The sequence below is a fragment of the Pseudoalteromonas sp. T1lg10 genome, assembly GCF_002964545.1.
Classification (GTDB): Bacteria; Pseudomonadota; Gammaproteobacteria; order Enterobacterales; family Alteromonadaceae; genus Pseudoalteromonas.
Genome location: NZ_PQBV01000037.1, coordinates 230,340 through 288,010 on the forward strand (window position 1 = coordinate 230,340; position 57,671 = coordinate 288,010).

41 protein-coding genes, 13 tRNA genes and 1 pseudogene (2 of these 55 cut by a window edge) are annotated in these 57,671 nt (G+C 50.0%); 28 read left to right on the forward strand and 27 right to left on the reverse strand.

What is annotated here, in order from left to right; translation table 11 throughout:
• The 3 genes from C2M17_RS09765 to tpx form a co-directional block, all read left to right on the forward strand.
• Positions 1 to 1,171: the 3' portion of a YeaH/YhbH family protein gene (locus C2M17_RS09765; protein ID WP_105200605.1), read on the forward strand. 116 nt of this gene lie to the left of the window's left edge; the window shows 1,171 of its 1,287 coding nt (coding positions 117-1,287); its start codon lies off the left edge, out of view; it ends in the stop codon at positions 1,169 to 1,171.
• Positions 1,172 to 1,185: 14 nt separating this feature from the next.
• Complete coding sequence (locus C2M17_RS09770) at positions 1,186 to 2,694, forward strand: SpoVR family protein (protein WP_105200606.1); 1,509 nt, start codon at positions 1,186 to 1,188, stop codon at positions 2,692 to 2,694.
• 316 nt (positions 2,695 to 3,010) lie between these two features.
• A complete protein-coding gene (tpx, locus tag C2M17_RS09775) occupies positions 3,011 to 3,607 on the forward strand; it encodes a thiol peroxidase (RefSeq protein ID WP_105200607.1) in 597 nt (198 codons plus the stop codon).
• Positions 3,608 to 3,659: 52 nt separating this feature from the next.
• Here tpx and hemH read toward each other — a convergent pair whose 3' ends face one another.
• The 7 genes from hemH to pgi form a co-directional block, all read right to left on the reverse strand.
• A complete protein-coding gene (gene hemH / locus C2M17_RS09780; RefSeq protein ID WP_105200608.1) occupies positions 3,660 to 4,664 on the reverse strand; it encodes a ferrochelatase in 1,005 nt (334 codons plus the stop codon).
• Positions 4,665 to 5,028: 364 nt separating this feature from the next.
• Entirely contained in the window at positions 5,029 to 5,673 is a 645-nt protein-coding gene (adk, locus tag C2M17_RS09785) for an adenylate kinase (RefSeq protein ID WP_105200609.1), read from the reverse strand.
• A gap of 190 nt (positions 5,674 to 5,863) precedes the next feature.
• Positions 5,864 to 6,571, reverse strand: coding sequence for a SapC family protein (locus C2M17_RS09790; protein ID WP_105200610.1), 708 nt, complete (start codon positions 6,569 to 6,571; stop codon positions 5,864 to 5,866).
• Between the two features lie 397 nt (positions 6,572 to 6,968).
• Positions 6,969 to 9,569: a TonB-dependent receptor gene (locus tag C2M17_RS09795; protein WP_105200611.1), complete on the reverse strand. Its 2,601-nt coding sequence runs from the start codon at positions 9,567 to 9,569 to the stop codon at positions 6,969 to 6,971.
• A gap of 405 nt (positions 9,570 to 9,974) precedes the next feature.
• On the reverse strand, positions 9,975 to 10,685 hold the full coding sequence (pgl, locus tag C2M17_RS09800) for a 6-phosphogluconolactonase (RefSeq protein WP_105200612.1): 711 nt from the start codon (positions 10,683 to 10,685) through the stop codon (positions 9,975 to 9,977).
• Positions 10,685 to 12,157, reverse strand: coding sequence for a glucose-6-phosphate dehydrogenase (gene zwf / locus C2M17_RS09805; RefSeq protein WP_105200613.1), 1,473 nt, complete (start codon positions 12,155 to 12,157; stop codon positions 10,685 to 10,687). The genes pgl and zwf overlap by 1 nt, the downstream gene beginning before the upstream one ends.
• Positions 12,158 to 12,527: 370 nt before the next feature.
• Complete coding sequence (gene pgi, locus C2M17_RS09810) at positions 12,528 to 14,171, reverse strand: glucose-6-phosphate isomerase (protein WP_105200614.1); 1,644 nt, start codon at positions 14,169 to 14,171, stop codon at positions 12,528 to 12,530.
• Positions 14,172 to 14,657: 486 nt separating this feature from the next.
• Here pgi and C2M17_RS09815 point away from each other — a divergent pair, with 486 nt between their 5' ends.
• The 8 genes from C2M17_RS09815 to nth all read left to right on the forward strand — a co-directional run bounded on the left by C2M17_RS09815 (position 14,658) and on the right by nth (position 22,571).
• Positions 14,658 to 15,689: a LacI family DNA-binding transcriptional regulator gene (locus C2M17_RS09815; protein WP_105200615.1), complete on the forward strand. Its 1,032-nt coding sequence runs from the start codon at positions 14,658 to 14,660 to the stop codon at positions 15,687 to 15,689.
• Between the two features lie 131 nt (positions 15,690 to 15,820).
• Positions 15,821 to 16,402 carry an electron transport complex subunit RsxA gene (gene rsxA, locus C2M17_RS09820; protein WP_105190380.1) on the forward strand — a complete coding sequence of 194 codons (582 nt, stop codon included), beginning with the start codon at positions 15,821 to 15,823 and terminating at the stop codon, positions 16,400 to 16,402.
• A gap of 2 nt (positions 16,403 to 16,404) precedes the next feature.
• On the forward strand, positions 16,405 to 16,959 hold the full coding sequence (rsxB, locus tag C2M17_RS09825) for an electron transport complex subunit RsxB (RefSeq protein ID WP_105200851.1): 555 nt from the start codon (positions 16,405 to 16,407) through the stop codon (positions 16,957 to 16,959).
• A gap of 11 nt (positions 16,960 to 16,970) precedes the next feature.
• Positions 16,971 to 19,508 carry an electron transport complex subunit RsxC gene (rsxC, locus tag C2M17_RS09830; protein ID WP_105200852.1) on the forward strand — a complete coding sequence of 846 codons (2,538 nt, stop codon included), beginning with the start codon at positions 16,971 to 16,973 and terminating at the stop codon, positions 19,506 to 19,508.
• Positions 19,505 to 20,563: an electron transport complex subunit RsxD gene (rsxD, locus tag C2M17_RS09835; protein ID WP_105200616.1), complete on the forward strand. Its 1,059-nt coding sequence runs from the start codon at positions 19,505 to 19,507 to the stop codon at positions 20,561 to 20,563. Before rsxC ends, rsxD begins: the two co-directional genes overlap by 4 nt.
• On the forward strand, positions 20,560 to 21,198 hold the full coding sequence (gene rsxG, locus C2M17_RS09840; RefSeq protein ID WP_105200617.1) for an electron transport complex subunit RsxG: 639 nt from the start codon (positions 20,560 to 20,562) through the stop codon (positions 21,196 to 21,198). Before rsxD ends, rsxG begins: the two co-directional genes overlap by 4 nt.
• Positions 21,198 to 21,899, forward strand: coding sequence for an electron transport complex subunit E (locus tag C2M17_RS09845; RefSeq protein ID WP_105200618.1), 702 nt, complete (start codon positions 21,198 to 21,200; stop codon positions 21,897 to 21,899). The genes rsxG and C2M17_RS09845 overlap by 1 nt, the downstream gene beginning before the upstream one ends.
• A 39-nt stretch (positions 21,900 to 21,938) precedes the next feature.
• The gene (nth, locus tag C2M17_RS09850) at positions 21,939 to 22,571 is read left to right on the forward strand and encodes an endonuclease III (protein WP_105200619.1); all 633 of its coding nucleotides are present in this window, start codon (positions 21,939 to 21,941) and stop codon (positions 22,569 to 22,571) included.
• Positions 22,572 to 22,612: 41 nt separating this feature from the next.
• On the opposite strand, the gene C2M17_RS09855 is transcribed toward nth, so the two are convergent.
• Positions 22,613 to 23,440: a MipA/OmpV family protein gene (locus tag C2M17_RS09855; protein ID WP_105200620.1), complete on the reverse strand. Its 828-nt coding sequence runs from the start codon at positions 23,438 to 23,440 to the stop codon at positions 22,613 to 22,615.
• A gap of 201 nt (positions 23,441 to 23,641) precedes the next feature.
• Here C2M17_RS09855 and C2M17_RS09860 point away from each other — a divergent pair.
• A pseudogene (locus C2M17_RS09860) lies at positions 23,642 to 23,885 on the forward strand (endonuclease III); the annotation flags it as partial.
• Between the two features lie 43 nt (positions 23,886 to 23,928).
• Here the strand turns inward: C2M17_RS09860 and C2M17_RS09865 are convergent.
• Entirely contained in the window at positions 23,929 to 24,576 is a 648-nt protein-coding gene (locus tag C2M17_RS09865) for a response regulator (RefSeq protein WP_105200622.1), read from the reverse strand.
• Positions 24,573 to 27,650, reverse strand: coding sequence for a ligand-binding sensor domain-containing protein (locus tag C2M17_RS09870; RefSeq protein ID WP_158684006.1), 3,078 nt, complete (start codon positions 27,648 to 27,650; stop codon positions 24,573 to 24,575). The genes C2M17_RS09865 and C2M17_RS09870 overlap by 4 nt, the downstream gene beginning before the upstream one ends.
• 193 nt (positions 27,651 to 27,843) lie before the next feature.
• Between C2M17_RS09870 and C2M17_RS16125 the strand changes: the two genes are divergently transcribed.
• From C2M17_RS16125 to gloA, 3 genes are all read left to right on the forward strand, one after another.
• Positions 27,844 to 31,770: a S8 family serine peptidase gene (locus C2M17_RS16125; RefSeq protein WP_158684007.1), complete on the forward strand. Its 3,927-nt coding sequence runs from the start codon at positions 27,844 to 27,846 to the stop codon at positions 31,768 to 31,770.
• Positions 31,767 to 33,449: an Ig-like domain-containing protein gene (locus tag C2M17_RS09880; protein ID WP_105200625.1), complete on the forward strand. Its 1,683-nt coding sequence runs from the start codon at positions 31,767 to 31,769 to the stop codon at positions 33,447 to 33,449. Before C2M17_RS16125 ends, C2M17_RS09880 begins: the two co-directional genes overlap by 4 nt.
• A gap of 213 nt (positions 33,450 to 33,662) precedes the next feature.
• The gene (gloA, locus tag C2M17_RS09885) at positions 33,663 to 34,061 is read left to right on the forward strand and encodes a lactoylglutathione lyase (RefSeq protein WP_105190388.1); all 399 of its coding nucleotides are present in this window, start codon (positions 33,663 to 33,665) and stop codon (positions 34,059 to 34,061) included.
• Positions 34,062 to 34,506: 445 nt separating this feature from the next.
• Here gloA and C2M17_RS09890 read toward each other — a convergent pair.
• The 8 genes from C2M17_RS09890 to C2M17_RS09925 form a co-directional block, all read right to left on the reverse strand.
• A tRNA-Glu gene (locus C2M17_RS09890) sits at positions 34,507 to 34,582 on the reverse strand.
• A 115-nt stretch (positions 34,583 to 34,697) separates the two neighbouring features.
• Positions 34,698 to 34,773, reverse strand: a tRNA-Ala gene (locus tag C2M17_RS09895).
• 28 nt (positions 34,774 to 34,801) lie between these two features.
• Positions 34,802 to 34,877, reverse strand: a tRNA-Glu gene (locus C2M17_RS09900).
• Positions 34,878 to 34,929: 52 nt separating this feature from the next.
• A tRNA-Glu gene (locus tag C2M17_RS09905) sits at positions 34,930 to 35,005 on the reverse strand.
• A gap of 52 nt (positions 35,006 to 35,057) precedes the next feature.
• Positions 35,058 to 35,133 (reverse strand) — tRNA-Glu (locus tag C2M17_RS09910).
• Positions 35,134 to 35,185: 52 nt separating this feature from the next.
• A tRNA-Glu gene (locus C2M17_RS09915) sits at positions 35,186 to 35,261 on the reverse strand.
• A gap of 199 nt (positions 35,262 to 35,460) precedes the next feature.
• Positions 35,461 to 35,536: transfer RNA gene (locus C2M17_RS09920), tRNA-Ala, on the reverse strand.
• Positions 35,537 to 35,728: 192 nt separating this feature from the next.
• Positions 35,729 to 36,529, reverse strand: coding sequence for a DODA-type extradiol aromatic ring-opening family dioxygenase (locus C2M17_RS09925; RefSeq protein WP_105200626.1), 801 nt, complete (start codon positions 36,527 to 36,529; stop codon positions 35,729 to 35,731).
• 275 nt (positions 36,530 to 36,804) lie between these two features.
• On the opposite strand from C2M17_RS09925, the gene C2M17_RS09930 reads away from it, so the two are divergent.
• From C2M17_RS09930 to C2M17_RS09960, 7 genes are all read left to right on the forward strand, one after another.
• Positions 36,805 to 36,880 (forward strand) — tRNA-Val (locus tag C2M17_RS09930).
• A gap of 31 nt (positions 36,881 to 36,911) precedes the next feature.
• A tRNA-Val gene (locus tag C2M17_RS09935) sits at positions 36,912 to 36,987 on the forward strand.
• A 114-nt stretch (positions 36,988 to 37,101) separates the two neighbouring features.
• Positions 37,102 to 37,177: transfer RNA gene (locus C2M17_RS09940), tRNA-Val, on the forward strand.
• A 130-nt stretch (positions 37,178 to 37,307) separates the two neighbouring features.
• A tRNA-Val gene (locus tag C2M17_RS09945) sits at positions 37,308 to 37,383 on the forward strand.
• Positions 37,384 to 37,505: 122 nt separating this feature from the next.
• Positions 37,506 to 37,581: transfer RNA gene (locus C2M17_RS09950), tRNA-Val, on the forward strand.
• Positions 37,582 to 37,698: 117 nt separating this feature from the next.
• Positions 37,699 to 37,774 (forward strand) — tRNA-Val (locus C2M17_RS09955).
• 457 nt (positions 37,775 to 38,231) lie between these two features.
• Positions 38,232 to 40,094: a DUF885 domain-containing protein gene (locus C2M17_RS09960; RefSeq protein ID WP_105200627.1), complete on the forward strand. Its 1,863-nt coding sequence runs from the start codon at positions 38,232 to 38,234 to the stop codon at positions 40,092 to 40,094.
• A 31-nt stretch (positions 40,095 to 40,125) separates the two neighbouring features.
• On the opposite strand, the gene msrB is transcribed toward C2M17_RS09960, so the two are convergent.
• Complete coding sequence (gene msrB, locus C2M17_RS09965) at positions 40,126 to 40,572, reverse strand: peptide-methionine (R)-S-oxide reductase MsrB (RefSeq protein ID WP_105200628.1); 447 nt, start codon at positions 40,570 to 40,572, stop codon at positions 40,126 to 40,128.
• A 120-nt stretch (positions 40,573 to 40,692) separates the two neighbouring features.
• On the reverse strand, positions 40,693 to 41,565 hold the full coding sequence (locus C2M17_RS09970; RefSeq protein ID WP_105200629.1) for a LysR family transcriptional regulator: 873 nt from the start codon (positions 41,563 to 41,565) through the stop codon (positions 40,693 to 40,695).
• 187 nt (positions 41,566 to 41,752) lie between these two features.
• On the opposite strand from C2M17_RS09970, the gene C2M17_RS09975 reads away from it, so the two are divergent.
• From C2M17_RS09975 to C2M17_RS09985, 3 genes are read left to right on the forward strand one after another with little or no spacing between them, the layout of a single operon-like run.
• The gene (locus tag C2M17_RS09975; RefSeq protein WP_105200630.1) at positions 41,753 to 42,841 is read left to right on the forward strand and encodes an FAD-dependent oxidoreductase; all 1,089 of its coding nucleotides are present in this window, start codon (positions 41,753 to 41,755) and stop codon (positions 42,839 to 42,841) included.
• 15 nt (positions 42,842 to 42,856) lie between these two features.
• A complete protein-coding gene (locus tag C2M17_RS09980; protein ID WP_105200631.1) occupies positions 42,857 to 44,047 on the forward strand; it encodes a pyridoxal phosphate-dependent aminotransferase in 1,191 nt (396 codons plus the stop codon).
• A complete protein-coding gene (locus tag C2M17_RS09985; protein WP_105200632.1) occupies positions 44,047 to 44,925 on the forward strand; it encodes a DsbA family protein in 879 nt (292 codons plus the stop codon). Before C2M17_RS09980 ends, C2M17_RS09985 begins: the two co-directional genes overlap by 1 nt.
• Positions 44,926 to 45,145: 220 nt before the next feature.
• Here the strand turns inward: C2M17_RS09985 and C2M17_RS09990 are convergent, their stop codons facing one another.
• The 7 genes from C2M17_RS09990 to C2M17_RS10020 all read right to left on the reverse strand — a co-directional run bounded on the left by C2M17_RS09990 (position 45,146) and on the right by C2M17_RS10020 (position 53,647).
• Positions 45,146 to 45,616, reverse strand: a complete 471-nt coding sequence (locus tag C2M17_RS09990; protein ID WP_105200633.1) for a hypothetical protein — start codon at positions 45,614 to 45,616, stop codon at positions 45,146 to 45,148.
• A 1-nt stretch (position 45,617) separates the two neighbouring features.
• Positions 45,618 to 46,121, reverse strand: a complete 504-nt coding sequence (locus tag C2M17_RS09995; RefSeq protein WP_105200634.1) for a DUF2919 domain-containing protein — start codon at positions 46,119 to 46,121, stop codon at positions 45,618 to 45,620.
• The gene (locus C2M17_RS10000) at positions 46,118 to 46,462 is read right to left on the reverse strand and encodes a DUF3392 domain-containing protein (RefSeq protein ID WP_105200635.1); all 345 of its coding nucleotides are present in this window, start codon (positions 46,460 to 46,462) and stop codon (positions 46,118 to 46,120) included. Before C2M17_RS10000 ends, C2M17_RS09995 begins: the two co-directional genes overlap by 4 nt.
• 3 nt (positions 46,463 to 46,465) lie before the next feature.
• Positions 46,466 to 48,484, reverse strand: coding sequence for an NAD-dependent DNA ligase LigA (ligA, locus tag C2M17_RS10005; protein ID WP_105200636.1), 2,019 nt, complete (start codon positions 48,482 to 48,484; stop codon positions 46,466 to 46,468).
• A gap of 95 nt (positions 48,485 to 48,579) precedes the next feature.
• Positions 48,580 to 49,410 (reverse strand): cell division protein ZipA, encoded by an 831-nt coding sequence (zipA, locus tag C2M17_RS10010; RefSeq protein WP_105200637.1) that lies wholly within the window; start codon positions 49,408 to 49,410, stop codon positions 48,580 to 48,582.
• A gap of 29 nt (positions 49,411 to 49,439) precedes the next feature.
• Entirely contained in the window at positions 49,440 to 52,835 is a 3,396-nt protein-coding gene (locus C2M17_RS10015) for a chromosome segregation SMC family protein (RefSeq protein WP_105200638.1), read from the reverse strand.
• Positions 52,836 to 52,903: 68 nt separating this feature from the next.
• Entirely contained in the window at positions 52,904 to 53,647 is a 744-nt protein-coding gene (locus C2M17_RS10020) for a TrmH family RNA methyltransferase (protein WP_105200639.1), read from the reverse strand.
• A gap of 164 nt (positions 53,648 to 53,811) precedes the next feature.
• Here C2M17_RS10020 and C2M17_RS10025 point away from each other — a divergent pair, with 164 nt between their 5' ends.
• The 3 genes in view from C2M17_RS10025 to C2M17_RS10035 are tightly spaced (at most 28 nt apart) and all read left to right on the forward strand, a layout consistent with a single transcriptional unit that may run on beyond the window.
• Positions 53,812 to 54,921 carry a YjgN family protein gene (locus tag C2M17_RS10025; RefSeq protein WP_105200853.1) on the forward strand — a complete coding sequence of 370 codons (1,110 nt, stop codon included), beginning with the start codon at positions 53,812 to 53,814 and terminating at the stop codon, positions 54,919 to 54,921.
• A 3-nt stretch (positions 54,922 to 54,924) separates the two neighbouring features.
• Positions 54,925 to 55,950, forward strand: a complete 1,026-nt coding sequence (locus C2M17_RS10030) for a M48 family metallopeptidase (RefSeq protein WP_105200640.1) — start codon at positions 54,925 to 54,927, stop codon at positions 55,948 to 55,950.
• 28 nt (positions 55,951 to 55,978) lie between these two features.
• Positions 55,979 to 57,671, forward strand: the 5' portion of a protein-coding gene (locus tag C2M17_RS10035) for a hypothetical protein (RefSeq protein ID WP_105200641.1). Its footprint extends 227 nt past the window's final position; 1,693 of the gene's 1,920 nt are visible here — the first part of the coding sequence; it begins with the start codon at positions 55,979 to 55,981; its stop codon lies beyond the right edge, outside the window.

Consider the following 57,671-nt stretch of genomic DNA (forward strand, 5'->3'; position numbering starts at 1 on the left):
CAAACGCAGTGTCACCGATGTGTCCAGCGGCGAGAGCATATCCATACCCGCAAAGGACATCAAAGAGCCGGTGTTTCATCAGGGCAAGGGCGGCTTTCGCGAGCAGGTGCACCCGGGCAATGATCAGTTCAATACCGGCGACAGGATCAAGCGCCCTCCCGCAGGGCAAAGCGGTGGCGCCGGTGAAGGCGAAGCCAGCGACCAAGGAGAAGGCACGGATGACTTTGTGTTCTCCATCTCCAAGGACGAATATCTAGACCTCCTTTTTGAAGATCTAGAGCTGCCTAACTTACAGGAAAACAGCCTCGACAAGCTGGTGCAGATGCGCACCCACAGGGCCGGTTTTTGTAGCGATGGGGTGCCAAGCAATATAGATATCATCCGCTCATTGCAAAGCTCCTTAGCGCGCCGAGTGGCCATGACAGCAGGGAAAAAGCGTGAGTTGGCCGAACTCAAACAAGAACTTATGCACCTAGAGCAACAACCTGTGCCGGAGCAAACTCGTATCAATCAATTGCTGGTGCAAATAGAAGAGCTGGAGCGCCAAATTTCGGCCGTGCCCTTTATCGATAATTATGATCTGCGCTTTCGCAACTATGAAAAACGCCCCCACCCCACCTCCAAGGCGGTGATGTTTTGCTTGATGGATGTGTCCGGATCCATGGATCAGGCCACCAAGGATATGGCAAAGCGCTTTTATATTCTGCTCTACTTATTCCTGACCCGCACCTATAAAGACATTGAGGTAGTGTATATACGCCACCATACCCAGGCCAAGGAGGTCGATGAGCAGGAGTTTTTCTATTCTCAAGAAACTGGCGGCACCATAGTTTCCAGCGCCCTAAAGCTGATGCACCAGATCATTGCCGCCCGCTATTCCTCCAGCGAGTGGAATATCTACGCCGCCCAAGCGTCCGATGGCGATAACTGGGCCGATGATTCCCCTCAATGCGCTGAGGTGCTGAGCAACAAGATTTTACCCATGGTGCGCTACTACGCCTATGTGGAGATCACCAATCGCGCCCATCAAAGCCTATGGCGCGAGTATGAACAATTAGCGGCGCACTTCGGGAACTTTGCCATTAAGCACATTACCTCGGTGGAAGACATTTACCCTATCTTCCGCGAACTCTTTAAAAAAAGTGCAAGCACTACGGCGCAACGCGCCTAGCATAAGGGGTGACTATGACCAAGCCTTTAAGTGACGGCCCAGATTGGACTTTTGATTTACTGGAAGAATATCGGCAGGAGATCAAACGGGTCGCCGAGCACTATAAGCTCGACACTTACCCCAATCAGATTGAAGTGATCACCGCCGAGCAGATGATGGACGCCTACTCCAGCGTCGGCATGCCCATAGGCTACAACCACTGGTCGTTCGGTAAGAAATTTATTCAAACAGAGCAAAACTACCGCCGTGGCCAAATGGGCTTGGCCTATGAAATCGTTATTAACTCCAACCCCTGTATTGCCTACCTGATGGAAGAAAACACCATGGCCATGCAGGCCTTAGTGATGGCCCATGCCTGTTATGGCCACAATTCCTTTTTTAAGGGGAATTATCTGTTTAAAACCTGGACCGACGCCGGCTCCATTATCGATTACCTGCTGTTCGCCAAAAACTACATCGCCGAGTGCGAGCAAAAATATGGCATAGATGAGGTAGAAGATATTCTCGACTCCTGCCATGCACTGATGAATTATGGCGTCGACCGCTATAAGCGACCGCAGCAAATATCCCTGTATGAGGAGCAAAAGCGCCAGCAGGAGCGCGCCGATTACTTGCAATCTCAGGTCAATGAGCTGTGGCGTACCATTCCCACCAGTGAGCAACAAAAAAGTAAAAAGCGCCCGCGTTTTCCTTCAGAGCCGCAGGAAAATATTCTCTATTTTGTCGAAAAAAATGCGCCTCTCCTGGAACCCTGGCAGCGTGAGATAGTGCGTATAGTGCGTAAAATATCCCAGTACTTCTACCCGCAAAAGCAAACCCAGGTTATGAATGAAGGCTGGGCCACCTTCTGGCACTACACCCTGCTTAATCACCTCTATGACGAGGGCAAACTCACCGATGGTTTTATGTTCGAGGTGCTGCAAAGCCACACCAATGTAATTTATCAGCCACCCTACAACAGCAATTATTACTCCGGCATCAACCCCTACGCCTTGGGTTTTAATATGATGGTGGATATTCGCCGTATTTGTGAAAATCCGGACGATGAGGACCGTCAGTGGTTCCCCGAGTATGCGGGCAGTAATTGGTTGGAAACCCTGCATTTTGCGATGCAGAATTTTAAAGATGAGAGCTTTATCAGCCAGTTTTTATCACCGCGGCTCATTCGTGAATTCAAACTTTTTTCCATTGTCGATGACAGCCAGCAACCGCATTTAGAAGTCGCAGCGATCCATGATGAAAACGGCTACCAGAAAATTCGCCAGGCTCTGTCAGCACAATACAACCTCAGCAATCATGAGCCCAATATTCAGGTCTATAACATTGATATTCGTGGCGATAGGTCGCTAACCCTGCGCTATATCCCTCATCTTGGTATTCCATTGGCCGAATCCAAGGATGAGGTGCTTAAACACCTGCACAGGTTATGGGGCTTCCCCGTACGCCTTGAGCAGGAAAACGCTGACGGTAGCATAGTCAAGTTAGGCACTTGTCCCAACTCAGAGTTGGAACTCGAGCACTAAGTCGAGAATAAACGAAGAAATAAAACGTCTAGATTGTCGGTCTGTAATAGAGTCAGACATTCTCAGTCATGGGTTGCGAGCATAAGTTGTACTTCTCAGCCTGTGGGCAAAAGCGGGCGAGTTACCGCTGCGCGACACTGATGTTTTCATCACTTAGAATACCTGACACCAGGGCCTGAGAATGGTATGAAATAATAATTACCGCTTATTTTACAAAAGCTAACCACAAATAGTGGTATTAACATTACTCAATTTAAATATAGACTGGCTCTATCAAAACAATTTACAGCATACAGATTAAAATTAAGGCAAGAATATGATAAATAAAGTATTGCTCAGCGCCCTCGTGCTGGCTTCCAGTGTCAGCTACGGCGCCTTCGCAGAACAAAGCACCACCATCAACACCCTGGATGCCAATAAGGTTACAGCCAAAGGCAAGCCCGTGGTACTGCTCGGAAATGGTGTAGCCGTTGGTCAAAAGGCGCCTGATTTTCGTGTTGTCGATAGTGCATTCCAGGCCAAAGGCCTGAGTGATTATCAACAACAGGCAGTGCTGCTAAGCGTAGTGCCGAGCCTGGACACTGGGGTGTGCAGCATTCAAACCAAACATTTTAACGAGCAGGTGGCAGCCAATTACCCGCAGGTAGCCATGCTCACCATCAGCACCGATCTGCCCTTTGCGCAAAAACGCTATTGTGCCGCAGAAGGCATAGACAAGCTGGAAACCTTATCCGATGCTGTGTGGCGCGATTTTGCCGAACATTATGGGCTGCTTATTAAAGACATGGGCATTTTAAGCCGAGCCGTATTTGTCCTCGATAAAGAGCACAGGGTGGTTTACAAGGAATTGGTCAGTGAACTCTCACAAGAGCCGGACTATAAAAAAGCCATCGCCGCTCTAGATTCACTTTAATATCCGCGGTAAAAATCAGACATTAAAAAAGCGCCCGAGGGCGCTTTTTTAATTACCAGTTCTGCAACTGCGAATAGGCAAGCTCGACCAGGAGTTCGATATGCTCGGCATCATCATTCAGTGCTGGGATATAACCCAAATGCTCACCGCCCGCTTCGGTGAAAATCTCGGCATTTTCTACCGATATTTCCTCCAGGGTTTCCAAACAATCGGCGGCAAAGGCCGGGCACACCACCTGCAGCTTTTTCACCCCAGCTTGACCCAGTTCGGTTAAGGTTTTATCCGTATAGGGCTGTAACCACTCCTCTTTGCCAAAGCGCGACTGAAAGGTCATCAGCCATTGCTCATCGCTGAGCCCCAACTTCTGTGCGCAGCGCTCGGCGGTAAACTTGCAGTGCTCGTAATAAGGGTCGCCCTTATTCACGCAGCGCTTAGGGATACCATGAAAGGAGAAAATCAGCTTTTCTGCGTCACCATGAACTTGGCGGTATTTGGCAATAGACCCGGCCAAGGCATGAATATAGCTGTCGCGCTCATAATAATGCTTTAAGAAACGGATCTCGGGGATATTACGCACCTTAGCAAGATGACGATTCAGCTTATCGAATACCGCGGCAGTGGTGGTTGCCGAATACTGAGGATATAAAGGCAAGACAGCTATCTTGTCGATGCCGCGAGCCTGCATATCAGCAATTCTGCGTTGAATGCTGGGCTGACCATAGGTCATGGCATAGTCCACATGAATAGACTGGCCACTTTGGCTTTGAATGGCTTGCTTGAGGGCCTTTGCCTGACGCTCGGTAATGACCCGCAGCGGCGAGCCTTCACTTTGCCAGATAGAGGCATAGGCCTTGGCCACCTTAGCTGAACGTGTGGGCAAAATAATGCCATTGAGGATGATGGACCACAGCAAAGGCGGGATCTCCACCACTCGGGTGTCCGAAAGAAACTCTTTAAGGTAAGCACGCACCGCCGCGGCCGTCGGCGCCTCCGGAGTTCCCAAATTGACCAACAACACACCATAACGACTGGCTGGCTGCGTCAAAGCTAAAGACATAAACTCATTTCCTTTCGTTGCAAGGGTCTGTTGACCTTTGTTGTTTGTTTCTGTAGCTGTTTGTAACGTATTTATACAAGGCGGCACATGTGTGGTGTAGTTATTCTACATAAACATGTGCCAACACGGGAGAAATAGGCTTCAAGCGCTGCCCTAGGGGTTCTTCTAAACGCCCTCTGCTCTTTGTTGCTCGTTACTGACATAGAATAACTATGCTGCATAACGAGCGTCGCGATCAGAATGCGTTTAGATTGAACATAAAGTAAACCGCAAAGATAAACAGACCCTAGGATACTGATTATACCGATAAAAGCAGCGCTAGGATCAAAAAACCGCCTGACGGCGGTTTTTGTTTTTTCGGCGCTTAACCTAGTAATTCAGCTAGTTGCTGACTTACGGTTTCAACCGCCTGAGTACCATTTAGCTTGTGGTACTGAGTGTTGCCCGCTTCGGCTTCACCTTGGTAGTAATCAACCAGAGGCTTGGTTTGATCGTGGTAAATAGCCAGACGCTTACGTACCGTTTCTTCGGTATCGTCATCACGGATGATTAGGTCTTCACCGGTCACGTCGTCTTTACCTTCCACCTTAGGCGGGTTGTAAACTACGTGGTAAACACGGCCAGAGCCGGGGTGTACGCGACGACCGCCCATGCGCTCAACGATCACTTCGTCGGCAACATCAAACTCGATAACATGATCAACGGCAATGCCGTTTTCTTTCATGGCATCGGCTTGTGGAATAGTGCGCGGGAAACCGTCAAGTAGGAAGCCGTTTTCACAGTCGGCTTTAGCTACACGCTCTTTAACCAGACCAATGATAATATCGTCAGACACAAGTTGGCCCGCATCCATCACTTTCTTCGCTTCTAAACCAAGCGGCGTGCCTTCTTTAATAGCAGCACGTAGCATGTCACCGGTAGAAATCTGTGGAATGCCGTACTTGTCCATTAAAAACTGAGCTTGCGTGCCTTTACCAGCACCGGGTGCGCCTAATAAGATAATGCGCATAATCATATCCTCGTGTCTGCGTTATTGGGGTCATAAAATAAACTCAAATTTTTTCACAAGGACGAGTGTTACTCAAGGATAAAAAGGTAAAACTTTCGTCCAACATGGTTAACAGCCGATTTAGTGACCAGCCGGGCATAAAAAAGCCCGGTTATTTCCGGGCTCTTATGTTCGTTGTTAAACGATTTACTTATGCATCGCGCTCAGCTTTCAAGCGAGCTAGGCGACCAACCTGATGAGTCGAGGTTAAGAAAGAGTAGATAGGCGCCAGGTAACCGCGCTTACGTAGCTCAAGGAAGTCCTCATCGCTAAGCTCTTGCAACTTCTTCTCATCGATCAGGTGGATACCCGTGATGTCTTTTTTCTCGCCCTTGATATCAACGGTTAGCGTTTGGGCTACCAGTAGTTCTTTATCGGCAAGGTACTGAGTGAAGGCATCGGTTACACCGCTGAACTCGATAAAAGAAACCAAAGCTTCTTTACGACGCTTAAGGTATTCCGTCTCTTCACCGTTTTCGAATAGGGCATTGCCTTCTTCTTCGCCAACTAGCGGGCTGGCTTCATCGATAACCACACCGTATTGCTCTTGCTCTGGGTGCTTAACCAGACCTAGTGGGTAACGAGTTACCGCTAGCGGGGCAAAAGCTGCCTGCCATTGGTCGTCTTTGATAAACAGGTTTTCGCCCGGCTCAAGACCGAATAAGGCAACCGCCTGGAATTTGCCAGACTCATTGTTTTTTACAAATGCCAGTGGGAATTCATTGGCGATACGACCAAACTCGTGCGCCACTACCGGCACTAAATGCTGAGTTTTTAAAAATTCGATGTTAAGGCCAGGTTTAATTTTTGTGTTGGCATGCTTTTCGTTATGCAAAGGCTGTACTTGTTGTTCCGCCATGATACTGCTCCATACTATTTACGTATTTATTACTTGTTGTGGCCTAAGGCTATCGGTTTTGTTGACAAAAAGAAAGTGAAAATACATTAAAGTTTGATGTACCCTTTTCCCCCTATTTTGGCGGTTCGGTAATGCCCTAGCCCTTGGTTAGACTTGTTTAAAACGCCGCAAATTAAGGGCATAAAAAAAGCCAGTGCGCAAACACTGGCTTTTTGCTGTAGCGCACAGCTTAATTATACCAATTCACTTAAATAGCTAATCATTCTAGCGGGCTAAATATCATGCTCACGGCGTTGGAATTTTTCTATGTAGAATAACTACATAAGAAAAAATTCCGCCTTGTTATCACATCATTTATCCAGCGCTATATCTGCTCATATACTTAACAGAATTGGTATTAGAATCGGAACTGTAAACCAAGCTTATAGCGAGCTTCGCCTTCGAAGAACCACGCCGGGTAGCCGTCTTTCAGCTCAGGTACTACCTGAGCATCGCCTTCGGCTACACCGATTTGTACACTGTCTTCTTCGGTCAGGTTCACGGCTTCAAAGGTCACATCCAGGCTGTCGGTCACCGAGTACTTGGCGCTTAAATCCAAAGTACCATAGTCCTGGTGCTCACGGTTGCCATAGAAACCAGGCAACTCACGGATCATGTACTCAGAGCGCCAGTTATAGGCAAGGCGCACGTTAAAGTCGTCTGTCTCATAGTAACCAACCAAATTAACCGTGTGATCCGATGAATCGGTAAACACGGATACACGATCCGGGAAGTTTTCCGCCGGTGCCGATGAATCTACTAAGGTGTAGTTCACCTGGTAACCGAAGCCATTGTCAAAGCCGTCTTGCAATTGCAGCTCAAGACCTTGAATTTCACCGCCGCTACCTGTGCCCATGGTGGCTATGGTCCAGTTATCTACGCCCGAATCGTTATCAACAATACCTATGCCTTGGTTAAGCACTTGATCGGTTTTAGTAAAGCTAGAGATATCCTTGATAAAGTAAGTGGCGCTGAACATGGCGTCGTTATCGAAATAGTACTCGATACCAAAGTCCGCCTGAGTGGCCTTGAATGGCTCAAGACCGATATTACCTTTTTTCAGCACTTCATTACCCGAGGTACCGTCGTTGTAACCGGCCAAAGTGGAAGCTGAGAACATATCCGCGTAGTTAGCGCGTGACATAACCTGGGCCGCCGACACGCGTAAGATCACGTCATCGCTAAGGTCAAAGGCAATGTTCACACTCGGCAAGACTTCATCATAGTCCGCCTTGTCGGTGCTCAGAGTATCCGCATAATTGCCCATGGCATCGAGATCATAGTAGTCAGACTCGGCATCCGTAGACACATAACGCACACCGATATTACCGCGCATCCCTTCGGCTTCAAAGTCGGCCATCAGGTAAAGTGCCAGGTTTTCTTCCTTTATGGTGCCGTAACCAGAGCGATAAACGTCAGAGGTATTATCAAAGCTGGCAATTGCCGCGTAACCGTCGGTGATCATGGCATCCAGGTTTGGCTCTGGCAGGGTAAAACCTGCGCCCGATGAAACCGTGCCTGAGTAATAGTGATCGGCGCTCTTAGCGGCGATATTATCAATCAGGTTTGCCGAATAGGTCAGCTGCTTAACCTCATGATCAGCCCAGCGCACACCTGTTTTAATAGCGGTAATGGCACCAAAATCTACTGGGAAGGTGAAATCCACCTGGGCATAGGTTTCTTCGTCCGAGTTGGGTTGTTTCTTCAGTGACCAACCTGCCGGCGACAGCTCACCGTTAAAGTCGCTGGCATCAAACTCTTTATTGGCGATATCTATCTTGATCACATCCCCGGTAGCATCATAGGTGCCCGCGAAATCTGCCGGAGTGCCCAACCAGAAACCATAGTTTGAAGTCAGATCGGTACCACCGTCCGACTGGGTATTACCGATACGGCCGGTTACTTCGAAGTTGTCGGCCACATATTTAAAGTCAAAATCAACCGTGTCCGAAGTCATTGAACCTGCACGGGCCCAGGTTTGCGCCCAGCCCGGGTTGGTATCATCGGCACTACGACGATAGAAAGTACAGGTACCCGAAGCATTGGTTTGCTCACAGGCCGCTGCTTTGTCATCCGGGAATACGGCGAACAGCGAAGTGTTGGCGTTGTTTGCTTCAAGTTCCAGGCTCATGACATTTAAGCCTAATTCAAGGGCATCGCTTGGACGATACTGGAAAGCGGCATTGATTGCGGTGCGCTCACGCTCTTGCTGGAAGGTAGTAGGAACTATCTCACCCCAGCCAACTAGAGATTCGATACCGTTACGCTGATAGCTGGTTTCCGAATAGGCTGCGGCTACTAGGAAGCCAAAGTCTTCGTTGTCGTTTTTCCACGAATAAAGACCCGATACATCCGGATCCGTCTCTTCGGAAATAGTGCCATAGTCCGCCTTGATGCCACCGAAAATGGTGTTGGCATCTAAGTCCAGCGGCTTGCGTGTTTTCACGTTCACCGTGCCGCCGATGCCGCCTTCTACTGTATCTGCTTGTGAAGACTTACTTACTTCAATGCCGCCAACTAGCTCAGGTGGTAACAAGGTGTAGTTAAAGCTGCGGTCGATTGACTGCTGATCATACCAACCTGTTGATGCCACCGAGTGACCATTAAGTAAGGTGCGAGTCAGCTGCGCCGACGCACCGCGAATAGACACCTGTTGACCCTGGCCAAACTGGCGGTTTACCGAGATACCGGAAATACGACCCAGGGCTTCACCCACATCGCTATCTGGAAATTTACCAATATCTTCTGCGGATACGGCATCGACAACCGAATTGGCGAAACGCTTGGTGTTCATGGCCGCCGCAAGCGAGCGACGAATACCGCGAACTTCAATTACTTCAACATCTTCTTTTACTTGCGTTTGTGTATCGGCCGCCACGGCCACGCCAGAAAAACCGGCGCCGAGCGCGAGAGTAACGTTCACTGCTAATAAGCTTTTCTTAAAATTTTTAGCTAACACAGGATTCCCCTTTAATTATTCTTGAATCATTTTATTGATTATCAAATCACTTCTGCCCAGTGATGATGACAACGCTGTCATCTAGTAACAAACCTTACACTCAAAATTACAAATTCGCTACATTTTTTGTCTTTTTAGTTTAAAAAAAGCACTAATTAAACTGTAACAAACTGATTTTATTTGATTTAACTATGAGCCATTAGGGGTTTGTTGGATTGAATCGCGGCGAATATAACACAAATACTAGAGCAAGAGTAAAGTACGCGATAAGTGAAAGTTAATACGCGGTTGCAAGAGCTGATCACAAAAGGATATCGAAATGAAATAGGTAAACCTATGGCCATAAAAAACGCAGCCTAAGCTGCGTTTTCTGTATTTTAAAGGCCAAGCCTTATGGGGAATTATTTACGGAGCCCAGTATACTTCCAGTTCGATGTCTGGATGCTGTAACACAGCGCGCAAAGGCATCGCCTGCACATCACCACCTGCTTTGGCTTCTTTGTAGACAGCCAGTTTTTCCTCGCCGCTGATCAACAACTTAACCACTCGCGATTGGGCAATAGCATGAAGGGTAAGAGTCATACGCTCGGTGATAGCACCGGTCACTTCGCTTTCGATGGCATTAATCGCACACACTAATTGCTGTGAAGATAAGCCTGTTTCTAAACCTTCGGCGTGAGGAAATAAAGATGCGGTATGGCCATCCGGACCCATGCCCAAGATGGTGACATCGAACGGACGCTGGATCTGTGCATACATTTGCTCACACTGCTCAACCCCGGCCTCGGCGGTTTCAGCGCTATTTTTCATAGTGATAAAGTTGGCGCTTGCCGCCTTATCCTGCAACAAGGTGCTGATAATAAAGCTTTCGTTGCTCTTATCATGGTCGGTATCAACCCAACGCTCGTCAACCATGGCCACATCAACCTTGTCCCAGGCAATATCCAGGCCCGACAGATATTTATAGGCAGGTGCCGGTGAAGAGCCACCGGATACCATTAAAGAAGCACGTTGACGCTCAGTTAAAGCGCTGGTTAAACGCTCCGCCAGTGAAGCTGCCAGGGCCTGTGTCATTTGCTCTTTTGAATCAAAAAAATGCTCTGTAATGGTCGCCATTATGCACCCTCTCCTGTGTTGAACCAACGGTGATTAGTTTCGGCCAGCAGTTCATCGGCATCGACGGGGCCCCAAGTACCGGCACGGTATAAAGCCGGCGCGCCTTTTTCCTGCCAGCGCTCAATAATAGGGTCGATCCACTGCCAGGCTTGGCGTACTTCGTCACGGTGAATAAACAGAGCCGGATTATTGGCCGCAGCATCGAGCATCAAGCGCTTATAGGCATCGGAGTGGAAACCTGAGCCATAAGACTCGGATAATTCAATGTTCAAGGTCACCGGCTCAAGTTGCATCTCAAGATTGTCCAAACGCTTTGACATCAGGGTTAATTGAATGCTCTCTTCCGGCTGTAAACGGATCACCAAACGGTTAGGCTGAATGGGGCCAACACTCTCATCATAAACATTATGAGAAACTGGCTTATACTCAACCACGATTTCGGCACAACGTTTTTTCATGCGTTTACCGGTGCGCAGATAGAATGGCACACCCGCCCAACGCCAGTTATCAATATGCGCCCTAATGGCGACAAAGGTTTCGGTATTGCTTGGGCCGTCCGCGAGCTCTTCAAGATAGCCCGGGACTATTTTGCCGCCAAGATCGCCGGGCACATACTGGCCACGAACGATATTGTCATCGACCTGCTCGGCCACCAGCGGACGCAGCGCCTCAAGCACTTTTAATTTTTCGGTGCGAATGGAGTTGGCATTGAGCTTATGCGGTGACTCCATGGCCACTAGGCACAGCAACTGCAACAAGTGGTTTTGTATCATATCGCGCAGCGCCCCGGCCTTGTCATAGAAGCCAGCGCGGCTCTCCAGACCTACTGTCTCGGAAATGCTGATTTGAATATTATCTATGGTCTTGGCATCCCACAGGTTCTCAAATACCGAGTTAGAGAAACGCAGCGCCATCAGGTTTTGCACCGTTTCTTTCCCCAGGTAATGGTCGATACGGAAAACTTGCTCTTCGCTAAAGTATTGCGCGATTTTCCCATTGATCTGCTCGGCAGACTCACCACAATAGCCGATTGGTTTTTCCACGACCACACGCGAGGTGTCGGTGATAAGACCCTTGGTGGATAAAATTTCACAGCAGGTACCGTAAACGGCTGGCGGCAGAGAAAGATAGAAAACACGCGATTTATCTTCATCATGCTCATTCAGAATGCTGTTCAACTCATCCCAATGCTCATCGGCCTCGGTTACATTGATCAGCACGGGTACCAGGTAGTTGGCAAAAGCCTGCCAGTCTTTGTTATTGTATTCGCCCTGGCTCAGGTGCTCTTTTAAAGCTGTGTGAGCTGTTTCAATGTATTCGTCACGCTGTTCTACGCTGCGTACGCTAGGTAAGATCCGCGTTCCTTGTGGCAGGTTCCCTTCCTGATAAGCGCGATACATGGCCGGTAGCAGCTTGCGCAAAGCAAGGTCGCCACCACCACCAAAGATTATGATATCAAAAGGATTTAGCATGATTTACTCTCTACCTGTTTACTGTGTGTTCCGACAAGCCAGCAATGCCGAGCCTGTATAGGGCATATTCGTTGTTCTTATTGGGAATTATAACAAGCCCACGGCCTGTGACCCTGATGTTGGTGCGCACCCAAGGGTGCGTCTAGCCATTAACGCCAGACGAATTCTTAGCGGCGAAAAAGGCAAAGCTCCGATCCTAGACAACTAGCGACCGGAGCTTGAGAATAAATGAGCTTTAGGGTCACTGTAATTCCTCTCACAAAAATACAGGCCCCAAAGACTCCAGCGCTACCCGTTCAAAGGTATTCTGTAAGCCGTCCCATCATGGGATAAGCGCTACTCGGCTTTGCTGACGATGCAGCTAAATCTGTTATCGGCGTTTATTCAGATAATACGCCATCAGTCCCTGAGTTGAGCTATCGTGCTCCCCAACACTCTGCGCCCGCAGTTCCGACTCGATATTCTTTGCCAGTCCCTTGCCAAGTTCGACGCCCCATTGATCGAAGGAGCAAATCTGTAAGATGATCCCCTGCACAAAAATCTTATGCTCATACAAGGCGATTAAGCGCCCCAGCGCTCGCGCATCCAACTTATCTAAAATAATAGAGGTTGTTGGCCGATTTCCCGGATGCAGCTTATGAGGGATCAACTCTTCTATTTGTTGCTCACTGACACCCTTTTGCAGCAAATCGGCACGCACCTGCTCGGCGTCAACCCCGTTCATCATGGCCTCGCTTTGAGCGAAGAAGTTCGACATCAAAACATGGTGATGGCCATCAACCTCGGTCTGCGGCTCGACCGACGCAATAAAGTCCGCCGGCACTATAGTCGTGCCTTGGTGTAGATACTGGTAAAAGGCATGCTGACCATTAATGCCCGTCATCCCCCAGATAAGCGGCACCGTGGTATAAGGCACAGGTTCACCGGCAAAATTTACCGCCTTACCATTACTTTCCATTTCCCCTTGCTGCAAGTAGGCAGGCAACATATGCAGGGCTTGATCGTAAGGCAAAATAGCCTGGGCTCTATGATCTAAAAAGCTGGTATTCCAAACGCTCAACAAGCCCATAAGCACCGGGATATTGGCGTTTAACGGGGCCTCGCGGAAATGCTCATCGATTTCAAAGGCGCCGGCCAGCAATTCACTAAAGGCGTTAAAGCCAAGATACAGGGCTATAGGCAAACCTATCGCACTCCACATCGAAAAGCGACCACCAACCCAGTCCCACATAGTGAATACGTTTTCATCGGCAATGCCAAAGGCTGCAGTTTTTTGCAAATTGGTGCTCACGGCAACAAAATGCTTGGCCACAGCGCCATCATTTTTGGCCGCCTCTTTTAACCAGCGTACCGCGGTGGCGGCGTTGGTCATGGTCTCCGAGGTGGTAAAGGTTTTCGACGACACCACAAACAAGGTAGTTTCTGGGTTGAGTTGCTTTAATACCTGAGCTATCTGCACCCCATCAACATTGGAAACATAATGTATGTTGAGGGTATCATCGGCATAGCTTGCCAATGCTTCTGTCGCCATTTGCGGGCCAAGATTAGAACCGCCCACACCAATACTGACTACATCACGAATGGCTTTATCGCTATAACCGCGCCATTGACCACTGCGCACCTTGTCAACAAAAGCGGCTACTTTCGCCAGTTCCTTGTGTACCTGTTCAACAACATTGACGCCATCAAGATTAATAGCCTGAGTGCCTGGGTTACGCAGTGCCGTATGCAAGACCGCGCGTTGCTCGGTAAAATTGATCCTGTAACCGGCAAACATCTTGTCGCGCCACTGAGCCAGGTCGCATTGCTCCGCCAGCTCAACCAGGGTGTCGCGTACCTGTACATCTATCAGTTGTTTGGAATAATCAAACAGCACTCCGGGAATAGCCAATGACAACTTATCGAAGCGGCTTGCGTCCGCGGCAAACAGGTGTTTTAAGTGGGTGTTTTTTAACCCTTGGGCCTGCTTTTGAAGCGTTTGCCAGCTCGTTAATTGTGAACGACTTGCTACCATTGTTAATTCCTTACCTTTCCAACTAGATTAATAGACTCGCGACCGTTGCGCGCGAATTCACTCACTATCACCACATTTTTCTTTATTTTTGTGAAAGTACGAGGACAAACCCACTAATCTTGCGTTTAAAATTGCCATTTTCGGTAAACGTTAAGTTAAAATGACAACGCTGTCAAATTGCTTATTTGAAATTTTATGGGCGGATCATAGCGCATATTTTCGTCCTTGACACCGGTATCATTAGGAAAAATTAAAATTATTCCTGCTAATTATTTATAACTTTAGATACACTCAATGAAAACTTGACCTACAGTCATTTTTCTTTGGAAACAGCGAGTGGGAACTGGCAAAACTAGGAAGCGAATAGACCTAAGCTTTACTCGATTCTCTGCTGTGTACAGTACCATCTAGGTCACTAATTAGAGACGCTAATTAGATAACAAATACGGGCACCGCCAAGCGCTGCCAAAATAATAAGAAACGCTCATGAAAGTAACCATAAATGACGTTGCGAAACTGGCCGGGGTGTCAATGAAAACGGTTTCGCGGGTAATCAATAACGAGCCTTCGGTGCGCAAAAAAACCCATGACCAGGTCATGGCCGCGGTAAAAGAACTCAATTACCAGCCCAACCTGGCCGCCCGCAACCTGGCCGGTACTTCCTCCTACGCCATAGGTTTAGTTTACGATAACCCCAACGCCTACTATGTAATCGACATGCAAAACGGTGTTTTGTCGCGCTGCCGCCAGGAAGGCTATGAGCTGGTGATCCATCCCTGCAGCTACGCCGACAGCGATATGAGAACCGAACTGAAAACCATGATCCGCCGCTCCCGTATTGCCGGACTGGTGCTCACCCCGCCTTTGTCTGAACAACAAGACCTTATCGATGAACTCGATGAAATGAATATGCATTATGTGCGCATTCTCTCAGGTCGTGGTGATAACAAGGACAACAGCGCTTGTATTTATGTTAACGACTATGCGGCGGCCTACGAGATCACCTCTCACCTGTTGCAGCTTGGCCATAAGAACATCGCCTTTATTTGCGGTGATCAGGGACACAAGTCCACCACCGAGCGTTTGGCCGGCTATCAACGAGCTCTGGCAGACCATCAGATTCAGGCCAGCGAAGCCCTGCTCTACCGCGGCGACTATTCTTTTGAATCTGGCGTAAAGGGTGCCAAGGAGCTGCTCAAAAACGACAATGCCCTTGGCATCACAGCCGTGATGGGCGGTAACGATGAAATCGCCGCTGGCGCCTTGTTTGCCGCGCGCCTGATGAATATTGCCATCCCTGACGAACTGGCTATCACCGGCTTTGAGGACTCACCCTTTTCCAAACAAACCTGGCCCAAGTTGACCACGGCTCATCAGAATAATGACGAGATCTCCCAGCATGCGGCACGACTCTTGTTCAGTAAAACCCGAGGCGCACGCAATCAGGATAAAGACATCACTCGTATCTTCACCCCAAGCCTGGTGATCCGCGGCAGCTCCGACGCCAAAACCGCCTAAGCACGAACATGGCGGTCTCGGCCGCCACTCTCTCGCGATTGACCATCCTCGCCTATTGACCATCGCAATGGTTGTGAAATGGCCGAGAAATAAGGATAATAGTTCGGTTCTTTTCAGCTTCTTGGGTGCCTATGACGGAATATCTCTTACTGCTTGTCAGTACCGTGTTGGTCAACAATTTCGTATTAGTACAATTTTTGGGTCTCTGCCCCTTTATGGGCGTGTCCAGCAAACTGGATACCGCCGTCGGCATGTCACTGGCCACCACCTTTGTACTGACCCTGGCGTCCGTCACTAGTTACCTGGTAAATCAATATATTCTGCTGCCTCTTGAGCTGACCTTTTTGCGAACCATGAGCTTTATCTTGGTGATCGCCGTGGTGGTGCAATTTACCGAAATGGTGGTGCAGAAAACCTCACCCACACTATACCGCTTACTGGGTATCTTCTTGCCGCTCATCACCACCAACTGTGCGGTGCTAGGTGTCGCCTTGTTAAATATCAAAGAGCAGCATAGTTTTGTCGAGTCGGCCGTTTACGGCTTCGGTGCCGCGGTGGGCTTCTCCTTGGTCTTGGTGCTGTTTGCGGCAATGCGCGAGCGCTTAGCCGGTGCCGATGTACCTGTGCCCTTTAAAGGCGCGGCCATTGCCATGGTCACCGCCGGGTTAATGTCTATGGCCTTTATGGGCTTTAGCGGATTAGTTAAGTTTTAATGATGATTTTATTTTACGCCCTCTGTGCCCTGGGTATCCTAGCGTTAATCTTCGGCGTCATCCTAGGTTTTGCCGCGGTGCGTTTTCGCGTTGAAAGCGACCCCATAGTCGAGCAAATCGATGCCATTTTGCCACAGACCCAGTGTGGTCAGTGTGGTTATCCAGGCTGTCGTCCCTATGCCGAAGCCATCGCCAATGGCGATGATGTCAACAAGTGCCCGCCCGGTGGTGAAGCCACGGTTAAAAAATTAGCCGACCTTATGGGCGTTGAAGCGACCCCGCTCGCAGGTGGCGAACAGGCCGAGCCGGAGAAGAAAGTGGCCTATATTCGCGAAGACGAATGTATCGGCTGCACCAAATGTATTCAGGCTTGCCCGGTCGACGCCATAGTTGGTGCCACGCGACAAATGCACACGGTACTGATTGATGAATGTACCGGCTGTGACTTATGTGTCGACCCCTGCCCGGTGGATTGCATCGACATGGTGCCGGTAGCGCAAACCAAACAGACGTGGAAATGGCAGTTGCAAGCCATCCCCGTGACACAAATTGATTAAGAGGTGCAGTGTTGGACTCTTTATTAGCTCGTATTAGTCGCGGACAACTTTGGCCAAGCCCAGGTGGCGTTCACCCGGCACTAAACAAAAGCCAGTCAAATTCGTTGCCTATCCATATTCTGCCGCTGCCGCCACGCCTGGTGCTGCCGGTAAAACAGCATATAGGGGCGCAAGGACACCTGCTGGTGAATGTCCATGAGCAGGTGCTTAAAGGCCAGGCTTTAACCAAGCCTCATGCCAACTGGTCGGTGCCCGTGCATGCACCAACCTCTGGGCGAATCGTCGATATTACTCCTATGCCCTCGGCACACCCGTCGGCATTGCCGGAGCTCAGCATTATTATTGAGCCCGATGGCGAAGACCGTTGGTGCGAGCTGGTGCCCCACCCTAATTACCGCGAGCTGACTGCCGAGCGTTTAATCGACATACTGCATTTTGCCGGTATTTCCGGCATGGGTGGCGCAGGCTTCCCAACCTATATTAAGGCTTCGACCAAGCAGCAAATCGAGGTGCTGATCATCAACGGCGCCGAGTGCGAACCCTATATCAGCGCCGATGATGTGCTGATGCAGGCGCACAGCGACGAAATCGTGCGCGGTATTGAAGTACTGCGCCATCTGTTACAGCCCAAGATCACCCTGATCGCCATTGAAGACGATAAGCCCAAGGCAATAGCGGCCATGGAGCAAGCCTGTGCCAGCATTGACGATATGCAGGTGCGCGCCATCCCCACCAAGTACCCATCCGGCGGGGAAAAACAGCTGATCCAGATCCTAACGTCAAAAGAAGTGCCCGCCGGCGGCATTCCCGCCGATATTGGCGTGCTGGTGCAAAACATAGGTACCATGTACGCGGTGCAACAGGCGGTTGAGCTGGGTAAGCCACTGATTGAGCGTGTGGTAACGGTTACCGGTGACACCCTGGCCGAGCAGCGCAATGTTTGGGCCTTGCTGGGAACCGAGGTCAAACACCTATTGGCGCAACAAGACTTTACTCCGGAGCCGATGCAAAGGGTGATTATGGGCGGCCCCATGATGGGCTTTACCCTGCCCACGGTACGTATTCCCGTGGTGAAAACCACAAACTGTATCCTGGCGCCAAGTGAAGCCGAGATGCCATTCCCGGGTGAAGAGCGTGCCTGCATTCGCTGTAGCGCCTGCGCCGATGCCTGCCCGGCTTCCTTGTTGCCGCAACAGTTGCAATGGTTCGCCAAGACCAAGGAATACAAAAAGCTCGAAGAGCACAAGCTATTCGACTGTATCGAATGCGGTGCCTGCGCCTATGTCTGCCCCAGCGAAATCCCACTGGTGCAGTATTATCGCGTGGCCAAAGCGGAAATTCGCGAACAGCAGATTGAACAAATTAAATCGGACCGTGCCAAGGAGCGCTTTGAAGCCCGTAAGGAGCGCTTAGAACGCGAACAAGAAGAACGTCGCAATCGCCATAAGCGTCCTAGTCGCAGCAAAGAGCAAGACACGCAAAGCAAAGAAAAGGTGGCCGAAGCCCTGGCTCGGGTTAAAAGCAAGCAAGCCGATAAAGGCGCTGACAAAGACAAGGTCGCCGCCGCCATTGCCCGTGCTAAAGCGAAAAAGGCAGGCGAACAGCTTGAACCGGACAACAGCGAAGTAGCGCAGGAGCGCGCCGCCCGTAAAGAGCAGGCACGCTTGTATAAAGAGCAAAAGCAACAAGCGGATACTGCCGAGCCGGTCGCAGCAGACGATAAAAAAGCGGCGGTAGCCGCTGCCATAGCTCGTGCCAAAGCGAAAAAAGCAGCCCAGGCTGCAGAAACTGAGGCGCCAGCGCAGGACGATAAAAAAGCCGCGGTAGCCGCTGCCATAGCTCGCGCCAAAGCGAAAAAAGCAGCCCAGGCTGCAGAAACTGAGGCGCCAGCGCAGGACGATAAAAAAGCCGCGGTAGCCGCTGCCATAGCTCGCGCCAAAGCGAAAAAAGCGGCGCAAGCCGAAGATGCTGACGCACCGGCGCAAGACGATAAGAAGGCTGCAGTAGCCGCCGCAATTGCCCGTGCTAAAGCGAAAAAGGCCGCACAGGCAGCCGAAGCCGATGAAGCACAGGTAGAGACAAACGATGACGCAAACTCGGCCGCAGCACCACAGTCCGAGGAAGATAAAAAGAAAGCCGCCGTCGCCGCTGCCATAGCTCGTGCCAAAGCGAAAAAAGCGGCCCAGGCTGCAGACGCCGCTAAAACCGAGACTGCTCATGGCGAAGCTACTCAGGACAAGCCTAACGAAGAAGCGACAGCCTTTGATGCGCAATCTTCGGCGGAAGATAAAAAGAAAGCCGCCGTCGCCGCAGCCATAGCTCGTGCCAAAGCAAAGAAAGCGGCCCAAGCTGCAGACGCCGCTAAAGCCGAGACTGCTCAAGGCGAAGCTACTCAGGACAAGCCTAACGAAGGAGCGAAAGCCCTTGATGCGCAATCTTCGGCGGAAGATAAAAAGAAAGCGGCGGTTGCGGCAGCCATAGCTCGTGCCAAAGCGAAAAAAGCGGCGCGCGATGCCCAAAATAAACCAGATCAAGAGGATCCATCATGAATCTCAATATGATGAGTTCACCTTATAAGCACAGCCATAAATCGCTCACGAGTGTGATGATGTTAGTGGCCCTGGCTGCGGTGCCGGGAATATTGGCGCAGTGCTACTTTTTCGGCGCTGGGGTGCTGATCCAGCTGGCATTGGCCCTGGTGTGTGTCACCCTGTTTGAAGCCGGTGTGCTGTATTTGCGCGGCCGTAAAATTTGGCACACCCTGCAAGACGGCAGCGCCTGGTTGACCGGACTGTTATTGGCGGTAAGTATTCCTCCCTTGGCGCCCTGGTGGGTGATAGTGATCGGCACTTTCTTCGCCATCGTCTTCGTTAAACAGCTTTATGGTGGCTTGGGCGGCAACCTATTTAACCCGGCTATGGCGGGCTATGTCTTGCTGCTGGTTTCATTTCCGGTGCAAATGACCTCCTGGTTACCGCCGGCAGAATTGATGCATCATCAGGTTGGTTTGCTTGATGAGCTAAGTATGATTTTCAGCAACTATAGCCAATCTGGATACAGTTTGGAGCAACTGCGCTCCAACGTCGATGGCATTACTATGGCCACCCCCTTGGATACCCTGCGCACCGATGTCAGCCATGGTTTGACCGTGGCCGAGAGCATGACAAAGCCTGTTTTTACCGAGACCGCCGGCTTGGGTTGGCAATGGGTTAACGCCGCTTATTTACTTGGTGGCTTATTTTTACTGCAACAGCGGGTGATCAATTGGCATATTCCCGTGGCCATGCTCGCAGCCTTATCCCTGTGTGCCAGCATCGGCTATATCTTCGATTCAGGCAATCAGCCCGGCTTAGCATTCCACTTACTCAGTGGCGCCACCATGCTGGGCGCCTTCTTTATCGCCACGGATCCGGTATCGGCATCTACTACCAATCGTGGCCGCCTGATTTATGGCGCCGCCATTGGCGTGATCGTTTACCTGATCCGCAGTTTCGGTGGCTACCCGGATGCGGTGGCTTTTGCCGTGTTACTGATGAATATGGCGGTGCCGCTGATTGACCATTACACCCAACCGCGCACCTATGGCCATGGAGCAAAATCATGATCCTCTCATCTATGGGAAAAAATGGCGCCATTTTGACCGCCTTTGCGCTGCTCACCACAGGTGCTGTGACCCTGGTCCAGCAATTCACCGCACCTAAAATTGCCATTCAAGAGAAAAAACAGCTACAGGGGCTGCTGCATCAAGTACTTCCCGAGTCTGCCTATGACAACGAATTGTATCTGGATTGCACTCAGATAAGCAGCCAGGAGCTGGGCCCACAGCCTAGCTATACCGTCTACCGGGCCCGACAGCAAGGCGAGGTGGTGGCCTTGGTGATGCAAAGCACGGCACCGAATGGCTACAGCGGCAATATCGAGCTGCTCAGCGCCATCTACCCCGACGGTACGGTAGCGGGCGTGCGTGTTACCAAACACAACGAAACGCCCGGCCTTGGCGATAAGATAGAAGCCAAACGCAGCGAGTGGATCAACAGCTTTAGCACCCAACAGGTGCGCAGCCAGGATGACAGACGCTGGGCGGTGAAAAAAGACGGCGGCACCTTTGATCAGTTTACCGGGGCCACCATAACCCCGCGCGCCGTGGTCGGTGCGGTAAAAAATACCGTGCTCTATGCGCAGCGTAATTTCAATACCCTGGCCCAGGCAGAGAATAGCTGCAACCCGGGAGAGTCATAATGAGCGATTTCAAAACCCTTTTTAAAGACGGTGTCTGGGCCAATAACCCGGCCCTGGTTCAGCTGCTTGGCCTGTGCCCGTTGCTGGCGGTGAGCAGCACCATCACCAATGCCCTAGGTCTTGGCCTTGCCACCCTGCTGGTCTTGGTGGGCTCGAATGTCACCGTGTCCCTGGTACGTAACTGGGTGCCTAAAGACATACGTATTCCCGTATTTGTGATGATCATTGCCGCCTTTGTAACCATTATTCAATTGCTGATGAATGCCTTTACCTTCGGCCTGTATCAATCACTGGGTATTTTTATTCCCTTGATCGTGACCAACTGCGCCATTATCGGCCGCGCCGAGGCATTCGCCTCAAAAAATAGCCCCCTGCTCAGCGCCTGGGATGGCTTGATGATGGGTTTTGGCTTTGCCCTTATTCTTTGCGTATTGGGCGCCATGCGCGAATTGATTGGCCAAGGCACCTTGTTTGACGGTGCCGATTTACTCCTTGGCCCTTGGGCTCAAAGCCTGCGCCTGGACATCATTCATTTTGATAATCAATTTTTACTGGCTATTTTACCCCCGGGTGCCTTTATCGGTTTGGGCTTACTAATTGCCGCTAAAAACCTCATTGACGCGCAATTAAAGGCAAAGCAACTGGCACCGGATGCCGAGCAGGTAAAAGGGCCACGGGCTCGTGTTACCAGCTTAGACTAGCGTCCACGCGAAACTGTATAAAAATAACAAGGGCAGAAAATGAATAAAGAAAAACGCCGCCTGATTTTAGAGCGTTTACGCGAAGCCAATCCGCACCCGGAAACCGAGCTTGAATACAGCTCGCCGTTTGAGCTGCTGGTTGCCGTTACCTTGTCTGCGCAGGCTACGGACGTGGGCGTTAACAAAGCCACCCGCAAGCTTTTTCCACGCGCCAATACGCCACAAGCGATTCTTGATTTAGGCTTAGAAGAGCTGCGCGAAGCCATTAAAACCATCGGCCTGTTCAACTCCAAAGCCAATAATGTCTACAAGATGTGCCAAATTCTGGTGGAGCAGCATGGCGGCGAAGTACCGGAAAATCGCGAGGCCTTAGAAGCCCTTCCAGGCGTAGGCAGAAAAACCGCTAACGTGGTCCTTAATACAGCTTTCGGCTGGCCAACCATAGCCGTCGATACCCATATCTTCCGCGTCTCTAATCGCACTAAATTTGCCATGGGCAAAGACGTGGTAGCGGTTGAGCAAAAGCTAGAAAAAGTGGTGCCCAAAGAGTTTAAGGTCGATGTGCACCACTGGCTTATTCTCCATGGCCGTTACACCTGTGTGGCGCGTAAACCGCGCTGTGGCAGCTGTATTATCGAAGACCTATGTGAATTTAAGGATAAGACCGAGTGACCATAGGCTGCTTTTAGTGATACATCCCAAGCTTGAACTAGCTAAAACGTGTAAATGACACTTAGACCTACCTCAGCTTCATAATTATTGCGAGCGATTGGGCTATCTCTAACTTCACTACTATAGTATTCAAAAAGTGCTTCACCATATATTTGCCAGTGCTTATTGATATTATGTCGGTAATTATAATCAACACCAACCGAACGTATTCCTCCGCTTAGGTTGGTTTCTGCCAGGCCTGATGCAGCCGATTGTTTTGCATCTATACCAAAACCTTTGTTAGCGTAATCGCTGTCATGAACTACTACAACCAAATTAATCTCTGAACCCGTGCCATCAGCTTGGTCCCCAAAGCGGCGACCCACGCCAAATAAACCTAAACTTCCCTCATCACTTGCCACCACACGGCCTACTAACCAATATCGCCAGTCGGAGGTGAATGAGCGGCGGGCTTGAAACACTAGTTCAAAGCTTTCATCTTGGTCACCAAGGCCGTCAAGTCTACCATCATCCGAGTCACCTTCTTCTCGTCCTTCATCAAAACCAACCGAGGCATCTAGCAGCCAGTTTTCAGCAACAAGACTTCGCCAACCAAGTGCTTCTCCTGCAAAGTAATATATGTGGTTACCGTCTCGCCACTGCACAGCACCAGCAGGTTGGATTTCAAATCCAAATTCGTCTGACCCTTCGTACGCAGACTCATATTCAACACCTAACCCAAGTCCTAACGCCCACCCATCTTCCCCTCGGGTAAAGTCATCTACCGAGGGTAAAGGCACTAAAGCGGGTTTGTTGTCTTGTGCTATTGCTGTATTAAAGAGGGGCAGTTGTATTAGCAAGGCCAAAAGTAAGCTTTTAATATTTTTCATTTGGTTACCCTGTATAAGTGCTGGTAGATATACCTAGTAACCTTAGTTTACGCGTGGGCTTAGTGAAAGGTTCACATATTCTCGTTTTATGTTTTAAAGTTATACCGACCTATTATCACAGACTAAACTTACCTTTCGCTATTGGCACAGAACAGCTATCGATAGTTAAACATACTTTTACATCTACCCTTTTTTATCCTTTTTTGCTGGCCGACCATAGCCATGGACACCCATATCTTTGCGTTTCAAACCGTACCAAGTTCGCCATGGCAAAGACGTGGTGGCGGTTGAGCAAAAGCTAAAAAAACTGGTACCGAAAGAGTTTAAGGCCGATATGCACCACTGGCTTATTCTCCATGGCCATTACACCTGTGTGGCGCGCAAACCGCGCTGTGGCAGCGGTATTATTGAAGATTTGTGCGAGTTTAAGGATAAGACGGAATAGCTCAATAAAAAGCGCAGCAGCGGCAATCGCCAGACCCTTTTCACTAATCCAGCTCGGTTAGACCTAAACTGATCGCCGCTTTAATCAAGCCGGCAAGATCATGAATGCCTAGCCTGTTCATAATTGAGCTGCGGTGAGCCTCAACGGTTTTTAAACTGACATTGAGTTCACTGGCGATGTACTTGGACGAGTGCCCTTCCGCCACCAGCTGCAATACCTGCCTTTGCCGCGGTGTAAGCAGCTCTTCTTGCTCCGCATCCATGTACTCTAAAACATCGTCCACGGCCTGGGCACAAATGCCTTTTGATAAATAGCGCTCATGCTTCATCACCGTATTTATGGCCACCAGCAACTCTTCAAAGGCAGAGTCTTTCAACACATAGCCGTTGGCGCCGTTAAGCCAGGCTCGGGCAACATACTTTGGCCAGTGATGCATGGAGAGCATGATTACTTTGCCCTTGAATCCTGCCTTTCGCGCACTGGCGACCACATCCAACCCATTCATCGTTGGCAAGGTTACATCCAGCAGGGCTAATGCCGGTTGCTGTTCGAGGATCAACGCCAACGCGCCATCGCCGGACCCGGTTTCCAACACGGGAACATCTGGAAATTGTTGTTGAATCAAGCTCTTTAAACCCGAGCGCACCAATTCATGGTCATCAGCCATGATCAAGCTTTCTATCGCTGTCATTGTAATGGGATCCTTGCTTTGATTTTACAGCCTTGGTGGCGCCCCGCGTTGATAGTTAAATCGCCTTTAACCTGGTATAAGCGCTCGCGCATCCCCAGTAAGCCAAGATGCTTGCCGCTGCGAATGCATTGCTCAATGTCTTTTAGCTCAATGCCGACGCCATTATCGGCCACCGTCAGCACCAGGTGCTCTCGCACCCGTGTCGCACTCACCTCTATGGTACTGGCATTGGCGTGCTTCAAGGCATTATTCACCGCCTCTTGAATCACCCTGAAGGCCAGCTCACCATGGTGGTTAATGCTTGACTCCAAATCAGGCTGTAAATACACACAGAGCCGTGTATTGGTTCGCTTTTGTAGCTCTATAAAGTATCTGTCCAAGGCCGCAAACAGCCCTAATTCATCAAGCATGGGGGGTCGCAGGGACTGGGTTAAGTCACGGGTTTGGCTGATAATTTTATCAAGCAAGGACACGCTGCCCGCGACTTGAGCACACAAGTCGGGGCTTTGCTGTTGCAAGTTAAGCATTTGCAGACCGAGTTTGCAGGCCGTCAGGTTTTGCCCTATTTCATCATGCAACTCCCGGGAGATGTGCCGTCTTTCTTGCTCCTTTGCCTGCTGCTTTAACGCTTGCAAACGCAATAAATCCTGATTGCGCTGATGTAACCTTTGGGTGCGCATTTTGTGCCACCACCACATGGTTACAAGCGCTCCACAGACTAGGATTACAACGAACCAGGGTGTTTGCCACCAGTGTGGGTTTACCTTCACAAGTAGGGGCTTGCTGTACTGCCATCGGCCGGTGAAGTCCCGGCTACGAACCTGGATTTGATAACTTCCCGCAGACAAATGATGCAGCAAGAATTGCTGGGTTGCACCAATGGCTTGCCAGGCTTCATGGGCACTGAGTCGATACTCATATTCCTTAGTGCCTACGCCATAATCCAACAAGGCAAAATCGAGTTCGATTATGCTTCTTGGGCCCACCGACAAAGAACTATCTGTGGTGAACTTCAACGTCTTATCTTCTTGCTTCACCTTTGCATTTAAAAGCAGCGAATGTTCAACGTCTGCAGGCATTTTTGTATGCTTGTTAATTCGTATCACGCCCTCGAGCCCACCGAAAAAAAGCGCATCCTCGTTTTGAGCGCTGGCGTGGGCATTAAACTGGGGGGTGCCTACCAACTCATCGATTGGATAATTGACAACATCATCACGACTTGGGTTTAGCCGTGAAAGTCCCTTGGCGGTGGCAAGCCAAACACTGCCATCACTGTCTTCCTCAACGGCTAAAATAATGTTTGAGTTTAAGCCCTGCTCCTCGGTGACCTTGTGTAGGCTGGTACTTGAGCTCGTATTGGTTAGCTCAAAGACTCCCCCACCGCGTGTTGCAAACATGATGTTGCCATTACTCAACTTAGCGATTGCTGTTACATTAAAATGTGATGCACTGCCACTGAGTGAGTCCAGGTGTTCACATTTTAGGGGCTTTATCTCACAGCGACTGAGGCCATTGGAGCGGGTACCCACCCAGAGATAGCGCCCATCTCTTTGCAGCGTCGTGACATAGTCGCCGCTGAGTCCCGAGTTAGGCATTTCATGCTCGTTGAAGCCTATCAAGAGCTGAGATTTTCCCGACCAAAGCATCAAGCCTAAACCACCACTGCCAAACCAGACATCGCCCTTGTCGTCTATGTGTAAGGCATTCACATAGCCAATCTCTGTATGGCGATAGCGAGCAATTTTCAGCAACTGCTCGGTATTCAAATCGATAGCCCATAACCCGACCGTGGTGCCCAAATAAAGCCTATTTCGCTCGGTATCAAACTCGACCGCCAGGATGCCAACCTTGGTTATCTCTGGGTATTGCTCTCGTAGACGCTGGAACCGAGAGGCGGATATCCCTTGAACACTTCCTTGGTCCATTCTCACCAATGACTCATCGCCTTGGGTTACCATCAAGCCAGCACCAAAGCTACCGAATATAGGGTCTCCATTGGCAACAATATCCACACTGGTGATATTGGTCAGATCGCCCATCACATCCGTGCGCATTAGCCGTGCATCAAGGTCGTTATAGTTAATTCTTGAGCTGTACAGGCCTTTACTTAAAGTGGCTATAAACAGCTGAGATTCGTATAGGGCCAAACTATAAATGGGCACCGCGGGCGTCTGCAGACGGGAACCCAACTCGCTCGGATTAGCGGCGCTCAGTGAAGCCGTTTGAATATCATAGACGAAGACACCGTCATTGAGTGTCGAGACAAAGACTTTACTCTCATCTAACGCCAAGTCGGTCACGGTTCCAAGCTCTTGTCCTGGTTCAGACGACAGGGTCACCGGCTCTAGTTGCTTATTGACGTAGTGATAGCGATACAAGCCGGTACGAGTAGCGAATAGGAACAGCTCTGACGACAATTGTCTGACTGCAAACACCCCATCACTGTTTTTAAATGTGGTGTAACGACTCAACCAGATTTGTTCAAAGTTATCCTGCTCGGGGTTATAGACAGACACCCCTCCGCCTAAGGTCGCGACCCATACCCTTTGGCTATCATCGACAAATAATGAATAACCGTAGTTAGCGGAAACACTCTGAGGATCAGTTGCTTTATGAAAATACCGCGTAAACGTACCACTTTGAATATCAAAAAGATTTAGGCCGTTTTGTGTGCTCACCCAGGCGCGGTCCTTGCCAACGAAGGCGACATCATAAACGGAGTCATTGGACAAAGAATTCGGCGAAGATGTTTGCCTAAAGCGCTGCACCGAGCCCGTTTTTGGGTCAAAGATATTGAGCCCTCCCGAGTTCGTGGCTATCCATATATTGTCCGACATATCAACGGTCAATGAGCGTATATCATCGTCGGACAAGCCATCCTCAGAAGAAATATGCTGCAGGCGACTACCATCATAGCGATACAGCCCCTCACGAGAGGCCAACCACATCACTCCTTGGCTATCGAATTCAATATCGATTATTGAACCCAGATCAATGCCAACATGATGAAAACTTAGACTCGCAAAAGCACTTTGAACACTCAGCGCAATGACAAAAAATGCAACAAACTTCAATATTTTTTCTACAAATAAAACAATCGAGAAACAATACCTCGCCCATGGATTCAGGGTCAAGAGGCTAAATTCGGTACATTTCATACTAGGGTTTCCCCTAATACCCTCCTGAAAACCAAGTTGTTATAACCCTTATAAGTGAATGCTTATTCACCACCAACTAGAACAATCCTCTAATCAACAGGATGGAAATATGAAACGTCATAACAAGGTTTTTGCTAAAACAGCTTTAGCTACCTTAACGGCAATGTATGTAGCGAGCCTTGGTGCTACTACCTTGCCTTCAGCGCCAAATTCGGCATTAAAAGTAGATAAAATCGAATTTAACTCTCAAGCCATTGCAGCTCGTATGGAAGCGCAAAAGGCCAATATTGAAGAGCCATCACTGCTTCAGGGCAATGGTCGTAATGTGATGATTCGGCCACCACAAAAATTTGTTGCTGGGCCTGATGATGCCCCGTCGCATACTTATTTAATTCGCCTTCGCGATACGCCGGCAGCCTTGCATAAAGAGCTTCAGCAAGACGGCTCACAAACCGCTTTATTCGCTGCCAATACGCTTGGCGCCCGCCAGCAAAACCCACTGGCTAAGCCTGAAGTAGCGAACTACATTGACTCGTTGAAACAAAAACAAACAAGTTTCGTTTCAAGCGTTAAGCGCCAAACCGGTATCAATATCGCGGTCGAGCATAGTTTTCAAATTGCTATCAATGGTATTGCCTCACACTTAAGCACCGCCGATGCAGAGCGCCTTTCGAAGCTGCCAGAAGTTGCCAGTGTACGCGCGGTACAAACCTATGATCTGCTGACAGATACCAGCCACGGACGCATTGGCACAAAAGAAGCATGGGCGAACACTCAGTATGGCTCGAGCACGGGCCTAAAGGGTGAAGGCATGCTCGTTGGCGTGGTTGATACGGGTATTAATCCAGAACACCCTATGTTCCAAGCCACGGGCGATGACGGCTATACCGTAATGAACCCACTGGGCAGTGGCAACTACCTTCACGATTGTAAAATCGACGGCTATGAAGACCTGTGTAATGACAAACTTATCGGTATTTGGTCACACCCAGATATTACCTCGGCGTACAGCGACCCTGAAGCTGGGCCTTACGGTGAAACTCGTCCTGAAGTGGGCTTGGACTTCAATGGCCATGGTTCCCACACCGCAAGTACCGCGGCGGGGAATATTGTCTATAACGTAAAACATAAACTGCCTGCACTGGCTGCTACCTCACAGGGCATCGAGACAGGTATTACGTTGGATCAAGTATCCGGTGTGGCCCCTCATGCCAACATTATTTCATACCAGGCCTGTTTACCCGGTCAGGTCGGTGCCTTGGATAAATACATCGGCTGTCCGACCGTACCCCTGGTTGCCGCAATTGAACAAGCGATCATTGATGGCGTAGACGTTATCAACTACTCGATCTCCGGTGGTTGGGATCCCCACAACGACGACGTAGAGCTGGCCTTCTTAGCCGCTCATGAAGCGGGCATAAACGTGTCGGCCTCTGCCGGTAACGCCGGAACCTATGGCTCCGTGCAGCACGTCTCTCCTTGGGTACTATCCGTAGGCTCAACACAAACGGGCCGTTCGTTTTCCATCGCCCAATCATCTCGCGCTATCAACCTAGAGGGAGGCATTACTCCTCCTCGCAGCTGGCGTACAGATATCTACGGGACATTCTTAAGTGACATTACAGGCCCTGTGGTACTGGCCTCGGATTATGGCAACGAATTCTGTGAACAGCCCTTTACCAACACCTTTACCAATGGTGAAATCGTGTTCTGCGCCCGCTCAGATAGCAGCAGTGAAAATGGCGCCCTAGCCGACAAAGTAAAACATGCTAAAGACGCAGGTGCTGCGGCTGTAGTTGTTTACAACACTGAGTCATCGAACGCCAACATGCACTATACCTTGGAAACCGACATTCCACTTGGCATGACACCTCTAAGCAACGCTAACGAATTTGTCGCCTGGTTGAGCGAAGGCACGGATCATCGCTTAACGATCCCTAAATCAAATAACACCATTAAGCATAACGAAAACATGGTCGATGCCATGTCTATGTTCAGCTCTATCGGTCATGCTGCGGTGCCCCAATACCGTGAAGCTACGGCGCCGGGTATTGCCGCTCCGGGTTCGGATATCCTTGCCGCAGACACCACAGATCAACCGTTTACTTATGGTGCTCAGGTTGCGATTGGCTCAATTGGACCGGCAGATTACGGCGTTAAAAGTGGTACTTCAATGGCCAGCCCGCATATTGCTGGGGCTATGACGCTAGTGCGTCAAGCACATCCCGAGTGGTCCCCTTCAGAGGTGATGTCAGCCATTCAGCTCACCGCCAACGATGATGTAAAAAATGCGTTGGGCCGCTATGACAACATTCACCCTTGGTTCCATGGCTCGGGTATTGCGCAAGTTGATAAAGCAATCAATGCCGGCCTCATCATGCACGTGCCGGTTGAGCACTATCAGCTTACGAACCCATATGGTGGTGGTAACTTAGGTGCATTAAACACCCCTAATATGGTGGACGAACGCTGTTTCTATAGCTGCAACTGGATCCGAGAAGTCACGGCAACGGTCGATGGCACCTGGGATGTCAGCACGATTACCGATGAATACAGCGTCCATGTCGATGTTGAGCCAAAACAATTCACCCTGAAAAAAGGTGAGACGCAGCGCTTGTCGATCACGGGCAGCTGGCAAAATGCTCAAAGTATTACCGACAGTGCCCGTGGTGCCACGGTATTTGGTAAGGTGCAGTTAATTGCTCAAGACCCTGCCGTGCCTGTGTCGCAATTGAATGTGGAAATGTCTCTGGACAGCGGTAAGCTGCCTGAGATTGTTGAATTTACTTCGCACACGGATGCGCCCACCTTCCGTTTGGATAACCAGCCACTTGGTAAAGCTACGGCGCCACAGGTGACTGTGTATGAGCCGGTGCAAGCGAATATAGAAGAGCTATTGCTTAAAGAGCTGCCAAATGGCAATGGCTCTGAAATGTTCCAAGCAAAACAGGATACGTCGAGTGAAACGCTGCACGTTTCTTGGGTCGATGTACCTGAAGATGCGGTACGCTTTATCGCCGAGCATGTCAGCTCTGGCCCGGCAACGGTTGAAGACGAGCGTAACGCAGACAAAGGTAATATCAGTATTTACGTGGGTATCGACGCTAATGGCGACAACCAGGTTCAATACGACGATGAAGTTATCTGTAAGTCTACGGTTAAAAACACCGAAGTGACCGAGTTCTGTAATATTCCTTACCCGGAAGCAGGAAAATACTGGGTTGTGTGGGAAGAAAACAACCAGAATCGCTACTACTGGCAAGGCAAAGAAGATGCCTGGTTCCCGCACAAGGTAGCAACTGCCGTGGTGCTTGGTAACAAGGCTGAGAATGCCGAAGGCTCGGTCAGTGCCGTGACTGACTCTGACGTACTGTCAGATATTACCGTTAAATTTAACGACTTTGAGCAGCAAACGGGTGAGCGCCATTACACTGCCATTGAGCTGGGCTCGGACAGCCAAAACCCGGATAACCTTGGTTTAGTATCGATCAACGTTAATCGCGGTGATGATGTGGTCAGCTTCCATAGCGATAAAGCGCGGGCTATTGCCGGTGATAAAATCGCCTTCGAACTGGATGTGTTGCCGAATGTTTCTGGCGGCGACCGTACCTTCAACATCAGTGCTGAGTTGCCAGAGGGCTTGACCCTGGATGATGTGTATCTATCAAACAATGGCTTCATCACTGGCGAAGTAGCGATTGAGGGCAATAGCTTTGTGGTCTCTGGCGTGCAAAACAACAGCCAAGGCCGCAAGTCCATGTACCATATCACCGACTCCATTACCGATCAGTCATGTAAGACGCCGGTAGGAAACGGTGGCTATATCGACCTGCTCTCTTACGGTATTCAACCTGAGCCCAGCGCCCCGGTTATTCCATTGGACGGCGCATGGCAAATCCCCTTCTCGACACTCTTTACCGATAAAGAAAAAGACGAGCAATTTGCGCTGTTTCACAACTATGAGTTTGGTAATGCGTCAGATAGCCTCTACATTCACCCACCGGTGCAATCGACTTTGATGGCGCAGTCACATTGAGCTACCGCTTTGCCGCTGACAACTTTAACAGTCCGGCGCAATTGATGGGGGCATTCTGGTATAACCGCTTCCACCCTGTGATGGCTAAAGAAATGGCGTGGGGCGCACCTTACCAAGTGAACGATGCTGAGGGTAACGCCCTGCCCGAAAGTGAGGTCGCAGGTATTACGGTTACTCGACTTGTCGACCCAGGAACGGGCTCAGGTACGCACGTAGTCGTTGAATGGGACAACCTGCAACATATGCAAGGTAAAAATGGCTGTGATTACTTCAGTTGCGGTCTTGATTTTGAGTATGAACCACTCGAAGGCAATGATATGCGAGTGGATGCCCAGGCAATTATTGCCCGTGGCTACGACCACTCCCCAGGTGCCTATGAGGTTATTTACGCCTATGACAACCTGCACTTTGAAGATTGGAACGGTAACGGCACGGGTATCCAAGCCGGTCTAGGTGTGATGGAATTTGCTTCTGCAGGTATTCGTGGCTTCCGCGGTCCAATGGACCAGCGTTCGCCCTTCTATGGTTGGACAAACCAGAGTATCGTTCCTTGGGATGACAACTATGGCTTACTTGATGAATATCTTAAAGACGACATGGTTGTGTGCCTTGATTACGATGGCCCGGAAGTGACCGCGTTCAAAGTACACATAGTTGCCAGCTCAAATGCAAACTCAATTGGTCAAGACTTTGATGTAACAGTGAATGCTGACATCGAAGGTGAACCTATGATGGCAATGAGCAAAACGATTAGTTTCCCATCGAATATCACTTTGTTCTCTATCGACGATGTAACGACGATGGAAGAGCAAACGGTGAGCGGTATTCGTGTCGACTATATGGATAATGACAATGTGTCTAACACCATTTCCGTTAGCGGTGAAGGCTTTACAGCCACAGTAAATGGCCACCAAAGCGGTTCAACCATAGATATTACCCCTAATCCGGATTTCAGTGGTGAAACGCAAGTAACGGTGAAAGTGAGCGATAACAACTACCCAACGGATGCTATGAGCACTACATTTATGCTCAATGTTGAGGCCGTCAATGACGCGCCGACGGCACAGGCAAGTGCAAACAGCACGCAAGTTGTTGAAGGTGCGAGCATCACCTTGTCCGCTGACGCAGCAGATGTGGATGGTGATGAATTGTCTTACCTGTGGGAAGGTCCTGGTTCGATTGCAGACCAAACTGCAGCCACTACCTCGGTAAGTGATTTAAGCGTAGGCACTCATACCTTCACTGTCACCGTTTCCGATGGCACAGAAGAAGTAACCTCAAGCGTCACTGTGACGGTAACCGAGCAAATTGAGGCAGTCAATCACGCCCCGACGGCAGAGGCGAGTGTAAACAGCGCTCAAGTTGTTGAAGGCTCAAGTATCACCTTGTCCGCTGACGCAGCAGATGTGGACGGTGATGAATTGTCTTACCTGTGGGAAGGTCCTGGCTCGATTGCAGACCAAACTGCAGCCACCACCTCGGTAAGTGGTTTGAGCGCAGGCACTCATACCTTCACTGTTACCGTTTCCGATGGTATGGAAGAAGTAACCTCAAGCGTTAATGTGACGGTGACCGCGCAAAGCACGGTTGAAGAGACAGAGAAAAAGAGCTCAAGTGGTTCATTTGCTTGGCTCATGCTACTGCTTCCTTTTGCTTGGCTGCGCCGTCAAAAGACCTAACATCATAAGCCCGACACTAGGTTAGTGTTAACCCATGCCGCTCCATTAGTGAGCGGCATTTTTGTATTTACAGCACCGCTTTGTTGTCCAATTGGCGGTTGTAGCCCCAGGGGTTTAACGTTAAAGTAGCCCGGTTATAATGCTGTGTGCTATCGGGTGTTTTTGCCGATAAGCCCATGGCGTCTTTCCATATATACAATGTAAGGTGGCATCATGCGCTTATTACACACCATGTTACGCGTGGGCAATTTAGAACGTTCAATTGAGTTTTACACGCAAGTTTTAGGGATGAAGGAGCTGCGCCGAGCAGATAATGAAGAATACCGCTATACCTTGGCCTTTGTAGGCTATGGTGAAGAGAAAGATCATACCGTGCTTGAACTGACTTATAACTGGGATCAGGATAGCTACGAGCTGGGCACGGCCTATGGCCATATCGCCATCGAGTATGATGATATATACAAGGCGTGCGACGATATTCGCGCTGCAGGTGGAGTAATTAGCCGTGAGCCAGGCCCGGTAAAAGGCGGCACCACTGAAATCGCTTTTGTGAAGGACCCAGATGGCTATGCCATCGAGCTTATTCAGAAAAAAGAATACACCAGCTTTTAACTGTGAAACGGCGGCTAACTACTTTAGGTTGCGCCGCCGCTATTAACAACCACTTGCCTAACAAGGCCAGCAAGGCCTGACTCTCGATAATTATGTTTAACCCGCTCTATCTGCACCAAAGCGCCAGGCTGTAAGGATATCGGCTGCAATCACCCGAGATTTGATAAGACGCGCTCAGAGATGCGCTATCCAGCTTTAAAGTCGTGACTATACCCAGGTATAACTTGCCTTCGCCTTCTTTTAGAGATTTAGCGTTATTGGGATAGTGATTTAAAAGCCAAGATCTTTGTCAAGACATGGCAAAGCCGAAACGCAACTGTGCTAAAAAAAGTTAACTGAAGTTATTGAGCAGGAAAGGAGTGTATCGATTGTATCTATAAATATCAGAGCTGAACGCTGATGATTTTAAAAAGTTGGATATAACCGGATAAGAACAAGAAGAAAGTGGCGTCCCCTAGGGGATTCGAACCCCTGTTACCGCCGTGAAAGGGCGGTGTCCTAGGCCTCTAGACGAAGGGGACACAAAGTGTGTCACTAGGACTGGTTATTTAAACTCTTACCATGCGAGTTATCGAACACACCTAAACATGAATATATTCAGCCTAAAATAGGATGATGTGCGTCGAACAAAGGATTTGGTGGAGCTAGGCGGGATCGAACCGCCGACCTCTTGCATGCCATGCAAGCGCTCTCCCAGCTGAGCTATAGCCCCAAAACCTGATACTGACAAATCAGTAAAGTGGCGTCCCCTAGGGGATTCGAACCCCTGTTACCGCCGTGAAAGGGCGGTGTCCTAGGCCTCTAGACGAAGGGGACACAAAGTGTGTCACTAGGACTGGTTATTTAAACTCTTACCATACGAGCAAAGTGGCGTCCCCTAGGGGATTCGAACCCCTGTTACCGCCGTGAAAGGGCGGTGTCCTAGGCCTCTAGACGAAGGGGACACAAAGTGTGTCACTAGGACTGGTTATTTAAACTCTTACCATACGAGTAAAGTGGCGTCCCCTAGGGGATTCGAACCCCTGTGACCGCCGTGAAAGGGCGGTGTCCTAGGCCTCTAGACGAAGGGGACACAAAGTGTGTCACTAGGACTGGTTATTTAAACTCTTACCATACGAGTAAAGTGGCGTCCCCTAGGGGATTCGAACCCCTGTGACCGCCGTGAAAGGGCGGTGTCCTAGGCCTCTAGACGAAGGGGACAAAAATTTGCATATCGAAGCACTGCTTCGATGAATTTTTGTAAGTGCGACTGCTGAGCCAGCGAGGCTAAGCGGCCTAATTACAAAAAAACATGCTTTTTGTCACTAGGACTGGTTATTTAGACTCTTACCATACGAGTTAAACACTTAGACATTCGAAGTCTAGCCCGACGCGCGGGCAGCGTGTACACTGCAGATTTTGGTGGAGCTAGGCGGGATCGAACCGCCGACCTCTTGCATGCCATGCAAGCGCTCTCCCAGCTGAGCTATAGCCCCAAACCTGAGTGCAAAAAGGGCAAACTTGACGCTGCCATCTCGCTTAGTGCGGGGCGCATTCTATGCAGCCACCAAAACAAAGTCAACATTTTTTAGGTAACTTTTTATCGACCGCGGCAATTTTAAACAAAGCGCATAAAGCTTGTGCAAGATACTGGTATTTGTGGTTTTTTATTAATCAAAAAGCCCTATTTAGGCCATAGCCCAGAGCGCAAACGTAGCCTTCTTTTGCAGCACAGAAACTTGTTTAAAGGCTATAGGCACAGATTGAGCAGCGCCATAGGCCACATGCAAGGGCATTAAATGCTCTTCGCTGGGGTGACAATCTCGTGCCCCAGGAACACTTTGCCAATTAATCAGGTGTTGCGCCCTCTCCTGCTTAGATAATGGCGTATTTAAAACCTGCTCCAGCCAATTCTCGAACTCAAGGTTGCTCTTAATAGCTTCCTTATTATCGGCCAATCGAAATGCTGCCATATTATGAAAGGAAAATCCGGAGCCTAAAACAAGGACATTATCCAAGTGTGTAATCGTCTTTGCTATACGCTCACCCATTTGTAGGTGGAGCTCGGGGTTATAATCGCGCTGCAGAGAGATTTGCACACAAGGAATATCCGCCTCTGGGTACATTATGGCCAAGGGCACAAAAACACCATGATCTAGACCTCGCTCGGTTTCCTCTATTACTGGCACTCCTAGCCCTTGCAAACCTGACAGCAACTCTTTTGCCAACTGAGGAGCGCCCGAAACGGGATATTTAATATTGTAGGCCTGTTCTGGGAATCCATAATAGTCATACAATAAGGGGGGCTGAGCCTGGGTGTTCACTTTTATCTCCGTCGTATCCCAATGGGCGCTGATCACAACAATTGCAGCAGGTTTGGGAATTAAGGACGCAAACTCCTCTAAGGTTTCAACCATCTCCTTATGACCTTCATGACCCAAAAGTGGAAGCGGTCCACCGCCGTGAGAAATAAACGCACTGTAGTTCATAGATAATTCTTCATCTTGTGTATACGTAATACGAGCATTGTCATTAGATGCAAAGCCGAATACCAGGCGCTGAGCGCACAACTAATGTTCAACCGCGCACCGACGGCCCATTTATAATGGGTAAAATTGATTAAATAGCCCACGCATTGGCTATAAATGCCTCACCTAAAACAAAATGTATCATTCAAGTGTTGACAGTCTTTTCTCTCTATCTATAATAGCGCCCCACAACAACGCGGCTAATTCGTTTAGCAAGCAATGTTGTTACCAGATGTGGGTTGTTAGCTCAGTTGGGAGAGCATCGCCCTTACAAGGCGAGGGTCACTGGTTCAAGTCCAGTACAACCCACCACTTTAAAGTGACACATCTGAAAATTCTATATGGGTTGTTAGCTCAGTTGGGAGAGCATCGCCCTTACAAGGCGAGGGTCACTGGTTCAAGTCCAGTACAACCCACCATCATTTAGATGGCGTTAAGGAAAGTCGATGCTGGCATCGCACTATTATCCTTAGCAAGGCAAGGTTTATTGGTTAAATCCAGTACAACCCACCATATAGAATTTAAAAAGACCCGGGTTGTTAGCTCAGTTGGGAGAGCATCGCCCTTACAAGGCGAGGGTCACTGGTTCAAGTCCAGTACAACCCACCATCATCTTGATGGAGTTAAGGAAAATACGATGCTCAGCATCGCACTATTATCCTTAGCAAGGCGAGGTTTATTGGTTAAGTCCAGTATAACTAAGCATCATTTTAAAGTGACACATCTGATATTTCTATATGGGTTGTTAGCTCAGTTGGGAGAGCATCGCCCTTACAAGGCGAGGGTCACTGGTTCAAGTCCAGTACAACCCACCATCTATTGATGGAGTTAAGGAAAATACGATGCTTTGCATCGCACTATTATCCTTAGCAAGGCGAGGTTTATTGGTAAAGTCCAGTACAACCCACCATATAGAAATCGCAAAAAATTACGTTTTGGGTTGTTAGCTCAGTTGGGAGAGCATCGCCCTTACAAGGCGAGGGTCACTGGTTCAAGTCCAGTACAACCCACCATCATCTTGATGGAGTTAAGGAAAACGATGCTTGCATCGCATTATTATCCTTAGCAAGGCGAGGTTTATTGGTAAAATCCAGTACAACCCACCATCTACTAAAACGTAATCCTAATGCGGGTTGTTAGCTCAGTTGGGAGAGCATCGCCCTTACAAGGCGAGGGTCACTGGTTCAAGTCCAGTACAACCCACCATCTACTTCAAAACTATCTTTCCTGATGCTCTAGCATCGCGCTCTTACGCTCAGCAAGGCGAGGGTCACTGGTTCAAGTCCAGTACAACCCACCATCTACTTCAAAACTATCTTTCCTGATGCTCTAGCGTCGCGCTCTTACGCTCAGCAAGTCGAAGTTCACTGGTTCAAGCCAGTACAACCAACAATCTACTTCAAAACTATCTTTCCTGATGCTCTAGCATCGCGCTCTTACGCTCAGCAAGTCGAAGTTCACTAGTTCAAGCCAGTACAACCAACAATCTACTTCAAGATACTTTTCTCGATGAAACCTGCTCGCTTACCTGGGATCTGCTTAGCCAGTTAGAAATTAAGTTCAACAGATATAAACAGGCACAGAGCTACCTCAGTACAGCCGCTGGCAATGTGCGTCAAAGCCTGTATATTGATGCCTTAAATCAATAACAAACGAACCCAAAATGAATAAACTAACAGCCCTGGCTCTTGGTGTATCACTGGCTTTGGCCGGTTGCCAAGACGCCCCTGCCCCACAACAAGAAAAACAAACACAGGCAGTCTCTGTGGCACCAACCTCGCAGCAAATAGCCAAGGTAGTAGATGCCTATACTCAGCGCTTTATCGACCACCAGAGCGCGCTGGCGACATCCTTAAAATTGCCGAGCGAGCAATATGGTCCTTACGCCAGCAAGTTACCGGATTATTCAGTGGCCGGTATGCAACGCCTGCAACAAGATATGCGCAATGCCGCTGAGCAGTTGGCTGATTTGCAACACTCGGCATTGGCACCAAAAGATGCCTTACACCTTAAGGTCAATCAGGTGATCGCCAACTACTATGCTGGCGATGCCGATTTTGCCGCTGGTTATATCGACACCTGGGGTGGTCACCTCCCCTATGTGGTCAATCAGCTTTCCGGGCCCTTAATCGACCTACCAAATCTGTTAAAAGACCAGCATGAGATAGACTCAGAGCAAGACGCCAAAGACTACCTAGCCCGCCTTAATGCCTTTAGTGACGTGGTGAAGCAAGTGCAAGAAAAGGTCAATGCCGATGCCAAGCTGGGTGTCATTTTACCTAAGGCTTTATTCCCCAACGCTTTGGGTTACTTGGAAAACTTCACCTCAGAAGCGCCGGGCAAGCATTCCTTGGTCAGTTCAATGAAAACCAAGTTGGATCAGCTTGAAGGTCTAAGCAAACAACAGGTTACTGAGTATGTGCAACAAGCCGAGGAAATAGTTCGCAGCAAAATTTACCCCGCTTTTGCAAGCATCTACAAAGACATGCAGCGCCTACAAGAGCAAGCACCTGAGCAGGTAGGTATCTGGGCGCAACCCAATGGTGAGGCCTTCTACCAACATGAAATCACTTATTTGGGCGACTCCGACCTCAGTGCCGAACAAATCCACCAGCTGGGCTTGGATGAAGTTAAACGCATTAGCGAGCGTATGGACGAGATTTTAAAGGCAAATGGCTATAGCGAAGGCAGCGTCAACGAGCGCATGCAGCAGCTTAACGCTGAGCCGCGCTTTTTATATGCAGACAGTGATGCAGGTCGCGCCGAGCTATTGGCCTTCCTGCGCGAAGAAATCGTCACCATAAATCAAAAAGCACCGGACTACTTCTCAACCCTGCCGCCGCAAAAGGTCGAGGTGCGTCGTATTCCAGTGGCTGTGGAAGCGGGCTCGGCCGGTGGTTACTACAATGGTCCGTCGCTCGATGGCTCACGCCCTGGAGTCTTCTATATCAATCTTAAAGATATGGCTGCGGTACCCAGCTTTGGCATGAAGACCCTGACCTACCATGAAGCCGTGCCTGGGCATCACTTCCAAATCGCTTTAAATATGTTGCAGCAAGACATAGGCCTAATGCGCCAAAACGCCTCTTTCAATGCCTATGTTGAAGGCTGGGCTCTGTATTCCGAGCTGGTTGCCTATGAAATGGGCATGTATGAGAACGATCCTTTCGGCGATCTTGGTCGTTTGCAGGCGGAAGTTTATCGCGCCGCGCGCTTGGTGGTAGATACAGGTTTGCATTATAAGAAATGGACTCGTCAGCAAGCCATAGATTACTTTGCTGCGGCCACCGGCAGCCCCATGAGTGATGTGGTGCCCGCCATTGACCGCTATATTGCCTGGCCGGGCCAAGCTCTGGGTTATAAACTGGGTATGCTAAAACTGGTTGAGCTTCGCGAGCGCGCACAGAAAGCGCTTGGTGACAAGTTTGATATCAAGGCCTTCCATGATGTTATCTTGCTCTCCGGTGCCCGCCCTATGGCGATCGTCGAGCAGGATGTCGATGCCTGGATAGCCGTACAGAAGTAACACCAAGGGCCCAACAGGGCCCTTTGCTTTACTAATCTTCGCCCTTCACTAGGGCGACGGCATTAATACAATACCGCAGATGCGATGGCGGCGGACCATCGGGAAAAACATGTCCCAAATGGGCATCGCAGACATTACAGATGGTTTCTATGCGCTGCATGCCATGACTGCCATCAGCAATATAAGCGATAGCATTGGCACTGGCAGGTTGGGTGAACGAGGGCCAGCCGCTGCCGCTGTCAAACTTCTCGGACGCATCAAACAAAAGGTTATCGCAACACACGCAGTGATAGCGCCCAGGCTCAAACAAGGTGCAGGACTCACTGCTAAAAGGACGTTCTGTGCCTTTTTTACGGGTCACGTAAAACGCTTCTTCGCTTAGTTGTTCACGCCACTGCTGCTCGGTTTTTTCCACGCGATAAGGAGGCTCGGGGTTGCCCTTCGCGCTCATCATAAGAATATTTTGCCAGTTCAGCATAGTCACTCCAAAATTTGGCTAGTCGGCAAGGCACTTTGACACACCTGCGCGGCTCGGGTCTAGCTCTTAGAGCCTAAACGGGCTTAATACTTAGACCCCGGCTACGGGTTAAAACTGAGATTAGCGGATATAAGCCTTACCCAAACGAATAAGCGCCTGAATGCGATTATCTTCGCGCAGGTCCTTATGATACACAAACCACAGGCTGCTATCGTTATGTGGTTCGATACAATCAAGACGCCTTAGATGGGGGCATTGTCTGGCCTTGCTGTCATCTATGGGGCCAATCCCCAGGCCATTTTCTACCGCAAACTGAATATCCAACAGATTATTGCTCTGGTAACAAATATTGTTCTCGTCAATTGCTTCCAACACCTGCTTAACAAAGGCTAAATTTCTCTTACGCCCGCCAGGCATCACCCAATGATGTTGGCTAAATTCACTTTCGCAGCTCGGTGCATTGTGCAGCTGAAAATAGTGCTCGGAGTAATAATAAGAGAAATTCAGGTCGCTGACCTTTAAGGCCACAAGATCGGCCTGTGTCGGCATGGCTCCGGCGCGAATAGACACATGCGCCCTGCCCTCTGCCAACGGCACTATCTCATCGCTGACATCGACAAGAATTTTGAGTTCACGGTACTGCTCTTGCGCCTGCACCAATATCGGATGCAAGAATGAGGAATATTCCGGCAAGGTAGTGATCTTTAGCGTACCTTTAACCTGATCAGAGGTAGCGAAAAGTTGCGATGGCAACTGGTTGAAGCGGCTCTCAATTTCGGGAAAGGTTTCCAATAATCGGGTGCCCGCCTCGGTAATTTGATAACCACGCTGATTGCGAAAAAACAATTTACAGCCTAGGTCTTTTTCCAGCCGGTTAATTTTTCGCAATACCGTGGTGTAATTAATGCCTTCGAATTCCGCGGCTTTCGCCAAAGAGCCGGTAGCGGCAACACGATATGCGACTTTTACATCGTCCCAATTAAACTCTTTCACGCTAAAAAATCCAATGCTTTCCGAATTAGAAGTTTACCTTTGCTTAAATGCCTGTTCGCTATGCATTTTTGCAGAATCATTATGCGCATTTAAGCATTAATTTACCTAAGGATAAAGGATAGCATCCCCCCGATAACAAAATTGCTACAAACAAGCGCAAGTGTAACTCGTGTTTATCGGAGGGAATATGAAACCTAATATTGCAATTATCGGCGGTGGAATTGCCGGTTTGGCTTTCGCTATTTACTACAAAAAACTCGGAGGACGGGTCGATATTTACGAACGCAGCCCGCTTTCAGGACGCGAAGGTTTAGGTTTTATCATGCTTGAAAATGGCGTTAAGGCCATGGCCCAACTAGGTTTGGATGAACAAGCCGCCAAGGTGGGTTATCCGGTTGAGTTATGTAATATCGTCGATGATGAAGGCAATCTGCTGATCGAAGAAACCTTAAAAGGAAGCTACGGGGTAACCCGCAAGGCGTTTTTGGACGTACTGCTAAATGAAATCCCAGCGGAATGGCTGCATTTCGATCATCAGTTTTCGCATTTTGAATGGCATCAAGACGGCAGCGCCAAGCTGGCTTGTTTTACCAATGGTGAGAAAATTGCGGCCGATTACTTCCTCGGCTGTGATGGCGGCCGCTCTGCGGTGCGCGCTCAGATCTTCCCAGAAGCAAAACGCTCCGACATCAAGGTGAAAGAGCTGGTTTCCATCGTCAATAGCCCAGAGCTGGTTCAACTACTCGAAAATAAGTTCGTTAAGTACAAACACCTGGACGGTGGTCTGGCGGTTGGTATGGTTCCCGCCGACGAGCAAAGCGTGGTTTGGTTTGTACAGTACGACTGCGAACGTTTCGATATTCTTGACGTCAGTGATAGCGGGAAGCAGCACTTCGCCGAACGCCTAGTGGGCCAGTGGCCTGACCCGATAAAGGCGCTGATTAAATTAACCGACTTTTCCCAATCCCATATTTGGAATACCTGTTACCTGCTGCCGCTGGAGCGCTTCCACAAACACAATGTGGTGCTGCTAGGTGATGCCGCCCATGCCCTGCTGCCCTTTACCAGCCAAGGCGTAAACTCAGCCATTGAAGATGCCATCGAACTGGCAAAGATTTTTGAGTCAAGCGTCGCTGGTTTTGATGTCACCGCACTGGAGCACTTCTCCGTGATGCGCAACAGCGTTGTTGCCAACTATCTGAACCAGGGGCTAGCCTTGCAGCAGGAGTTTTTAGCGCCGCATCATCACGAACAAAAAATCCCATTCGCTTTTTAAATTGGAGTTAAATTGATGACCACCTCATTATTTGCACATGACCAGGTGCCCTTGGAGACCTTGCGAACTCGGGCTTACAACTTTCGCTGGGCGGAAACCGATGCCGATATCATTCCCCTAACCGCCGCCGATCCGGACTTTGCGGTAGCAAAGGAAATTCGCCAGGCAATTGCCGATTACGCTCAAAGCGGTGTGTTCTCTTATGGACCGCACCTGGGGTTGCCCGAATTTAAAAACGAATTAGCCAATGCCCTAGCAATGCGCAAAGACTACCGCCTTAACCCGGAATTGATCTTGCCCATAGACAGCGCCGCCAGTGGCATGTATGCAACAGCGCGTTTTTGTCTGGAACCAGGTGATGAAGCCATTATTTTTGACCCGGTTGACTTCCTCTTCGAACAGTCAGTGCTGGCTGCCGGTGGTAAGGTGATCCGTTGTCCATACGATAAAGACACAGGTCGTTTTAAACTTGAATTGCTACCAGAGCTTGTGAGCGAGAAAACCCGTCTTATCGGTGTGTGTAACCCACATAACCCGCTAGGCAAAATTATTCCTTTGGAAGATCTAAAGACCATAGCCGAGTTTGCCAACCAGCACATGCTGTGGATCATGAACGATGAGATTTGGTCGGATATCATCTACCCGGAAAAACAGTTTACCAGCTTCCATCACCTGGCTCCTGAGCTGTGTGAGCGCGTGATCACCGTCTATGGTTTCTCTAAAGCCTTTGGTCTAGCCGGTCTGCGTGTTGGTGCCGTAATTTCACCAAACGCCGAAGTACATCAAAAAATTGTCGACGCCGCATATGTGATGACTACCGCCGGCGGAGTATCGACCATTTCGCAAGTGGCCGCTACCACGGCACTGACAAGCTGTTGGTATTGGGTGGATGCCTTTATTGAGCACCTAACGGCTCTTCGCGACCACGCGGTGCAAAGATTAAATGCCATAGAAGGTGTGAGCTGTCAGGCCCCAGAAGCCACCTATTTATTATTTGCCGATATTTCCGCAACCGGCCTGGAAGCGGAAGAGCTGGTTGAGCACCTGCGCAATTACAAGGTTGCCGTGGTGCCGGGCAATGAACGCTTCTTTGGCCCCGGAGCAAAAGGTCATATACGTATTTGCTTTGCCACCAGCATGGACATCTTAGATCAGGGCTTGGATCGTATCGAGGCAGGGATTAACGCATTAAGGAATGAAAAATAATGGAATGTGATGCAGATATTGGCTGTGTAATGCCGAATTATGACACCAAAAAAGACATAGAGACCAAGGCAACGCAGACGGAGCAAGTGCATCTTGTCTTCGTCACCGACCCTATTTGTTCTCACTGCTGGGCCTTAGAGCCGGTTTGGCGCCGCCTCAAGTTAAACTACCAGGTTAACGAGCGCTATATTCACGGTGGTCTGTTGCCGGGCTGGGAAAACTTTGGCGATCCAGGTAATGGTATCGCCAAGCCCACGGATGTAATCGGCCATTGGCAACAGGTAGCCCAGCACTATCAGCAGCCCATAGACCCATCGATGTGGGCCAAGGATCCAATAAGCAACTCTTATATTCTCTGTCGAGCGGCTATTGCCGTGCGTTTATTGGCCCCCAATCTGGAATCGGCCTTTGTGCGCCTAATGCGTGAACGTATCTTTCTCTACGCCGAGAATATGGCCAAGGATGAAGCACTTTTAGAACTGGTTACCTTGATGGGCATGGATGCACAAGCATTTGCCGCCTTGCTACATTCTGAACAGGTGCTGGCGATATTTAATGCCGAGCAACAGGAAATGATGCAGCTGGGTGCCCGCGGTTTCCCATCGCTCATTTTTAACGGTGATAACGCCTTTAGACTGGCCGGCTCACAGCCGTATCAAAACCTTGAGCGTGCCTTGGTACTGATGGGTGAAGCACAGCCGAAACGCCGCCATTTAACGGTGCAGCAAAAATTGGCATCTTATCCGAGCTGGACCTTACGCGAAGCCTGTGAAGTGTTGCAGGTAAGCCCTGAGGAAGCCCGTATAGAACTGTATCAATTCGGTTTTATCGAAAGTCAGATTGCCGGTGGCAGCTTCTGGTACCAAGCAGCGCCTTAGACGCTCTCTATTTATACAAATTCTGTTAAGTATGTGATCAGAGATAGCGCTGGATAAATGATGTGAACACAAGGCGGAGTTTTTCTTATGTAGTTATTCTACATAGAAAAATTCCAACACAGTGAGCATGATATTTAGCCCGCTAGAATGATTAGCTATTTAAGTGAATTGGTATTTATGTGCGGGCATTAGGTGAATACTCTCCCTATTCACTTAGTGCCTATGCACATTCTCCATATTCTAGCTTTACCTTGTCAGCGGCAATAGCATCAGCAAGCACCGAGCTCATATAGGCATGCAGGCTATCTGTGGTGCCAACAACACTAAGGCGATATTCCGTCTCCTCGGCTGTAATCTCAATGCCATGCTGCCACACATGTACCGACGAAATCCTGTCTATGGGCAGGTATTGCCAAGGACCGTGGAAGTCAAAAAAGCCCGCCAGTGAACAAACCTTTAAGTACCCCTGCTCGCGTTGAACAAAACGGCTCAGAGGATTGCGGGCGATAAACCAGGGCGTCAGGCGATACAGGCAGGATGCCAGCGCGACAGAATAGGCCAGCATCAAGGTCAGGCGTACAAGTGGCCAAGGCGCAGCCAACAACAGCAAAATAGCCACAAATGGCAAAGCCACCAGGGTGAACTTGGCCAGGGATTTATCTACGGGGCGTAGCGAACTCGCGCTGAACACCCTAGTTGTCCTTACCTTTTTCATCGCTTTTCTTGCTCTCCAGCTCATCCGGCCAATCGGCAAAAAACACCCGTAAATAGCGGCTGCGCATTAAATACAGCAGGATCCAGGCCACCGCCACCGCTTGCACGGCAATATACAAGGAAAATCTATAGTACTGTTGTGAGGCCTGTAAAATAAGCCAGGCCAAATCCAGCATGGCACAGAGCACTAAGGGCCAGCGCATATGCCGCCACAGGGATTTTAACCTCAAACTGCTACCCGGACGACGCAAGGAGTACACAGTGGCTGGCAAAATGGCGATAGCAGCTATGGCCAAGGCGACAAAAAAATCCTGCTTTTGCCGATACACCAGGGCCACCAAATCAAGCTCAGGGCGTCGCGATATAGCGGCAAAGGCCCAGATAAGATAAGGGCGCAGCAAGATGATAAGCGCCAGGGTAAAGCCTATCGGGGTACGATAGGCGCCATGCTTATCCCAATATTCAGGACCATAATGTTTCACAGCTGAGACTTCCTGTCCGCTAAAACCCCCACCAGGATAAAGGCGGCGAATACGGTCAGCGGCAAATAGGTGCTGCCGAAAAACATCAGGGCCTTGGCCATAAAGGGGCTCACCCACAGGGTTAAAACTCCTAAACCAAAGGCGCTCACCAGCACAAAGGCTAAGGTGCGCAGTAAAAAGTGCTTACCGGCCACCAGCTTTTTAACGCTTTTGATCACATCCCCGGCATACAGGCCGATAATACAGACCACAAACACCAGGGCAATATCACTCAGATAAGGTGACAGCCACTGGCCAAAACGCGCTAAGCCCGACTCCAGCCAGGCGATAAAGTCATTCATGGCCTAGGCGCCGTGCTCGGCAAACAGGGCCATTAAGTCGTCTTCACTGAGTACCTCAATACCCAGCTCCTGCGCCTTGGTGAGCTTAGAGCCGGCCTTTTCTCCGGCCACCAGGGCATGGGTTTTTGCCGACACACTGCCCGCCACCTTAGCTCCTAAAGCCTGTAATCGCGCCTTGGCATCGTTGCGGTTCAGCGTATGCAAAGTACCGGTAAGCACATAGGTCAAGCCCGTAAGTGGTTGCTCACTTTCATTTTTAACTTCCAGCGCTGGCCAGTTTACGCCTTCATCAAGCAGAGCCTGAACCACCCCTTGATTCGACTCCTCGCTAAAGAAGCTGTGAATATGCTTGGCAACTATCTCACCCACATCACTGACTTCCTGAAGCTGCTCTATACTCGCCTGCATAATGGCATCCAGGCTCAGGTAATGATTGGCCAGGTTTTGCGCCGTCGCCTCACCTACCTCGCGAATGCCCAGAGAATAGATAAACTTAGCCAGGGTTGTGGTCTTGGCCGCCTCCAGGGCATTTACCAGGTTGGCTGCCGACTTAGGTCCCATACGCTCCAGGCTTTCAAAATGACCCTGACGCAACTGGAATAGCTCAGCCGGAGTATGGATCAGCTCTCGCTCAACCAGCTGCTCGACGATTTTATCCCCCAGACCATCGATATCCATGGCCTTGCGCGAGGCGAAATGTTTAATCGCTTCTTTACGCTGCGCCGCACACACCAGACCGCCGCTACAACGGGCCACCGCCTCCCCTTCAATACGCTCTACATGGGAATGGCACACGGGGCACTCGCTTGGGAAAAGGATATCTTTTGCATCTGCCGGGCGCTGCTCCAGCACCACCTGAGTGATCTGCGGGATCACATCACCGGCGCGGCGCACCACCACGGTATCGCCAATTTTCACCCCGAGACGGGCAATTTCATCGCCATTGTGTAAGGTGGCATTGGAAACCGTCACCCCACCTACGTACACAGGCGCCAGGCGTGCCACTGGGGTAATAGCCCCGGTACGACCGACCTGGAATTCCACATCCTGCAACTGAGTGATCTCTTCTTGCGCTGGGAACTTAAAGGCAATGGCCCAACGCGGCGCGCGGGCAACAAAGCCCAGCTGCTCTTGGGCGTCTTTATCGTTAACCTTGATCACCACGCCATCGATTTCATATTTCAACTCCCCGCGACGCGTAAGAATATCCTGGTAATAGGCGATGGCCTCATCGGCGCCATTGACCAACTTGGTCTCCGGGCAAAGGGGCAAGCCCCAGTCTTTCAACTGATGCAACTGCTCGAAGTGACCCCCTGCCAATTCGGCGCCGGTTACCTGGCCCATGGAATAGGCGTAAAACATCAGTGGGCGTTTGGCGGTGATCTTAGAGTCAAGCTGACGCAAACTGCCGGCGGCGGCATTGCGCGGGTTGGCAAACACCTTGCCCTCGTTTGCCTTGGCTTCCTCGTTAAGACGATGGAAGCCGGCCAAGTCCATAAATACTTCGCCGCGCACTTCTAACTCTTCGGGGAAGTCACCGCGCAGCTTCAGAGGAATATTGCGAATGGTTTTAACGTTTTCGGTAATGTTTTCACCCACCTGACCATCGCCGCGGGTCGCCGCCTGTACCAGCACGCCGTCACGATACAAGATAGATACGGCCAGACCATCGAGCTTGGGCTCACAACAAAACATCGGCTGGGTGCTTGCGGCCAGACGGTCGTTAATACGCTTATTAAAGGCATTAAACTCGTCTTCATCAAAAGCGTTGTCCAGAGACAACATGGGCACCTGGTGGGTCACCTGAGAGAATTTGCTCAGCGCCGCGCCGCCCACTTTCTGGCTTGGCGAGTCAGGGCTTTGTAAATGCGGATGCTCGGCTTCCAATGCCTGCAACTGGCGCAACAGGCGGTCATATTCAGAATCGGGAATGCTGGGGTTGTCCAACACATAGTAATTATAATTGTGCTCCTCCAGCTTGGAACGAAGCTCGGCAATCTGTTGCTCGGGGGTGAGACTCATATCTACCTCGATAAAAAAGCCACCGGGAGGTGGCTTAGTGTCAATGTGTTTCCCTGCGTGTTTAGCCTTGGCAAAGCAAGGCCGACACCTCAGGATTAAGCGTACTCGCGGACTTTTTCCACGTACTCGCGTATGCCGTTTACACTCAGCGGTTGACGTTTATGATCCAACAGCTCGGCACCGAATTCTTCGGCCAGCTTTTTCGCGGCACTGTGCAGCATATTAAAGGTGGTCATGGCCTCGCCTTCGTTTGGCAAGGTCATAAACAAACTGATACCTGCGGTGCTGAATTGCTCCATATTGTCGATATCAAAGGTACCCGGGTTGTACATGTTCACCATGCGGAAAAGTACCGGGCCCTGGCCGCTGCTTTGCTCGTGGCGATGGAAAAAGCCATCGTCGGAATATTTGAAGCCCAGTGTAAGTACTAAGGGCAATAACTTGGCGCCATGCATTTGCAGGCCCTCAGGCATATGCACATGGATAATTACAAAATCTTCTGGCTGTACTTCGGCATTTGGCTGGGGCTTCGCTGAAGGATCTGACGAAGGCTCGGCTGCAGCGTCCGTTTGCGCCTGCTCTTCGGCCTCGATGCTAAAGTCGCCCATTTTGGGCTCATCGTCCAGGGCATTAAAACTAGGCTCTTCACGCACCTCTGAGGCCACCTCTGGGGTCATAGCGGGCTCTTCGGTTTGACCTAATCCTCTCTCCTGGTCTCGCGATGCAGCCTCGGTCTTTGACGTTGACGCTACTGTAGCCGCAGGCTCACTGGCTGCTTTTTGCTCAGAGGCCGGCTTGGCTTTTGTCGCCGCGCTGCTATCAACCGACTGCGCGCGTTTACGCACCGACCATAGGCCGTGAATCAGCAAACCGCCAATAACTACCGCACTGATTAGAATTAATACCCATCTGAGATCTTCGGCCATCCCCTCACCTTTATTCTTAGTTTGTTCAATTAACTGGCTTGAGCCATTTCCATTGCTTGCTCAATATCCACTGCCACCATACGTGACACTCCAGGTTCCGCCATAGTGACGCCGGTCAGGCGCCCTGCCATTTCCATGGCTATTTTATTATGGCTTATGTACACAAATTGCACGGTTTGCGACATTTCTTCAACCAAACGGCAAAAACGACCGACATTGGCATCATCTAACGGCGCATCAACCTCGTCAAGCATACAAAATGGTGCTGGATTGAGCCTGAATATCGAAAACACCAATGATAATGCGGTCAGCGCTTTTTCTCCACCACTTAACAAATGGATTGTGGAATTTTTCTTACCGGGCGGTCTGGCCATAATCGCTACCCCACTTTCAAGCAGGTCATCGCTGGTCAATTCCAAGTAGGCCGAGCCGCCACCAAAGACCTTGGGAAACAGCTCTTGCAAGTCCATATTGATCTGCTCAAAGGTGGCCTTAAACTGGGCCTTGGTCTGGCGGTCGATTTTGGCTATGGCCGCTTCCAGCGTGTCCATCGCCTTGGTGAGATCTTCTAATTGCTCATCCAAATACTGCTTGCGCTCCTTGGCACTGGCAAACTCATCGATGGCCGCCAGGTTCACTGCGCCCAAATCGCTGATTTGCTTATCCAGGGTCGTGAGCTGCGCCTGCCAGCGTCCGGCTTGCGCATCTTGTGGCAAGGTTTCCAGCACGGCTTTTAAGCTGGTATTGAGCTCTTCTAGGGGAGCCAAGGCCTGTTGTGCCTTTAAGGTCAGGGTTTGCTCTGCCAACAGAGCCTGCTGGATCTGCTCTTGCAATTGCTCCCTTTGCTGCTCGCCCTGTGCCAGCTTATCTTTATTTCTCTGCAATTCGCTTTGCGCCTGCTCAAGACGCTGTTGTAGGGCCAATTGCTCCTCACTCAGCTGCTCTTTTTGCTCCAGCAAGTGAGCGATTTGCTCTTCCTGCAGGGCGATGGGTTCGGCCACTTCCTGCTGCTCGGCTTCAGCCTCGGCTAATTGCTCACGGGATTGCTGCAGCGAGCGTTCAATATTTTGCAGCTTGCTGCGACTTAACATCAGCTCACTTTGCAGTCGCTCTGTGCTAATTTGTGCCTCGTTCACCTGAGCTTGCAGCTCCTGAACACGCAACTGAGCCTGCTTCAATGCCTGCTGAGCTTGCTCAAACTGGCGGCGCTCTTGGAGTGAATTGTGCTCGGCCTGTTCTAAGCTTTCCTCAGCTTGCTCAATACGCGCCTGCTGTTGTTCAAGCGTCAATTGTGCCGTTTCAATTTGCTCGCTCAGGATTTGCTCTTGAGATTGCAAACGCTCAAGTTCCTGTTGCCATACCTGGGCCTGCTCTTTAAGGAGCTCCTGGCGGGTTTGCATACTGGCGTAAGATTTAGAATGCTCGTGAACTTCTTGCTTGGTCTGTTCCAGCGATACTTTAAGCGTTTCCCGCTCGCCGTTGAGCTGCTGCAACTCTTTTTCTATGGCCGGTAATTTATCCCGGCGCTGCTCTAAGGCAGTCTCTAATTCATTGAGCTGCTGGCGCTGGGCAAGCACTCCGACTTGCTCGCTGTTAGCCTGCAAATACCAGTGGCGACCATGCAGATGGGCGTTTTCATCAACCACTGCCAACCAGCTTGGGTCGTCCAACACCCGGATATCGCCCTTGGCGTCAAAGGCGATGCGATGCAACAGATCCGGGTAGTGGCCGGACTGAATAAACTGGGCGACCGAGCGATGGGGCGCTTTATCGTTTTGCGGCGTTAACCAGCTGCCACTTTTATCAGCCATCACCTGCAAATGGCGCAGTTGCATCAAGGCGGCTTCTATTATCTGCTCATAACCCTTTTGCACCTCAAGCTGGAATAAAACGCCCTTGCCCTGCTCAGCCTCTTCATCCTGTAACAGGGAGGCAATGGCATCACGTTTGGCGCCCAGCTCCTGCATTCGTCGCAGTATGCCTTGATGCTCCTCGCTGGCGAGACTCAACTCTTCATCATTGGCGTGTATGGCCTGCTCAAGTTTTAGCTGCGCACTTTTTGCCTTGGCCAGGCGCTCGGTCAACGCCTTGCTTTGCTGCTCGCTGTCGTTAACTTGCTGGGAAAGAGAGGTATCCTGATGCCTGCTCAGGGCCGCACCATTGTCTTGTGCCTGCTGCTGCAAGGCCTGCAGCTTGACGGCAGCGCCTTGGTGCTCGTGGCGGCATTGCTGCAACTGTTGCTGACTTTGAAATAAAAGCTCGCGCTGTTGATGCTGTTGCTCTTGCAACTGTGCAAACGCTTCATCAGCCTCATCACGCACCGCCTGGCATTCGAGCATGGCTTCTTGTAACTGTTCACTCAGCAGCTGCTGCTGCTCACATCGCTCCTGATGCTGGGCCACAAACTCATTTTGCTGGCACTGGGCCTCAAGGAGCTGCGCCTGTTGTTGCTGGTTTTGCGCTATGCTGGTTTGCAACTGGTGGGCCCGTTGCTTGGCATGAATTTGTTGCTGCTCCAAACGCGCCAACTGATTGTCGGTTTGAAATATTTGCTGCTGGTTATGGTTTAGCGCCGCGCTGGTATCATCCAACTGCTGTTGATAGGCGCTCAGCACGTCCTGCTCACCGCGATGAGCATCCTTAAAAAATGCCAGTTGCTCTTTTAGCTCGGCGAGTTGTTCGGACTGTTGCAGTTGTTGTTGGTGCAGTTTTTGCCATTTAAGTACCGCCAGCTCGCCCTTATAGCGGCGCTGCTGGGCTTTGAGTTCACGATAACTGCTGGCTTGCTGGGCCTGATGCTCTAGCTTATCGAGCTGACTTTGCAGCTCGGCGCGTACATCAAGCAGGCGCTCAAGATTTTCCTTGGTGTTGCGAATACGAGTTTGTGTCTCGCGGCGACGCTCCTTGTATTTGGACACGCCGGCGGCTTCTTCGATAAAGACCCTGAGTTCCAGTGGCTTACTTTCGATCAGCCGGGAGATCATGCCCTGTTCGATAATGGCATAGCTACGCGGCCCAAGGCCGGTGCCTAAGAAGATATCGGTAATATCGCGTTTGCGGCACTTACTGCCATTGAGGTAATAAAGGGACTGGCCGTCGCGGGTCACCACGCGCTTAATAGCCACCTGATTTCGCGCCGCCAGTGTGCCGGGTAAGCGCCCGAGGGTGTTATCAAACACCAGCTCCACCGAGGCTTGGGAAACAGGTTTACGGGTTGCTGCACCATTAAAAATAACGTCCGTCATAGCATCGCCACGGAGGTTTTTGGCCGAGCTTTCACCGAGCACCCAGCGTACCGCATCAATAACGTTAGATTTGCCACAGCCATTTGGCCCCACCACACAGGTCATGGGGTCGGGAAATGGGATCTTGGTGGCATCAACGAAGGACTTAAAACCCGCCAGTTTTATGCTGCTTAAGCGCATTACGCCTCATTATTCTAGTTGTTATTCTAGTTATTATTGGTTGCAACATCTGCCTTAGCGCTAGGCGCTTAACCGTGACAACGCTTTATATTATCTAAAATAATGCCACTGGAAATAGCCACATTTAAGGATTCGGCGCCACCATAGCCGGCAATAGTGATACGCTCGCTGACATGCTCCGCCACCGCATCACTGATACCGTGAGATTCACTGCCCATCACCAAGATGCCTTGCCCGCCAAAGTCGGTGTGATGCAGGTTTTGTCCACCTAAGAAAGCGCCGTAAACCGGCTTATCACAGCTTTCCAGGTAGGCGGGCAAATCGACTTGATGGCATGACACCCGGGTAAAGGAGCCCATGGTGGCACTGATCACCTTGGGGTTATAAGGATCGGCGCAATTGGCCGACAACAAGACCTGTTTAAAACCGTACCAGTCCGCCAAACGAATGATGGTGCCGAGATTGCCCGGATCGCTGACGCCGTCCAGGGCTATTTGCCAAGGGGTATGCTCGATTTCCACCTGAGTCATGGGGGCCACGGCAATGGCATCGTTATTAGTAACCAGGGTGCTGACCTTAGATAAGGCCGCTTCATCGCTGTGATGCACATCCTTACCACTTAAACGGCTTTCAATCAGTTGTTTATGGGCCGCGCAGAACTCATCGCTGGCAAAGAGTTCGGTGATGCCATGCTCGCTTTGCAACAGTTCAAGTACATTTTTAGTGCCTTGAACTAAAAATGCTTGCTGCTGTTTACGGTATTTCTTTTGACCTAATTGACGCAGGTGCTTTTGCTGATTTTTTGAAAGCATAGGGCATGGCCTTGGCTAATAACTAAGGAGGATCGACCTATTATACACATGCTTTGCCCCATTGCAGAGAGTAAAAGCAGGTTAAGCCCTTGCATCTGTTGCATTATTCGAAACTTAACGCTAAATTAATGAGCTGCGTTTTAACCGCCAAAAAGACTAAAAAAATGGATTTATCACAAACAGATAGCGCAACTAACACGACACCTCAGTTTCAACCTTATAGCCGTCGCGTCGAGTTTAGTGGCTCAGGGAAAGAGTTTTTCTCAATTTGGATCGTTAATATCGTTTTGACCTTGTTAACCCTGGGAATTTATTCCGCCTGGGCCAAGGTACGCACCTATCGTTATTTTTACGGCCACACGCAACTCGATGGCCATCGATTTGATTATCTGGCAACGCCGATACAAATCTTAAAAGGCCGCATTCTTGCCTTTATCTTTTTTGTTATTTATATGTTCTGCACCCAGTTTGTGCCCGCGCTGGGCATACTGGCGATTTTTATTCTGCTGTTTTTAACGCCCTGGATCATCAATCAAGGCATGCGCTTTAACATGCGTATGAGCCGTTATCGCAATGTGCGCTTTAACTTTAAGGGCAGTTATGGCGAGGCCTTTGTGGTGTTCTTATTGCTGCCAGTGGCCAGCGTATTCACCCTTTATTTATTGCTTCCGTACGTGTTTAAACGCATGGACCAGTATTTACACAGCCATATTGAGTTTTCCGACACCCCCATTAGTGTCAATACCAAGGGCGGTGAGTATTATTTAGCGGCGCTGATGGCCTATGTTGCCGCCGGCATTATCGCGGTGATCATGCTAGCCGTGGCTGGTGCCTTCGGTTTTGGCCTGGAGGCCATGATCCAAGACCCGGAAATGATGAACGACCAAGCCGGTGCTATTGCCGGTGTAAGCATCATGGTGATGATGATGATTGTTTACTTTGTTGCCTTTGCGGTAGCCACGGGCATTTATCAGACTCATATTCGCAATCACCTGCTTAACAGCAGCGAACTGCAGGGCATTGCCGATTTTAAGTCGGATTTAAAGATGATCGACTACACCCTGCTGGTATTTACCAATACCCTGGCCATCGTCTTTAGCCTAGGTTTGGCTTACCCCTGGGCCAAGGTGCGCAGCGCCCGCATGCTTAGTAACGCCACCGAAGTGACCTTCCTGTGCGACCCGCAAACACTGCACGATCAACTGGGTGAGCAGCAATCGGCGTTTGGCGAAGAAGCCGCTGACATGTTCGATATCGATCTGTCTTTGGGCTAACGCATGCAAGTCACCGGGTTTTATTACCTGAACAATCAAAGCCACAGCACGGAAGTAACCCTGTGGCTGACGCAAGATAGCAGTTGCGAGCAAGTGCGCATTTACAGTGGCGATGAATTGCTGGTGCAATTTGACCAATACCGTCAAGGCCAGCAGCTCAGCGGCCTGCCGGTAGAGCTGGTGTTTATTGACGGCAGTCGTTTTGTACCCCATAGCGCCAGCCATCGCTGGCCTTCGGAGTCCGCTTGGGATCGCCTGCTGGAGCGCATCGAAAAACATAAAACGGCTGTGCTTGGCTGTGTAATAGCCAGCGCTGTGCTCGCCTGGCTGTTGTTCTTTAAGTTCATTCCTGCCAGCGCCGCTGTGGTCGCACGCTCATTGCCAGACTCTGTGGTACATGCTGCATCAGAGCAAACCCTGGCAGCACTGGAATACGTGTATCTGGAACCCACTAATCTGGACGATGCGCAGCAAACCCATATTCGCACCTTGTGGCAAAGCCATATTGCGAAAATGGACCAGGCTCCCGAGCATTTGGTTTTGCACTTCTACAGTGCCCCTGAGATAGGCGCCAATGCCTTTGCCCTGCCCGACGGCCAGGTGGTCTTAACCGACGAACTCGCGCTTATCCTCAAAGATAACGACACCGCCCTGCTTGCGGTATTACTGCACGAAATTGGCCATGTTCAATATCAGCATGGCCTGACTTTGGCGGCCCAATCCGCCGGCTCTTCGGTCACTTTGGCGCTGATGTTTGGCGACCTCGAAGGCTTTGCTGAGATCATCATGGGTACGGGTTCGGCCTTGATCCAACAGCAGTTTTCTCGCGATATGGAACGTCAGGCCGATACCTTTGCACTAGAGCAGCTTAGCCAATTAGGCTATCATCGCTCGGCTTTTGCCGAGGCCGTGCAGGCCCTGGCTCAGGCGCACGGGATGGATGAAAAAGAGCAAGGCACTTTGTGGGATTATCTCTCATCACACCCAGCAATTTCCGAGCGCATAGAAAACGCGCATAAAACGGACTAAAGAATTCTATTAACTCCAAGGAATCATCATGGCTTATGATTTTGGCTCGAAAGGGCTAGGTATTTCTAACCCATTTAAAATTGAAGGAACGATACGCACCGCAGGTGGTGCCATTATCACCCTGATTGGTTTATTTAGCCTTTTTAAAGTCACCTCTTTAACACAAACCGATATGATCTCTGCCTGGGCCTACGCAGCAGTAGGCTTAGTGCTTATGATCTTAGGTTTAAAACGCTGTGGTAGCGGCCTTTTCCAACTGTTTAAATTCTTCGTTGGCCGCTCGGTCCCCAGCTCATTAGCACCCAACCTAAGCAAGAGCGAGCAGGAAAATGCGGCGCTGGAGCAAAAGAAAGGTTCCCTAGCCTATACGGCGAAAACCTTGGAGTCCATGTTGATGGGGCGCAAAAACGCCACCTTCACCGAGCCCAAGGGCTGGGTAGGTCGTTTTGCTCACTCGGTATTACCAAAATTAATCTTCTTGCCCTACCCCATGCGTAATGTGGCACAGGAGGTCATCGGCGTTATTCTGCAAACCATTTTGGCCTTTGTTGCCTTCGGCCTGACCTATTTTGTCTCATCATCTGGCCTGGCCGGTGAAGCGGGTCATATTATCGTACCGGTATTCTCGGCACTGATTTTGGTTTACCTGCTGCTATGCTGGCGCAGTGCCGCCAATGCGGTAAGCCTGAACCGAGTAAAACGTCTTAAAGACGTAGGCGCCGCCTCACTTGCGAAAATCATCGCCTTTTCGGTGATTTTCCCCGTGGTTATAGGTCTTATCTATCATCATTTCTTCGCCCCACATAAGGGGGAATTGGAGCAATGGGCACAGCTGACAGAAAAGGTAAGCCTGTTCTCGGCCTGGCCTAGCCTCTTTACCTTATTATTCCTAGGTGCGCTTTGCTGCGCGGCAGTCTTCTACCTGATTAATGCCCGTAGCAAACAAAACGAAGTGGCCACCGAGGTCAGCGAATACCGTGCTAACTTGCAAGAAGAAGTGCATCCGAACGAGATCTTCATCAATATCGAAAGCATAGTTCTGGCCAACCGCCGCTATAAGGAAATCCCGAACCGTACCTATATCGACTTCGATCCGGTCTTGAATGAGCAAAGCAGCAGCAAGGGTGATTTCCGCGGCGAATTGCTGATTGAAACCCAGCCTGAGTTTAATCCGCGTCCTGGCCACAAGGGCTTTAATATTACCCGTTTGGTAAGCACCACAGCGGCTCAGCTGTGTCTGGTGATCGGTGCCTTGTTGTTCTTCTCACTGGCCGGCGAAGCCATTGGCCTGTATCACTTTATCAGCCAGCAGAGCAGCCTGTTACCTGAGTTCACCCGTGCCGCCAACCGTGGCAATATCGAGCTGTTACAAAACTGGTTAGGCGAGCTCTCTGGCCTTATCGTGGCCGTGCTTGGTACTTTCTTTATGTGGCAAATCTTCAGCACCATAGGCCGTATGTTGGAAAACTTCAGCCATGTGTTCTGGGCGGAAATGCAATTTAGCTCTTTGCTACTGTATCTAAAAACCGAAGGTACTTTCACCGAGTCGAAGATCTCTACCGGTATGTCAATCCATGACTCGACGCGCAGTGAAAACGTGGTGATCAAGTCGTCAATCACGCCTTGGATCATCAGTTCGCGTATCAGCTCAAGCACCTTCGCCACCAGCGGTGCCGATAATGTTGAGATGCCGCGTTACGTGATGGCGATGAAGAAGAATG

Excerpts from the sequence above, each read along its gene's own strand:
- C2M17_RS10015 (WP_105200638.1), bottom strand. The coding sequence starts at position 52,835 with ATGCGCTTAAGCAGCATAAAACTGGCGGGTTTTAAGTCCTTCGTTGAT.
- rsxA (WP_105190380.1), top strand. The coding sequence starts at position 15,821 with ATGACGGAATATCTCTTACTGCTTGTCAGTACCGTGTTGGTCAACAAT.
- adk (WP_105200609.1), bottom strand. The coding sequence starts at position 5,673 with ATGCGCATTATCTTATTAGGCGCACCCGGTGCTGGTAAAGGCACGCAA.
- C2M17_RS09925 (WP_105200626.1), bottom strand. The coding sequence starts at position 36,529 with ATGAACTACAGTGCGTTTATTTCTCACGGCGGTGGACCGCTTCCACTT.
- C2M17_RS09815 (WP_105200615.1), top strand. The coding sequence starts at position 14,658 with ATGAAAGTAACCATAAATGACGTTGCGAAACTGGCCGGGGTGTCAATG.
- C2M17_RS09960 (WP_105200627.1), top strand. The coding sequence starts at position 38,232 with ATGAATAAACTAACAGCCCTGGCTCTTGGTGTATCACTGGCTTTGGCC.
- C2M17_RS10000 (WP_105200635.1), bottom strand. The coding sequence starts at position 46,462 with ATGAATGACTTTATCGCCTGGCTGGAGTCGGGCTTAGCGCGTTTTGGC.
- C2M17_RS10025 (WP_105200853.1), top strand. The coding sequence starts at position 53,812 with ATGGATTTATCACAAACAGATAGCGCAACTAACACGACACCTCAGTTT.
- C2M17_RS09865 (WP_105200622.1), bottom strand. The coding sequence starts at position 24,576 with ATGACAGCGATAGAAAGCTTGATCATGGCTGATGACCATGAATTGGTG.
- pgl (WP_105200612.1), bottom strand. The coding sequence starts at position 10,685 with ATGGCGACCATTACAGAGCATTTTTTTGATTCAAAAGAGCAAATGACA.
- hemH (WP_105200608.1), bottom strand. The coding sequence starts at position 4,664 with ATGTCTTTAGCTTTGACGCAGCCAGCCAGTCGTTATGGTGTGTTGTTG.
- zwf (WP_105200613.1), bottom strand. The coding sequence starts at position 12,157 with ATGCTAAATCCTTTTGATATCATAATCTTTGGTGGTGGTGGCGACCTT.
- rsxG (WP_105200617.1), top strand. The coding sequence starts at position 20,560 with ATGATCCTCTCATCTATGGGAAAAAATGGCGCCATTTTGACCGCCTTT.
- C2M17_RS16125 (WP_158684007.1), top strand. The coding sequence starts at position 27,844 with ATGAAACGTCATAACAAGGTTTTTGCTAAAACAGCTTTAGCTACCTTA.
- C2M17_RS09855 (WP_105200620.1), bottom strand. The coding sequence starts at position 23,440 with ATGAAAAATATTAAAAGCTTACTTTTGGCCTTGCTAATACAACTGCCC.
- gloA (WP_105190388.1), top strand. The coding sequence starts at position 33,663 with ATGCGCTTATTACACACCATGTTACGCGTGGGCAATTTAGAACGTTCA.
- C2M17_RS09845 (WP_105200618.1), top strand. The coding sequence starts at position 21,198 with ATGAGCGATTTCAAAACCCTTTTTAAAGACGGTGTCTGGGCCAATAAC.
- C2M17_RS09985 (WP_105200632.1), top strand. The coding sequence starts at position 44,047 with ATGGAATGTGATGCAGATATTGGCTGTGTAATGCCGAATTATGACACC.
- C2M17_RS10030 (WP_105200640.1), top strand. The coding sequence starts at position 54,925 with ATGCAAGTCACCGGGTTTTATTACCTGAACAATCAAAGCCACAGCACG.
- tpx (WP_105200607.1), top strand. The coding sequence starts at position 3,011 with ATGATAAATAAAGTATTGCTCAGCGCCCTCGTGCTGGCTTCCAGTGTC.
- C2M17_RS10020 (WP_105200639.1), bottom strand. The coding sequence starts at position 53,647 with ATGCTTTCAAAAAATCAGCAAAAGCACCTGCGTCAATTAGGTCAAAAG.
- C2M17_RS09790 (WP_105200610.1), bottom strand. The coding sequence starts at position 6,571 with ATGGCGGAACAACAAGTACAGCCTTTGCATAACGAAAAGCATGCCAAC.
- pgi (WP_105200614.1), bottom strand. The coding sequence starts at position 14,171 with ATGGTAGCAAGTCGTTCACAATTAACGAGCTGGCAAACGCTTCAAAAG.
- rsxD (WP_105200616.1), top strand. The coding sequence starts at position 19,505 with ATGAATCTCAATATGATGAGTTCACCTTATAAGCACAGCCATAAATCG.
- zipA (WP_105200637.1), bottom strand. The coding sequence starts at position 49,410 with ATGGCCGAAGATCTCAGATGGGTATTAATTCTAATCAGTGCGGTAGTT.
- ligA (WP_105200636.1), bottom strand. The coding sequence starts at position 48,484 with ATGAGTCTCACCCCCGAGCAACAGATTGCCGAGCTTCGTTCCAAGCTG.
- nth (WP_105200619.1), top strand. The coding sequence starts at position 21,939 with ATGAATAAAGAAAAACGCCGCCTGATTTTAGAGCGTTTACGCGAAGCC.
- C2M17_RS09980 (WP_105200631.1), top strand. The coding sequence starts at position 42,857 with ATGACCACCTCATTATTTGCACATGACCAGGTGCCCTTGGAGACCTTG.
- msrB (WP_105200628.1), bottom strand. The coding sequence starts at position 40,572 with ATGCTGAACTGGCAAAATATTCTTATGATGAGCGCGAAGGGCAACCCC.
- C2M17_RS09770 (WP_105200606.1), top strand. The coding sequence starts at position 1,186 with ATGACCAAGCCTTTAAGTGACGGCCCAGATTGGACTTTTGATTTACTG.
- rsxB (WP_105200851.1), top strand. The coding sequence starts at position 16,405 with ATGATTTTATTTTACGCCCTCTGTGCCCTGGGTATCCTAGCGTTAATC.
- C2M17_RS09975 (WP_105200630.1), top strand. The coding sequence starts at position 41,753 with ATGAAACCTAATATTGCAATTATCGGCGGTGGAATTGCCGGTTTGGCT.